Here is a 55,347-nt window from a genome sequence, read left to right on the forward strand (position 1 = left end):
ACGGGCCACAGCCGCAGCGGGACACGGTGGTCCCAGCGGAACTCACCGGTCGCCGCGTCAAGCGCGATCAGCCGCCAGGCGGTCTGCTCGGCCGTGCCCCGGGTGTCCTCGGGCGCCGCCACCACGTACACCACGCCGTCCTGGACGGCCGGCGCACCGTAGACCGGTCCGCCGGGCCAGTTGCCGGGCTCCTCGGCCCCCCAGCGCCAGAGCGTCCCACCGCTCCGCGCGTCGAGCGCCAGCACCTCGCCCTGGCAGACGTGGATCCGCCCGTCCCGCACCACGGCCGCGCTCGGCGCCGGCAGGTCGGTCTCCTCGTCCACGTCGTACCGGGCCGGGTCGACCAACCGCTCGCTGTACAGCGTCCGGCCGGTGCCGGCGGCGCGGACGGTCAGCCCGAGCCGGGTGACACAGACCAGCAGCCCGCCCTCGACGACGGCACTCAGCACGTCGGCCCCCACCCCCGTCTCCGGCAGCGCCTCGCGCCAGCGCTCCGCGCCGCCATCGAGGTCGTACGCGCTCAGGAACGGCCGCGCGGGCTCCCCGCCCGTGCCGCGCAGCCGGGCCAGGACGTACACCGTTCGCCGGTCGGCCGTCAGCAGGGCCACCGGCTCCAGGGCGGGGGTGCCCAGGGAGTCGTGCAGCGGGCTCGTCCGGCCCGTCTCCGGATCGAGCCGGAGGAGCGCGGGGCGGACCGGGGACGGCTCCGTCTCGTCCTCGTCGAGGACGGCGAGCAGCCCCGCGCCCGTGCCCAGGACGTCCCGCAGCGGGTCCCGCGACCACTTCTTCCGCCCGGTGGCGACGTCCACGGCGGTGTAACGGGGCCGGATGGCGTCCCTGACCACGACGACACCGCCCGCCGCCACGGGCCGGACCTTGTTGTCGAAGGTCCCCGCGAACGTCCAGTCCGCCTCGGGCGGGCCCGCCCCGGCGTCCGCCGCGGTCCGCTCGCCGTTCCCGTCGTCCCCCCGCCCCTGCCGGGTGTACGCGACGGCGCCCGCCGTCAGAACGCCGGCCGCGAGGAGCCCCCCGCCCAGCGCGAACAGGGTGCGGCGCCGTGGCCGCGGGGGCGCGTCGAGCACCGTACGTTCACCAGGGCCCGGGTCGGGTGCGGGTGAACGTACGGGACGCAGATCCCACAGGCGCGTGGTGCGGTCGGCGAGGTCGGCGAGGACCGCCTCCGGCAGCGACTCCGCGAACGTGCCCTCTCCCACCCCGAGTTCCTGGGCGAGCCGGGACGGCTCCGGGCGGTCCGCGGCCTCCTTGCGCAGGCAGGACGCGATGACCGTCCGCAGCCCGTCGGGTACGTGGGTCAGGTCCGGCTCCCCGTACCGGACGCGGTACAGGATGTCCGCCGCACTCTCCCCCGGGAACGGTGGACGTCCGGTCGCGGCGAAGAGCAGCACACCGCCGAGGGCGAAGACATCGCCCTCGGGGGCGTGGTCGTGCCCCGTCGCCTGCTCCGGTGACATGTAGGCCGGGGTGCCCACGACCTGTCCGGTCCGGGTGAGCCGCTGGGCGCCGAGCGCACGGGCGATGCCGAAGTCGATGATCTTCGGACCGGCCGCGGTGAGCAGGACGTTGGACGGCTTGAGATCGCGGTGCACGATGCCCGTGCGATGGATCTCGCCGAGCGCGTCCGCCAGTTGGGCGCCCACGGCCCGCACGGTGTGCTCGGGCAGCGGCCCCGCCAGGCCCACCGCTTCGTCGAGCGAGGGTCCGAGCAGATACTCGGTGGCCAGCCAGGGCACGGCCCCGTCGGGGTCGCAGTCGACCACGGTCGCGCCGTGCCGGGCGCCGATCGCGCGTGCCGCCTCCGCCTCCAGACGGAACCGGACGCGGAACTCGGGTTCGGCGGCGAACCGCGGGTGGACCGTCTTGAGCGCGACGGTGCGCCCACCGGGCGTGCGGGCCAGGAAGACCGTCCCCATGCCGCCGCTCCCCAGCCTGCCGATCAGCCGGTAGCGGCCCAGGCGCTCCGGGTCGTCGTGGGTGAGGGGTTGCACGGTGCTCACGCGACGCTCACCCCACCGGGAGGCCGTAGAAGGACCTGCCGTACCGGACCACGCAGATCCCGTCGACGGTCAGCAGCTCGTACGGTTCGAGGCCGCCGGTGTCCTGTTCGCCCACGGCCTGGAACTTCCACAGCCGCTCACCGTTGGCCGCGGCGAACGCCGTGACCTGCACGGAGTCGAGGGACAGCGCGGCTGCCCCGGACGCGCTGACAGCCACGGAGGGGGGTGCGCCGGCGCCGTCCAGGAAGCCGGTCCCACGGCTCCACTGCTGCCGCCCGCCGGCCGGGTCGAGGGCGTACACGTTCGGGCCCGCGTCCGCGACGTACAGGGTGTCCTCGGCGAGGACCGGGGTCCCGTACTCGCCGTACGGGTTCTTGCGGGGACTCCGCCAGAGCTCCCGGCCGGTCCGCAGCTCGTACGCCCGCAGCTCGCGGCCCTGCGAGGCGTACAGGGTTCCCTCGCCGGACAGGGTGAGCAGGGCGGTGTCGGTCAGGTCGCCGATCGTCCTCGCCCAGACCTCCTTGCCCGAGGCGCGGTCCAGCGCGAAGAACTCCTGCAACCCCTCGGGCTGCTTCTTCCGTGCCTTCTTGTCCCTGGGCCGGGGCGCGTCCCGCCAGGACACCAGGAGGTCGCGGTGCGGTGCGGCCCAGGAGAGGTACTCGTTCCCCGCGAGGGGTCTTCGCCACAGCGGTTCGCGTCGTACGACGTCGTAGGCGAACAGGGCGCGCGTCTTCTCGTCGGCGTCGTCGGTCTTCGTGCCGACGTCCGCGGTCTTCTCGACCTCGCCCTTGAACCAGACCACCGCACCGTCCCGGGCCACCAGTTCGGGGCTGTGCATGTCCTCACCGGCTTCGAGGAGTTGCTCGTACGGGACTTTGTGCCGGCGGGCCCCGTTCTTCACGGAGCGCCACAACAGCCCCTGAACGCCCAGCACCATGAGAAGCCCGTCGTCGACCCGCACGGGGTGGGCGGCGAGGTCCAGCGGTTCCTTGCGCCTCCACAACTCCCTGCCGGTACGGACGTCGAGGGCGACAAGGGAGTCCCCCGGCAACAGCAGCACGTCGCCGTGGAGGGCGGGGCTGCCGTAGAACAGCGTGTCCGGCATGTCGTAGGCCCACAGCGCCGCAGGGGGCACTCCGGGAACGGGTTCGCGCGGCTTTCCCGCGGCCGGCTTTCCCGCCACGGCGGGGCGCGGGCGGTCGTCGGTCGCCCACGCCGTGACGGCGCCGCCGAGCGCCAGCCCCGCCGCGCCGGACAGCACGCCGGTCAGCAGGGCCCTGCGGGCGGGGCTCGCGGGACTTCGGACGCCTGCCGGGCTCGTGTCGGACGGGGGTGGTGTGGCCGGGGCGGCGGGCACGGCCTTCTCCCGGTCCTCCTCCAGCGCCTCCAGCCCGAGCACGGCCGACGCCTGCTCCGCCAGGGCAGCGGTCAGCCGGGCCGGCAGGGGGCCCGCGCTCACCGCGGCCGCCGCGCCGGAGGGAGCGAGGACGGCCGCGAGCACGGCCGGCTCCGGCCGCTGCGCCGGGTCCTTGGCCAGGCATCGGGCGAGCACCGGACGCAACTCCTGGGGAACGGAGGCGAGATCGGGCTCCTGGTGCGCGATGCGTTCGGCGGCCCGGTGGCGTGCGGCGCTCGGGGAGACGGCCCGGGGGGCGGGGGAGCCGGCGTGGTCCGCGTCGTTCGCGTCGAAGGAGTTCGCGTCGAACGGGTTCGCGCCCGTGACCGCGTACGCCAGCAGTGTGCCCAGCACGAAGACGTCGGCGGGCGGCCCCGGACGGTGGCCGGCGACCTGCTCCGGTGTCAGGTAGCCGAGTGTCACGGCCAGTCCGCCGTCCGGCCCCTCCGCCGCCGCCGTGGCCGCGCCCAGCGGGCCGAACGCGCTGATCCGGGGCCCGTCGGCGGCCAGCAGCACCACCTCGGGACCGAGCCCCTGGAACGCCCCGCCGGTCGGCGTGCGGGTGCGTTCGAGCGTCTCGGCGAGGGCCGCGCCCACGGCCCGTACGACCGGTTCGGGCAGCGGCCCCGCCAGGGCCACGGCCTCGGCGAGCGAGAGGGACGGGATGAACGGCGAAGCGAACCAGGGCACCGGATCGTCCGGGGCGGAGTCGAGCACGGGCTGCGCCCACGGGCCCGCGAGCCGTGCCGCCACCGCGAGTTCCTCGCGGAAACGGCCGCGGAAGACGGAGACCGCCGCCAGCCGTGGCTCCGCCGCGGTGACGGTGACGGTGTGTCCGTCGCCCCCTCGCGCCAGGTAGGACCTGGTGGTGCCGGCCTCCCGCAGGACCGCGAGCGTCCGGTACGGTCCGAACTGCCGTGGGTCTGCCCCGTTCAGAGCCCTCACAGTCCCCAACCCCCCTTTGGCACAAGGACGGTGAGAAATCCTAGGCCACCGCGACGGCAGGTGTCGGCCCGCGCCGTCACGACCGGGTCACAGTGGAGGAAGGGCGAACAGCCGCTCCCCGCACTGCATGACCGGTATGCCCCGCACCACCGCCACCAGCCACGCGCCCGCCGGATCGCCCGGTGGGACGAAGCGGTACTGCTCCTCCATCGTGCTGATCCGTACGGCGAGGACACCGGCCGCAGGGTCGGCCGGCGTCAGATGGACGCCGTCGCCGGCGACCACGGGGGCGACACCGGCACGCGGCCCCGACCGGCTGCCGAACGGGTCCCACGACCCGCCCATGTCGAACTCCGCGCCGGAGGCGGGATCCCGGCGCGCCACCCTGCGCAACACGTCGCCGTCCGCCGCGTACACATGGTCGCCCCGTACCGTGGGCGGCCCGAAGCCGGCGGAACCCTCGGCGGTGTCCTGGCTGGGCAGCGCCCAGAGCTCCTCGCCGTCCGCCGGTCGCAGGGCGCGCAGCGACGCGCCGCCCACATAGACGCCGTCCTTGTCCGCGGCGGGCCGCAGCGCGGCGTCGGTACCGGCGTCCTGCCGCCAGGCCTCCGCGCCGTCCCGGGTGCGCAGCGCGTGCACCAGGCCGTCGTCCCCGGTGAGCAGGAGCAGCCCGGGGGCGACGGTGGCCCGCGCGGTCGCGCCGGTGCCGGCGGGCGCCGTCCGCCGCCAGCGCCGGGTGCCGTCCCCGGTGCGGACGGCCGTGATCCCGCCGGATCCGTCGAGCCCGTACACGGTGTCGCCGTCGGCGGCCAGGAGCGTACGCAGCCGGTCGGTGCCGCGCCAGCGCACGTTTCCCGTGTCCGGTGCGAGGGCGACCGGCGCACCGTCCTCGTCGAGGGCGAGGAGCCGCTCGGCGGTCACCACGGTGCGGATGCCCTCCGCCCGCCAACGCTCGTTCCCGGTACGGGCGTCGAGAGCCACCACGCCGTCGCCGGGGAGCGCGGCCAGCAGCAGTGTTCCCGCCGCGGTCGGCGCGAACGGCGGCTCGGGGGCGAGGCCGGAGACCTCCCACAGCGGATCCGGCTGCGTGCCGGGGGCGCCCGTCCAGCGCGGCACGGGAGTCGCGGCAGGGTCGTTCCGGGTGCCGTCGTCGGCGTACCACCGCCAGGCCGCGGTGCCCGCGCCGGCGAGGAGCAGTGACCCGCCGGCCGCGGCGAGCACCGAGCGCCGTCGCGGCAGCCCTCGCCGGGGGGCGGGGCGCCCGGCGAGCTCGGCGGCGCGGCGCTCGCGGGCGGCGATGTCCAGCAGGACGCCCGACGGCAGCCAGTCCGCCGGAACACGGGCGGCGGGTACGCGCCGGAGGAGCGCCGAACCCGCCCCCGTAAGGCCCTCGCCCCACAGGTCCCGAAGCTCCGCCGCCGTGGGCCGCAGCGCGGGATCCTTGGCCAGGCATCGGGCGATCACCTGGCGCAGCCCGTCCGGTACGGGGGTGAGGTCGGGCTCCTCGTGGGCGATGGCGAAGTCCACCAGCGCGGCCTGGGCGCCGAACGCGTGGTGTCCGGTGCTCGCGAAGGTGAGCAGCGCTCCCAGCACGAACACGTCGCTCGGGGGCCCGAGTTCACGGCCCAGGACCTGCTCCGGTGACATGTAGCCCGCGGAGCCCGGTCGCTGCGCGGCCAGTGTGAGAGTCGTCGCGTCCGTCACACGGGCGATGCCGAAGTCCACGACGCGCACACCGTCGGCGGTCAGCAGCACATTGGACGGCTTCAGATCCCGGTGCACGACTCCGGCCGCGTGCAGCGCCTCCAGCGCGTGCGCGAGCAGGGCGCCCAGCACACGGACCGCCTCCGGCGGCAGGGGCCCCCGGTCGGTGACGGTGCGCTCCAGCGTGGGCCCGGGGACGAACTCTCCTGCGAACCACGGCACACGGCCGTCGAGGTCGGCGTCGTACACCCGCGCAATGCACGGATTCCGTACGGCCCTGGCGGCACGTATCTCGCGCTCGAAGCGCGCCAGGAAGTGCGGGTCGCCCGCGTTCTCGGACCGCAGGGTCTTCACCGCGGCCAACCGCCGCCCCGCCTGCCCGAGATAGACGGTGCCCATGCCACCGGCCCCGAGCACGCCCAGCAGTCTCCATGGCCCCAGCCGTTCCGGATCGCCGGTCCCCAGAGGCCGCACCAGTTCCCCCACGGCGCCGATCGTATGGGGTCGGCGCCGGAGCCGTCACCGACCGTCGATCTCGGCGATGAGGGCCTCGATGCGGGTCCTGATCTCGTCGCGGATCGGGCGGACGGCTTCGACGCCCTTGCCGGCCGGGTCCTCCAGGGCCCAGTCGAGGTACTTCTTGCCGGGGAAGATGGGGCAGGCGTCCCCGCAGCCCATGGTGATGACGTAGTCGGACGCCTGGACGGCCTCGGTGGTGAGGATCTTCGGCCGGGCACCGGCGATGTCGACGCCGACCTCCCTCATCGCCTCCACGGCGGCCGGGTTGACCCGGTCTCCGGGGAGGGAACCGGCGGAGCGGACCTCGACGCGGTCGCCCGCGAGGTGCTGGAGGAATCCGGCGGCCATCTGCGAGCGGCCGGCGTTGTGGACGCAGACGAACAGCACGGAGGCGAGCGGGGCGGAGGGCATGCGTTCTTCCTTCACGATAGATCAGCCTCGGCTGGTATCAGCGCTGGATGATGTGACAGTATCAGCCCATGATGACGTCAGCCGACGCTGATCTGATCCGGGTGCTGGCCGACCCGCTCAGGCTCCGGATCGTGACCCTGCTCGCCCGCGAGACGCTGTGCACCACCCACCTGGTGGAGGAGACGGGCGCCCGGCAGACCAACCTCTCCAACCACCTCCGGGTGCTGCGCGAGGCCGGGGTCGTGGAGACCGAGCCGTGCGGGCGCTTCACCTACTACAAGCTGTGCCCCGACGTCATCGCGTCGCTCGCCGGGCAGTTCGCCGACCTGGCCGAGTCCGCCCGCACCGCCGCCGACAACAAGAGGGCCTGCCCGTGACCCGCACCGAAGCGCCCGCGACCGGTGAGGACTCTTCCGTTGTCGCGAAGCTGTCCACGCTGGACCGCTTCCTCGCCGTCTGGATCCTGATCGCCATGGCCGTCGGCCTCGGCCTCGGGCGTGTGATTCCCGGCCTGAACGACGCCCTGGCGAAGGTCGAGATCGGCGGGATCTCCCTGCCCATCGCGCTCGGCCTGCTGATCATGATGTATCCGGTCCTGGCGAAGGTCCGCTACGACAGGCTGGACGCCGTCACCGGCGACCGGAAGCTGATGATCTCCTCCCTGGTCATCAACTGGATCCTCGGCCCGGCCGTGATGTTCGCCCTGGCGTGGATCTTCCTGCCGGACCTGCCCGAGTACCGCACCGGCCTGATCATCGTCGGCCTCGCACGCTGCATCGCCATGGTGATCATCTGGAACGACCTCGCCTGCGGCGACCGCGAGGCCGCCGCCGTGCTCGTCGCCCTGAACTCGGTGTTCCAGGTCCTGGCGTTCGGTCTGCTGGGCTGGTTCTACCTCGACCTGCTGCCCGGCCGGCTGGGCCTGGGCGACGGCGAGCACCTGGACATCTCGATGTGGGAGATCGCCCTGAACGTGGTCATCTTCCTGGGCGTCCCGCTGCTGGCCGGCTTCCTGACCCGCCGCATCGGTGAGAAGAGGATGGGCCGCGAGAGCTACGAGCAGCGCTTCCTGCCGAAGATCGGGCCATGGGCGCTGTACGGCCTGCTGTTCACGATCGTCGTCCTGTTCGCCCTACAGGGAAAGACGATCACCTCCCAGCCGCTGGACGTCGCCCGGATCGCGCTGCCGCTGCTGGTCTACTTCGCGGTGATGTGGTTCGGCACCTTCGCGCTCGGCAAGGCCATCGGTCTGGCCTACGACCGCACCGCCACCCTTGCCTTCACCGCCGCGGGCAACAACTTCGAACTGGCCATCGCGGTCGCCATCGCCACCTTCGGCGTGACCTCCGGACAGGCCCTGTCGGGTGTGGTCGGCCCGCTCATCGAGGTCCCGGTGCTCGTGGCGCTGGTGTACGTCTCGCTGGCCTGGCGGCGGAAGTTCGCCGCAGACACGGTGACGACGGCCCCGTGACGCGGCCCGTGGCACTGGTGGTGGGCGGTCAGCCGCGCAGGTCGAGCATGGCGGACATGGCCGCCACCACGGACGGCGCGACCTGGTAGTAGACCCAGGTGCCGCGCCGCTCGGAGGTCAGCAGGCCGGCCTCGCGCAGCTTCTTCAGATGGTGGGAGACGGTCGGCTGGGAGACGCCGACGTCGGCGATGTCGCACACGCACGCCTCGCCACCCGGGTGCGAGGCGATCTTCGAGAACAGCCGCAGCCGCACGGGATCCGACAGCGCCTTGAACATGGCGGCCATCTTCTCCGCGTCCGCCTGGGACAGCTCCCCGGCGGTTATCGGCGGGCAGCACGGCACCACACCGTCGGCCTCCAGGACGGGCAGCTCCACGACCTCTGAATTCGACATGCGTCTATGTTGACACTCATCGATGCGAGTGCCAAGCTCCGTTGTATCGACGAATGTCGAAGCAAGGAGTCGTCGTGACCACCACCCTTCGCGCCGTGCTCACCGCGGCCCGGGCCCGTCGCACCACCCGCCACCTGGCCGCCGTCCGCTTCTGCGACAGCTGCGCCCAGGTCAGTGACAGCGCCACCCGAGCGGCCGAACGCCGCCGGCAGGCCCAACTGGCCGCCTTCACCCACGCGCGCTGACCCTTCGCCCCTCGAGGAGACCGAGCATCATGAGCACCCAGCAGCTCCCCGTCGTCGTCATCGGAGCCGGCCCCGTCGGACTGGCCGCCGCCGCCCACTTGGCCGGACGCGGCATCGAGGCCCTCGTTCTGGAAGCGGGCGACGGTGCCGGCGCGGCCGTCCGCGAATGGAGCCACGTACGGCTGTTCTCCACCTGGGGCGAGGTCGTCGACCCGGCCGCCGAGAAGCTGCTGGCCCCCACCGGCTGGACCAGGCCGGACCCGGCGACGTACCCGTCCGGCGGGGACTGGGCCGAGCAGTACCTGAAGCCGCTCGCCGACGCCCTCGGCGACACCGTCCGCACCGGGGCCGCCGTCACCGGAGTCTCCCGGGCCGGCCGCGACCGGATCGTCGACGCCGACCGCGAGACCCAGCCCTTCGTCGTCCACGTCGAGTACGCCGACGGCCGCGAGGAGCGGATCTCCGCCCGCGCCGTCATCGACGCGTCCGGCACCTGGACCACGCCGTCCCCGGCCGGCGGAAGCGGCCTGCCCGCGCTCGGCGAGAAGGCGGCGGCCGACCGGATCACCTACCGCGTGCCGGACCTGAAGGACCCGGCCGTCCGTGCCCGGTACGCGGGCAAGCGCACGGCCGTCATCGGCTCGGGCGCCTCCGCCTTCACCGCGCTCGCCCACCTCGCCGAACTGGCCGAGTCCGAGGACGGTACGGGGACGCACGCGGTGTGGATCCTGCGCCGGGGCATCTCCGGCTCCACCTTCGGCGGCGGCACCGCCGACCAGCTCCCGGCCCGCGGCGCCCTCGGCCTCGCGGCCAAGGCGGCCGTCGACAAGGGGCACGCGGACGCGGTCACCGGCTTCCGCACCGAGGCGTTCGAACGCGACGCCGACGGACGCCTGGTCCTGGTGGGCGAGGACGGCCGCCGCCTCGACCCGGTGGACGAGGTGATCGTGCTGACCGGCTTCCGCCCCGATCTGTCCTTCCTCTCCGAGATTCGCCTCCGCCTGGACGAACGCCTGGAGGCCCCGGTCGATCTCGCCCCGCTGATCGACCCCAACCAGCACTCCTGCGGCACCGTCCACCCGCACGGCCACCGCGAGCTGTCCCACCCCGAACAGGGCATCCACCTGGTCGGCATGAAGTCCTACGGCCGCGCCCCGACCTTCCTGGCCATGACGGGCTACGAGCAGGTCCGCTCCGTCGTCGCCGCGATCGCCGGCGACCTCGACTCCGCCGACCGCGTCGAACTCACGCTCCCCGAAACGGGAGTCTGCGGCGGCGCGGGCCTGTTCGACACCCCCGACGCCCAGCAGGCAGACGGCGGCGGCTGCTGCGCCGCGCCCGAACCGCAGCTCGTCCAGCTCGCCGCACCCACGTCAGCGGACGCGGGCGGCTGCTGCGGCTGACCCGAACCCCTGTCCACTCTCCACCCAGCAGGAGGCACGACATGTCCCGCATGCAACTCGCCCTCCGCGTCCCCGACCTCCAGGCGGCGATCACCTTCTACAGCAAGCTGTTCGACGCCGAACCCGCGAAACTCCGCGACGGCTACGCCAACTTCGCCATCGCCGAACCCCCGCTCAAGCTCGTTCTCTTCCAGGGCGAGCCGGGCGAGGACACCCGCATGGACCACCTCGGAGTGGAGGTCACCACCACCGACGAGGTCCACGCCGCCACCGGCCGCCTGTCCGACGCCGGCCTCGCCACCCGGGAGGAGAACGACACCACCTGCTGCCACGCCCTCCAGGACAAGGTCTGGGTCCAGGGCCCCGGCAGCGAACGCTGGGAGGTCTACGTCGTGAAGGCCGACGCGCCGGCGAAGGAGCCCGCCACAGCCAATGGCCCCGACGCGGAACAGCGCCGAACACTCGGTCAGATCTGGTTCTCTCCGCCGTCGACGTAGATGTTGGCGCCGACGATGTAGCTGCTCTGTTCGGAGGCGAGGAATGCCACGGCCGCGGCGATCTCCTCGGGGCGGCCTACACGGCCCTTCGCCACGGTTGCGGCGACATTCTCCTTGACGGCGGCCACCGCTTCTCCGCCACCGAAGACGTCAGCGAGTCCGGGGGTGTCGACCGCGCCCGGCGAGACGGCGTTGACCCGGATGCCGCGGCCCTTCAGTTCGTTGGACCACGTCCGTGCGAAGGACCGGATGGCAGCCTTCGAGGCGGCGTACGTGCCGAACGCCTCGATGCCCCTCTCGGCGGCGGTGGATGCGTTCAGGATGACCGAGGCGCCGTCGTTGAACAGCGGAAGCGCCTTCTGCACGGTGAACAGTGTGCCCCGGACGTTGACGCCGAAGGTCTGGTCGAAGTGCTCTTCGGTGATCTGCTCCAGAGGCACGAACGCACCGGTGGCCGCGTTCGCGAAGAGCACGTCCAAACCCCTGCCCCGGGACCGGACCGCGCCGTAGAGCCGGTCCAGGTCGGCCATGTCGGCGATGTCGCCCGCCACGGCGGTGGCCCTGGTCGCGCCGATGATCTCGACGACGGCATCCAACTCGGCCTTGCGTCGACCGGTGATGAAAACGTGCGCGCCCTCAGCTGCCAGCCGCACGGCGGTGGCCCGGCCGATACCGGTGCCGCCACCGGTGACCACGGCCGTCCTGCCCTCGAGCTGCCCCATGTCAGTACCTCCTGGATTCTGCGCTGATCTGCCTCGACAGCAATCCTGCGGAAGCCGGGCGGTACGATGCATCACATAAAGTCCATGATTCTTTATGCATCGTCCGAAAGGAGCGCTCAGTGCTCGGCAGCAGCGATCTGATCGCCGACGCGATCAGCCTCCTGCGTCCCCGCACCGTGGTCGGTCCCGCCCTCCGTGCCGGAGGGGACTGGGCTCTGCGCTTCGATCGGTTCCCGCACGTGAGGCTCGGCCACGTCGCTCGTGGTGAATGCCGGCTGGTCCTCGAAGGGCATGAACCCGTACTGCTGGAAGAGGGCGATTTCTACCTGCTCGGCAATCCGCCGCCCTACGTCCTCGCCAGCGCGCTCGACGTGGTACCGCGTGACGCGAAGTCGGCGTGGGAGCGCGCCGCGGGCGGTGCCGTGCGCATCGGGTCCGAGGCCGAGGAGGACACGTACATCTGCGGTGGGCACTTCTCGTTCGACGACGCCAACGCGCCGGTCCTCACCGACGTCCTACCGCTGCTCGTGCACGTACGTGCCACGGACCCTCGCGGCAAGCACCTGGCACACCTGAGCGAACTCATGGTCGCCGAGGTCGAGGCCGCTGCCGTCGGCGGCTCACTGGTCCTGGAGCATCTCGCGCAGATTCTCTTCGTCCACATGCTGCGCGCTCACGCCGACCAGGCCGATCGGCCCGCCGGCTGGCTGGGAGCACTCAGTGACGATGGCATCGGTGCCGCGCTGCGTGCCATGCACGCGGACGTGGCCCACTCCTGGACACTCGCCGAGCTTGCCGACATCAGCCGCATGTCACGTTCGTCGTTCGCCTCGTCCTTCAAGAAGCAGGTCGGAACCGCACCTCTGGAGTATTTGATCCAGTGGCGCATCAGCCTTGCCCGTGACGCCCTGAGCGCCGGTACGCGATCCATCTCCGAGATCGCGTTCGCGACCGGCTACCAGTCCGCGAGCGCGTTCAGCACCGCGTTCCGCCGCGTGACCGGCGTCTCCCCCAAACACTTCCGCGAGGCATCGAACCGCACACGGTGACGCCGACCGCACCTCGGTCAGCAGTAGAGCCGACGCAGGTGGGGCCAGGTCTGCGGGCCGACCTTGCCGTCCTCGGCCAGGTCGGTGCCGCAGGCGTAGTTCACGGTGCTCTGGAAGTTCTTGGCCGCTGTCTGGGAGTTGCGGCCGAAGATGCCGTCGATCGTCCCCGGATTGTGGCCGTGGTACTGGAGGAGGCACTGGGCTTCCTTGCCGGCGGAGGTCACCTGCGAGGAGGACGGAACGACAGTGGTGCCGCTGTAGTAGCCGGCGGAGAGGCGGCCGGTGGAGCTCATCTTCACGTCGCACGGGTAGGCCGCGGCAGCGGTGGCGCCGGTCTCGGCCGCGGCGGCGACGCCGCCGGTGGCCGTGCCGCCCAGCAGGGTGAGGGAGGCGAGCACGAGCGAGGTACGCCTGCGGGTTGCGGTGAGTGCCATGGAGGACTCCTGGAGGTGAGTGCGGTCGATCCGGACATCGGTACGTGTTCGCCGGACGCGGGCAGGCCCGATCGCGGCGACGAGGGATGTGTAGAACCCTGAGCTGCCCGTTGCGCAGCTGGAGGCGGGGTCGGCGCCGTAACGAGGTGCCACGGATGCCGTCAGGGACGCGGCTCAGCAGTCCGTGGGGTACAGGTCCCGCAGCTTCGGCCAGGTCTTCGGGCCGATCGAGCCGTCGGCTGTCAGCCCGTTCTTCTCCTGGAAGCGGATCGTCGCGGCCCTGGTCTTGTCACCGAAGATGCCGTCCACCGTGCCGGGGCTGCACTCGGCGTACTCCAGCAGGCACTGGGCCTCCTTGACAATGTTGCCCTGGGAGCCCTTGGAGATGATGGTCGTCATCGTCCTGCTGTAGTCGTAGCCGTGGTAAGGAATGCCGTTGACGGTAAAGATGATGTGGCGGTTCGTGCAGGGGGCGCTGGCCGTCACCCGCACTTCCTCCAGACCGTCCTTGGCATGGGCCGAGCCCGCGAAGGCCGTGCTCGCGAGGGCGACGGTCGCGATACCGATACCGGTGAGCCGAGCAGTCTTCGTGATGGTCATGGTCTCTCCCCGTTTGGTCCATGGGCGAGGCGTTGCTCGCCCGCCCCAGTCTGGAGAGACCGCACGGCGGGCGGAACCTGGAACATTGCAGGTATGCCTCGCCACAGGCTCTCGGCGAGCTCGTCATCGTCGACGTCGACTCCGGTGTCCAGCGCCCCGTGGGCCACGTGAATGAGCAACGGCTCTGGTGGTCGAGGTCGCAACGGGCGATCAGGCGTCAGGGCCGTCTGAGGCTCCGGAAACTTTCCCGCTCTACCTGGTGTCGGGCACGGCGTGCAGGTAGGCGTGGACAGCGACCGCGTGGCCGGCCATCGCCGCCTTCCAGGGTGCGGCATCGGCGTGGGCGACCTCCTTCCACGCCGCGGCGTTGGCGGCGGCGAACGCGACCTTGGCCTCCGCCGGTGCAGTGCGCCAGGAAGGGAAGCGGCGGGCGAAGGCGTCCGCTTCAGCGAGCGTGTGTCCGGCTTCGAGGAGCCGAAGGATGAGGATGGCGGGGTCGATCCAGGCTGCGCCGCGTGTGGGCCAGGCCCAGTCGATGATGTGGGCACGGTCGTCGACGAGGACGTTGTGCGGGGCGAGGTCGGTGTGCAGGAGGGTGTCTCCGGCGAAGAGGGCGGCGGTTCCGGGAGGGGCGTAGGCGGCCCAGCGTTGTTCGGCGGCCTTGATGGGGATGTCCGCCGGGGCCGTGATCCGCTGAAGTTCCGCGATCGCCGTGGCGACCAGGGGGAGGTCGGGGGAGTCGGGGGTGTAGTCGGCGTGCCGTCCCGGAAGGACCTCGTATCCGAGGAGGTCCCAGCCGGCCGTTTCGATGTGCCAGTACAGGCGGGGGCAGGCGCGGGGGAGGTGGGGGTTGATCGCGGCCTCTCGTCGCTGGGCCGGGGCCTGTGGGTGGTCGGTGGGGATGCCCTTGACGAAGACCGGGCCGTGATCGGTGTCGAGGAACGCGGCGATGCCTGAGTTCAAGCCCCCGTCGGCGGTGCGGGCGGCGTGGACGGCGCCCGCCTTGTCGGCGATGGCCTGGCGTGCCTCCACGGGAAGGTCGTGGAAGTGGCGGCGGATCATGGACACGGCGCGGTTCCTCGGAGAAGGCGATGGGCTGCCCCGGCCAGCGTACGGCCGGGGCAGCGTGCCGGAGCGGACCCCGGTCTAGTAGGGCTGGTCGTCGCCGGCCGAGCAGCTGCACCCGGCGGACTCGGCGACGTCGACGTCCAGGTCGCCGATGATCCGGAACGTGCCCTCAGGGACCGGGGGAGTGGAGATCGGCACGGGCAGGGTGCCGGTGGCCTCTGTGGGCGGGCGCAGGCCGATGGTGACCGGGACCGGTGCGGGCCGGGTCAGGGTGGTGCTGGTGGGAGTCATGCTCCGTAACCTCCGTGTTGGCAGTAGAGCGATCGGTTGTCCCCCGCCTCCTGGTGGAGCTTGGCCAGCGGTCGGCATGTCCTGCAGGTGCCGACCTTCGAGCAGCCGGAGCATCCACCGGTGCGGAGCTGGAGGGACTCGGCGATGCCGCCGAGTCGGGGGAGGGCGGTCAGTCCCTCCGTCATGAGGTTCACGCTGGGGTCGCGGCCGATCTTGCAGACCGAAGCGATGCCGTGCGGGTCGACGTGGAAGAAGGTGTGACCGGCGTTGCAGCCGGTGAAGACACGGCGGGCGCGGACGTACTTCTGGGCCTGGGAGGCGAGCGGCTTCGCCTCTCCGTCGATTGTCGGGGACATGTTCGTGAAGACCTGATATGGGAAGCCCCAGCGGTCTTCCACCAGGCGAACCATGTCGTCCACCTCGTGGGCGTTCTCCTCGGCGACGATGATGTTGATGCGAACGGGCAGTGCCGCCGTGCGGGAGGCGTCCAGACCGCGGGTGAACCGGTCGAATGCGCCGCGGTTGCGGGTGACGGCGTCGTAGGTCTCCCCCGTCGCCCCGTAAAGACTCACCGTCAGTCGGTAGGGCCGCAGGCGGGCGAACAGCTCCTGCATCCTCACTTTGTGGAGCTGGCTGCCGTTCGTCGAGACCTGGATCATCATCCCGAGTCCGGTGGCGTACTCGTACGCGGCGGCGAACTGTGGATCGATCAGGGCCTCGCCGCCGGTGATCTGGAGCCACAGGACACCGGCGTCTCGCAGCATCGTGAGCAGGCGCGTCTTGTCGTCCCAGTCCAGGCCCTCGAACCGCTTCTCGCCGAGGTAGCAGAAGCCGCAGTCGTGGTCGCAGCCGAGGTTGATCTCCCAGGACGCCTTCGCGTACCCGTAGGTGGAGCGTTCGCGGACAAGGAGGGTGCCCCGCAGGGGCCCGCTGGGCATGGGCATCTTCCATGCGGCCGTGGTCGCCTCGGCGAGCCAAGCCGGGGCCGACCGGTCCTCGGTGACCGCCGTGCGCAGTTCCTCGAAACGGGACTCGGGGATGGCTACTCCCTTGGCGTGACCGGGTCGGAGGAGGAGGTACTGGCCCAGGAACGGACTCGCGATCAGTTGGTGCACGTTGCCTCCGTGTCGTCTGGCAGGGGGTGGGGCGGGTCCGTGTTGAGGTGGAGTCGGGGGAACTCCTCGGACCCGCCCCACTCACCGGCCACCTGTCCTTCGGCCGGCCGGTGAGACTGGAAGGCCCCGACGTGGGGATCTACGAGGCAGTGGCCAGACCGTTGAGCAGCTCGTCGAGACCGACGACGCGGAACGACTGGAGGCGGCGAACCAACTGCGAGGCGAGGAACGTCCCGATGTTCGGATGGCCGTACGGCAAGGGCGCATCCGGCTGTGCGATGACCTTCACACCGCCCTCGTCCCGGCCGTACAGAGTGCCGTGCACGCCGTACAGGGGTGCGCTCCTGGCCAAGAACACCGTCGGGCCGTCCTCCAGGTGCGGACATAGCCTTGCGGCGGCATGGGTGTGCCTGCGGCACACCGGAGGTTGATTGGTGAGGATGCTCGGCTGACTTGGATCGTGATCCCGGGGGCCGGTGAGAAAGATGAAGCCGAGGGGCGTGCGGGCGGGACCTGTGCAGACCTGGCAGGTGAGCGTCTGCATGCACACCATCTGCCGGTGGGGGTGCATCAGCTTCCACTGCGGCACACCGGAGATCCGGCCTTCGGTGTCGACAGGGTTCCACCCGCACCGGGCCCAGAGCACGCCCCGCGGGTCCCGGTCCCGGGGGTCCTCGTCCGCGTAGTACAGCCGCGGGCCGGAGGAATGGCGCGTGATGACGAGGTTGTCCGGCGCCGCGTCCTCCCCTTCCCTCTGGGTGATGTACGGGACCAGGGAGAGACTCTTGTCTCTCGACTCGACGGCCCGCGGGTTGTACGTGAGGCGGAGGGGCGGGAAGGTCACGGCGCCTCCGTAAGGCACTGGTGGGCCACCAGGCGTTCGAGGAGTTCGTCGAGCGTCCATGCCATGCGCCGGATGTGTCCGACGGCTTGGCGGTGGTCGGTGGGTACTTCCTCGGTCCGGAGGGTGCGCCCGCGCTCGATGAGGTCGGCCACTTGCTCGTCCTGCTCGGCCCCCTTGGAGACCACGGCGACGTGGACGAGTCGCATCAGGTGGCCACGAAGGCGCTGCGCGTGCTCGTCGACCTCGTGCTCGGTAGGCGTGTAGTCGTCCAGGACGGCTGCCACGTCATCGAGCAGTTGCCCGTCGACATACGGGGCCCAGCGCTGCACCTTCTCCAAGACCTGCCTCAAACCGGGGGCGGGCACGGTGGGCTCCTCTGCGTGAAAGTCGGCGATCCGGACGTCCCTGGAGAGGGCCGGCCATCGACTTCGAGGCTCCCGTCGCGGCAGTCGCGTTTCCACGCCGCCGATACGCCGTCTCCCCGCCGTCCGGACGGCGGAGAAGCGTCGGTGGGACGGCGTGGAGACGCGCTGTGGGCAGTCGGAACCTGTGGGTCACGCCCGTTCGTACGACCGGAAGAGCGACCGCGATGCTGAACGACTCAAGCCCGGCAGTCCACAATTCCCACACGCACTGGGTGGCCCTGGCCGGTCGGTGCGAGCCGCTTGCCGCGGCCCGTGACCGGGTTCGTACCGTGCTGGCCGACGTCGTCCCCTGCGTGGACGACGCGGTGCTGGTCGTATCCGAGCTGGTGGGAAACGCCGTGCGACACACGACTGCCGGCCCGGACTGTCTGATCATCGAGATCGGCGGGGACCAGGTGATCGTCGCGGTTCACGACCCGGAGCCTGACGGTGGTGGTGTGCACCTGTCGGAGACGGCTGCCGATCCGCTTGCCGAGTCCGGTCGTGGGCTGTGGCTGGTGCAGACACTGGCACGGCGGTGGTACGTAGAGACCACCGCAGTCGGCAAGGCGGTCGTTGCCGTCCTGCCGCGTAGGAAGACGGCAGTCAGCCGAGCGGAAGGCTCTTGACGACCTCCCACCGGTAGGCACGGTCCTCGCGCCGCAGCTCCACCAGTTGCACTTCCCGGACGCGCAGTTCGACCGGTGGAAGATCCCGGAGTGTGGTGACGGCCTCGATGACCGGGGCAGCGGGGCGCGGCCTGTTGTTGTAGGCCAGGCTCAGGTGCGGGCGGAACAGCGCGGTCGGCTTGCTGGGAGTCAGCTCCAACGGAGTCATGGATTCACTGAGGGCAGCGTGCAGCGCCAGTACAGGGCCCCAAGGAGCGACCGTCAGGCGTACGGCTCCCCGAGAGCCCGCGAGCGGGAGCGCCCGCAGGGTGAAGGCCGCCGGGAGAAGCGGCACTGCCGCGCTGATCACGTCATCGAGACGGCCCAGCGGCAGCGCTGCGGTGGAACCGATGCGTGTGAGCGTGATGTGCAACCCGTCGTCGGGGACCGGATCCAGGCCGAGCGGCGCGAGGCGCTGCTGACAGTGAAGAGCGAGGTCGGCCAGCGCTGGGCTGTCGGGGAAGGTGAGCATCCAGTAGTACGCCCGGGTCTGTGCCGTCCAGCCGGGCCGGTCCCAGTGATCGACCATGGTCTCCACGGTGTCGAAGGCGGCCTGGTCGTGCGCCGCGATCACCGCCGGGTCACTCAGGTCGGCAGGCGGGTGCACGGGGAAGGCTGCGGGATCGGCGCTGAGCTGGATGTGCGGCCAAGGCACCCGGCGAACTCCTTCATGATCACCCCGCCTGGGCAGGCGGGAGCTGACGGCCCCAGACGCGGAGCTGTTCGCCATACTCGCGCACGGCCGGCCGGGACCGCCAAGGGGCTGCTCGCTCGTACAGGTCCCGAGAGCGTTGCCGCACCGAGCTGATCGGCAGCGGGCTGGCCAGAGTGATCGCTTGCTGCCCGAGGGACATGGCGTGCTCCACGTCCGGTGCTCGCTGTTGAAGCACCGCGGTGGCCACGTCGAGGCGGACCAGCGAGCGGCTCCACGCGGAGTCGGACTTCTCGACCAGGTCGTCGAGTTCCTCGGCATCCCTCAGCACGTGCCCGGTGTCCTGCAGAGCGACACGGGCGGTCAGCGCATTGGCCAGGGTGCGGGCCCGCCCATACGGCAAGAAGGAGATGCAGGAGGTCAGGCCGGGGGCCACGTCATGCCGGTCGGAGAGCTCCAGCGCCTGCCCGATGGCACGCTCGGCCTGGTTCCGGTCACTGAGCTTGCCGAGCGCCCGGGCCCGGCCGTTGACCAGCAGCCGGATGGCCTGCGGGTGGTTCGGCGCTCGGTCAACCGCGGCGGCGGCCCGCGCGTCGGCCTCGTCGTAACGGCCTGCGTAGTACGCCGCGAAGGACTGGGTGCCGCAGGCCCACATCTCGGTGTCGAGATCGCCGATCGCCCGGCTCAGTTCCAGCGCTTCGGCGCAGTACGCCTCAGCCAGGGGAAACGCGCCGGTGTTCACCGCCATGTAGCCGAGCAGCCCGCCGGCGCGTGCGGTGACCCGGAACAGTTCCCTGCGTGCGGACGGAGGTTGCTGACCGGCGAGCAGGGTGTGCCCCATGCTGTGCAGGCTCTTCGTCTGTCCCCACAGGCCGTCCGGCCCGTCCTTCTCGTACCGCTCGGTGATCACCTCGATCCGGGAGGCGAGAAAGGACAGAGTGCTCTGGTCGACGTTGCCGCAGGCCAGCTGGCGGGCTCGGGCGACCATCTCCGTTGGGTCGTCATCCTGGGCGATAGGACCGGCCTGGGGAGAAGGTGGAGCGTCCGCAGGTAGTCGCGCTGGAGCGGTCGGCGGACAAGCCGAGGCCGAAGCGAACAGGTCGCGGGCAGCCCTGCCCAGTAGCTCCTCCAGGATGCGGCACGTGTCGGGGCGGGGAAGCTGCTTCAGTTCCCCACTCATCCACCGGTCGAACTGCCGCGAAGAGACCGCGACCGAGGCCAGCCGAGGGTCACCCGCCTCCTTGGCCAGGTTTCGGGCCGCGCGGGAGAACTGCACCTCGAACGCCGTGTAAGTCGTGAGGTGGCGCTCTTCGAGTAACTGCCGCAGCAGTGTGTTCCGGGGCATGAAAGACCTCCCAACGCGTCGGCAGAACCGGGGACTTCTCGGCGAACGGCACGCAGCCGGACCGTGCGGCGTACGGGATGCCCCTACGCAAGAGTGCTGACGCAAAGCGCAACTAGGCAATATGTCTGGCCAAGTTGGCTCGTTCGGGTTGTCCGCCAGCAGATGGATGGACAGACTGCCTCCATGGCACTGAAGAGGAAGCTGGTCCCTCAGTCGGTCTACCGACGCCAGCTCGCCACAAGGCTGCGCGAGTTGCGGGAGGCGTCCGGCCTGACCCTCACCGAGGTGTCAGAGCGGATCGAGGTCAATCAGGGGTCTCTGAGCCGGATCGAGACCGGCGAGCGCGGCACCACTCCGGTGCTGGTCCGGGCTCTTCTCGACTGCTATGCCGTCACCGACACCGAGCTGCGTGACGACATCCTCGACCTGGTGCGTGCCGACAAGGAACAGCAGAAGCCCTGGTGGCGCAAGTACTCCACGGTCCTCACCCCTACCCGCTACGACGGTTACCTCGCGCTGGAGGCAGGTGCCATCGCGCTGGCCAACTACCAGCCCTTGCTCGTTCCCGGCCTGCTCCAGACCGAGGACTACGCCCGCGCCGTCATCGCCCAGATGCGTCCTGATCTCACTCCCGACCAGGTGGACGCTCTGGTCAAGGTACGCATGGAACGCCAGGCAAGCCGTCTGTCCGGCGAGCACCCCGCAGCCCTGTGGGCCGTCCTGGACGAAGCCGTCCTCCATCGCGTCATCGGCTCACCCGCCGTGATGCGCCGGCAGTTCGCGCACCTCGCCCAGGTCGGCGAACAGCCGAACGTCACCGTCCAGCTCCTCCCGTTCGCCCTAGGAGCCCACCCGGGCCTCTACGGCCCCTTCGTCATCCTCACCTTCCCCCAGCCCACCGCCCCGCTGGTCTGGCTGGAGAACCCCAACAACTCCGTGTATCTGGAATCCGAGAGCGACGTCCAGAACTACACGGACATCTTCGACCAGCTCAGGGCCTCCGCCCTCAGCCCGGCCGAGACCCGTACCCGCATCACCCGCACCGCCGAGGAGCTCGCACCGTGAGCACGACCCCGCCCCGCCGACCCCTGACCGAAGAACTTCACGGCGCGCACTGGCGCAGGAGTTCCTACAGCGGAGGCGCCAACGACTGCGTTGAGATCGCCGACCTCGGTGCGTATGCCGCGGTGCGGGATTCCAAGGACCTCGACCTGTCACCTGTGATCCTCAGCCGCTCCGCCCTGGATGATTTGCTGGGTCATTGCACCGACGGCGAAACTCACGTCGGCTGAGACCCTGCCCGAGCCGCACGTGCCCATGCCAGCCGCCAACTGGGAGTCCGCGTGACCGAACCGACCGCCCCGGACAGGAAGCCCTTCCTGTACGTCGTCGTGTGCGCGGCAGGTGTTGCCCGTGACGTCGGCGAGCTCATCACCGCCGCCCAGGAGTCGAACTGGGAAGTCGGCGTCATCGCCACACCTCAGGGCCTCGGCTTCATCGACGCCAAGGCGATCGAGGCGCAGACCGGCTACCCGATCCGCTCCGCCTGGCGTTCACCAGGGGACCCGCGCCCACTGCCCCCGGCGGACGCGATCGCCGTCGCTCCCGCCACCTTCAACACGATCAACAAGTGGGCCACGGGCATCTCCGACACCCTCGCCGTGGGCATCCTGTGCGAGGCGTACGGCATGGGCATTCCGACGGTGGCCCTGCCGTACCTGAACTCCGCCCAGGCCGCTCACCCCGCCTATCGGCAGAGCCTCAACCGGCTGCGGGGGATGGGCATCCTGATCGGCTCGCACGAGCCGCACCGGCCGCGGGCCGGTGGCGCGGCGGACCGCTTCCGCTGGGAGGAAGCCCTGGAGTTGTTGGAGCCTCTGGCCGGCACGGTGCGGTGACGCCGTCCGTCACCCGGTAAGAGGGCTTCTCCCTGTCGGGATGAAAAGGGCGAGGCCCGAAGACCCCGCCCGACTCCTACAAAACCCCAGCTCAGGGCCACACCAGGCAATACGCCTGATGCCCCGCCTCATGCAGCCGATGCGAGAAGTCCTGCCACTCGTGGAGCAGTTGGTACACGTTGAACGCGTCCCGGGGGCCGCCGCGGTCCGGGACCGTCGACCAGATGAAGGCCGCCGCGCCGACGGCCTCCTCGCCTATGCCGCGCAGGGGGTCGACGACCGTCATGGGGAGTTTCACGACCGCGTAGTCGGGGTGCAGGACGACCAGTTCCAGGGGTGGGACCTTGTGCAGGGGGACGCCCTCGATGCCCGTGAGGACCATGGCGGCCATGGTTTCCGGCTTGATCTTGGTGAACATGCCGTTCATGCCGAGCTCGTCGCCGCCGAGTTCCTCGGGGCGCATCGAGATCGGGACGCGGGCCGCGGTGGCGCCGTCCGGCGCGCCGAAGTACTTGTACGTCACCCCCACCCGACCACCATTCCTGCTCCCCGCCCCTCCCGGAGGGCCGATCCGTCGCGGCTCCCCCGGCACGCCCTGTGTCCCGTCCGTGCTCTCCGCCTCGCGTCGGTGCCTTCCCCGCCGGGCACGTCGAGGACCCAGGTCATCAGTCCCCTCGCCCAGTCCGCCACCGCGATGCATATCTCCACCCGACTGCTTTTCTAGGACGCGTGGCCCCCGCCGCGCAACCCGATCATCGTGTCAGTGACCTCCCCCACGGCCGCCCGCCGAAACGTGCGGTGAAACATCTGTCCGCGGGATCTTCGCAGCCTCCGGCCGGCCCCGGCCGTGTGAGCTGTGTGTATCAGACGTCAGTTTCGCAGATCACGGCCGATCGGGGGCCGGATGCCGGAGGCCGCCCCTGGCCTACCCTGGACACGTCATACGCACCCGGAGCCGGGAAGCTCCCGGAATGTCGGAGAAGGTCGGAGAAGTCGCAGGTCATGAGCGAACTGCCATATTCATACGAAGCCGAAGCCTCGCAGGCGCTGTTCGACCGGGCCGCGGCCGTCACGCCCGGCGGCGTGAACTCCCCGGTACGCGCCTTCCGCGCCGTCGGCGGCACGCCCCGGTTCATGGTGTCCGGCACGGGCCCCTATCTGACCGACGCCGACGGACGCGAGTACGTCGACCTGGTCTGCTCCTGGGGCCCGATGATCCTCGGGCACGCGCACCCCGAGGTGATCGCCGCCGTGCAGGAGGCCGTCGCGCGCGGTACGTCCTTCGGCACGCCCGGTGAGGGCGAGGTCGCGCTCGCCGAGGAGATGGTCGCCCGGATCGAGCCGCTGGAGCAGGTGCGGCTCGTCTCCAGCGGGACCGAGGCCACCATGTCGGCCATCCGCCTCGCGCGCGGCTTCACCCGGCGCACCAAGGTGATCAAGTTCGCCGGCTGCTACCACGGTCACGTCGACTCGCTGCTGGCCGCCGCCGGCTCCGGTGTCGCCACGTTCGCGCTGCCCGACACGCCCGGCGTGACCGGAGCCCAGGCCGGTGACACGATCGTGCTGCCGTACAACGACCTCGACGCCGTGCACGCCGCGTTCGCCGCGCACCCGGGTGAGATCGCCTGCGTGATCACCGAGGCGTCCCCGGGCAACATGGGCGTCGTACCGCCGCTGCCCGGGTTCAACCAGGGGCTGAAGGACGCGTGCGCCGCGAACGGCGCGCTGTACATCTCCGACGAGGTCATGACGGGTTTCCGGACCAGCCGCGCCGGATGGTACGGCGTCGACGGAGTCCGGCCCGACCTGATGACCTTCGGCAAGGTGATGGGCGGCGGCTTCCCGGCCGCGGCCTTCGGCGGACGCGCCGACGTCATGGCGCACCTCGCCCCCGCCGGGCCCGTCTACCAGGCCGGCACCCTCTCCGGCAACCCCGTCGCCACCGCCGCCGGGCTCGCCCAGCTGCGGCTGCTCGACGACGCCGCGTACGAGAAGGTGAACGCCGTCTCGGCGCAGATCCAGTCGCTCGTCACCGAGGCGCTGGCCAAGGAGGGCGTCGCGCACACGTTGCAGAACGCCTCCAACATGTTCTCGGTGTTCTTCACCGACCGCGCGGTGCGAAACTACGACGACGCCAAGGAGCAGGAGTCGTTCCGCTTCACCGCGTTCTTCCACTCCCTCCTCGCGAACGGCGTCTACCTGCCGCCGTCCTCCTTCGAGTCCTGGTTCGTGTCCACCGCGCACGACGAGCGGGCGATCCAGCGCATCGCCGACGCCCTCCCGGCGGCGGCCCGAGCGGCAGCGGAGGCGACCGCGTGAGCAGCGTGAAGAAGAGCTCCGACGTCACCGTCGTCCATCTGATGCGGCACGGCGAGGTCGCCAACCCGGACGGCGTCCTGTACGGCCGTCTCGCCGGCTACCACCTCTCCGAGCTGGGCCGGCGCATGGCCGACCGGGTCGCCGAGCACCTCGCCCCCCGCGACATCGTCCACGTCGGCGCCTCGCCGCTGGAGCGGGCGCAGGAGACGGCCGAGCCCATCGCCAAGGCGCACGGCCTGGACATCGCCACCGACGAGCGGCTGATCGAGGCCGAGAACGTCTTCCAGGGCAAGACCTTCGGCATCGGCGACGGCGCGCTGCGCCGCCCGGCCAACTGGAAGCACGTCGTCAACCCGTTCAAGCCGTCCTGGGGCGAGCCGTACGTTGAGCAGGTCATCCGCATGATGGGCGCGCTGAACGCGGCCAAGGACGCGGCGCGCGGGCACGAGGCGGTGCTGGTCAGCCATCAGCTGCCGATCTGGATCGTGCGTTCCTACGTCGAGAAGCGGCGGCTGTGGCACGACCCGCGCAAGCGGCAGTGCACGCTCGCCTCGCTGACCACGTTCACCTACCAGGGGGACCGGATCGTCTCCGTCGGCTACAGCGAGCCGGCCCGCGATCTCGTCCCCGCGCATCTGCTCGCGGGCGCGAAGCCGGTGAAGGGGAAGAGCAAGGCCTTCGGGGCGTAACACCCGGCGGCACCCGACACCCGACACCGGCAGCCGCCGAGAACGGCCGTTCCTCGAATTCTGTTGCGAAACCTTCGCATTTGTGCGGAACCTCCCGCTTCGTCATGTCCTCTGAATGGGTGACCACCAGAGGACGTGACGAACGGGGTTGCGATGCGCAGTCTCACCCGCAGGGGAATGCTCGGACTCGGGGCGGGAGCCGCGGCCGCCGTCCCGCTCGCCGGCTGCGGCGGCCACACACGCTCGGACGGCTCCGGCGGTCCCGGCGGTTCCCGCCCCGGCGGCGACGACAGCCCCGGGGCGTCGAAGCCCGAGCCGACGAAGACGGCCCGTCCGATCGGCGACGGCTCCACCTCCTACACCGGCAAGCAGCCCCACCAGCCCGAGAAGCCGGTGCCGCTGGAGCCGGGTCAGACGCCCCCGCAGTTCGTCGTGTTCTCCTGGGACGGAGCCGGCGAGGTCGGCAACGGCCTCTTCCCGCGCTTCCTGGACCTCGCCAAGGAGCACGGCGCGTCCATGACCTTCTTCCTCTCGGGCCTGTATCTGCTCCCCGAGTCGAAGAAGCGGCTCTACGACCCGCCGAACAACCCGCGCGGCGCCTCCGACATCGGCTACCTCACCGACGACCACATCAAGGACACGCTGAAGAACGTCCGCCGCGCCTGGCTCGAGGGCCACGAGATCGGCACGCACTTCAACGGTCACTTCTGCGGCGGGTCCGGCAGCGTCGGCAACTGGACGTCGCGGCAGTGGCGCAGCGAGATCGAGCAGGCGAAGTCCTTCGTCAAGGAGTGGCGGACCAACTCCGGGTGGACCGACCTGGAGCCGCTGCCGTTCGACTACGACAAGGAGCTCGTCGGCGGCCGTACGCCCTGTCTGCTCGGCCAGGACAGCCTGCTGCCCACCGCCCGCGAGCTCGGCTGGCGCTACGACGCCTCCTCGCCCGGCGGCCGGCAGGTCTGGCCGACGAAGAAACAGGGCATATGGGATCTTCCGCTCCAGCAGATCCCGTTCCCCGGCCGCTCGTTCGAGGTCCTGTCGATGGACTACAACATGCTCGCCAACCAGTCGGTCAACTCGACCAACGCGCCCGCCCACAACCACCCCGCATGGCGGCGGCAGTCGACCCAGGCGTACATATCCGGTTTTCAGCGGGCATATGAGACGAACCGGGCGCCCTTCTTCGTCGGCAACCACTTCGAGCAGTGGAACGGCGGCATCTACATGGACGCCGTGGAGGAAGCGCTCAAACACATGGCGCGGGAGAAGGAGAAGGGCGGCGACGTGAGGCTCGTCTCCTTCCGGCAGTTCACCGACTGGCTGGACGTCCAGAAGCCGGAGGTGCTGGACAAGCTGCGCACCCTGGAGGTCGGCCAGGAACCGGCCGGTGGCTGGAAGGCGTTCACCGAAGACACCGCGGACACCGGCGGCACCAGCGGAACGGGTGCCGGAAACGCCGCCTGATATGCGGGTTTCCGCCCGCACGGGGGGTGCGCAAGATCCCCAGAACGGGCATGCGAAACTTTTCACATGAGTGCCGCCAGCCGCGCCCCCCAGCGCTCGAACCGAGCCCCGCAGAGCTCGAACCGCGCCCTCCGCGTCCGCCGTCGCGCCGCCCTGACCGCCGGTGCGGCCGCGGCTGCACTGCTCGTCTCCGCGTGCGGCTCCGGCGGCACCTCCGGCGGGGGCGGCGACACCAACTTCGTCACCGGCACCGACGGCATCTCCACGGTCGCCAAGGGCGAGCGCGTCAACGCGCCCGACCTGTCCGGGGAGACCCTCGGGGGCGAGCAGCTCGACGTCGCCGACTACAAGGGCAAGGTCGTCGTCCTCAACGTCTGGGGCTCCTGGTGCAACCCGTGCCGCGCGGAGGCCAAGTACTTCGCCAAGGTGTCCCAGGACTACGCGGACAAGGGCGTGCAGTTCGTCGGCATCAACACCCGGGACGGCAGCACCACCTCCGCCCTCGCCTTCGAGAAGGACTTCGGCATCCCCTACCCGAGCCTGTACGACCCCACGGGCAAGCTGATGCTCCGCTTCGAGAAGGGCACCCTCAACCCGCAGGCCGTCCCCTCGACCCTGGTCCTGGACCGGGAGGGCAAGATCGCGGCCCGCTCGCTGACCTCGCTCAGCGAGGAACGCCTGCTGAAGATGCTCAAGCCGGTCGTCGCGGAGAAGTGACGTGACCGCCCTGCACACGCTCGCCGCCGAGACGGGCTACAACGGCACGGTGCTCAACGGCGCCCTGCTGGTCGCCCTGCCCATCGCCCTGCTCGGCGGGCTCGTCTCCTTCTTCTCGCCCTGCGTGCTGCCGCTGGTCCCCGGCTACCTCTCCTACGTCACCGGCGTCTCCGGAACCGACCTGGCCGAGGCCCGGCGCGGACGCATGGTCGCCGGCGCCTCCCTGTTCGTCCTCGGCTTCACCGCCGTGTTCGTCTCCGGCGGCGCCTTCTTCGGCTACTTCGGGCAGACGCTCCAGGAACAGTCGGGCGTGCTGTCCAAGGCGCTCGGCGTCTTCATGATCCTCATGGGTGTCTTCTTCATGGGCCTGATGCCCTGGCTCACCCAGCGCGAGTTCCGCTTCCACAAGCGGCCGGCGGCCGGACTGGTCGGCGCCCCCGTCCTCGGCGCCCTGTTCGGCATCGGCTGGACCCCCTGCATCGGCCCCACCCTCGCCTCCGTACTCACCCTGTCCGCACAGCAGGAGAGCGCCGGACGCGGCGCCATACTGACCGTCGCGTACTGTCTGGGACTGGGCTTGCCCTTCGTGCTCGCCGCCGTGGCCTTCCGCAAGGCGCTCGGTGCCTTCGGCTGGGTCAAGCGGCACTACGTCTGGGTCCTGCGCGTCGGCGGCACGATGATGATCGTGACCGGCGTGCTGCTGCTGACCGGCGCGTGGGACAGCCTCGTGGCGGAGATGCAGACCTGGTCCAACGGCTTCACTGTGGGGATCTGACCCGATGAGCAAGACGACAACCGACGAGACCCCGAGGGCCGCCGACGACCAGGACCTCGGCGCCGCGAGCTCCCAGCTGTCCACCGCGCCCAGGGAGGAACCTCCCAACCTGCCCGCCCTGGGCGTCATCGGCTGGGCCCGCTGGTTCTGGCGGCAGCTCACCTCCATGCGGGTCGCGCTGCTGCTGCTCCTGCTGCTGTCGCTCGGCGCGATCCCCGGCTCCCTCATCCCGCAGACCGGGATCGACGAGACGCAGGTCGCCGACTTCCGCGAGCGGCACGACGTCCTCGCCCCGATCTACGACAAGCTCGGCCTGTTCAACGTCTACAGCTCGGTGTGGTTCTCGGCGATCTACATCCTGCTGTTCGTCTCCCTCATCGGCTGCATCGTGCCCCGCACCTGGCAGTTCGTGGGCCAGCTGCGCGGCCGCCCGCCGGGCGCGCCCCGCCGGTTGACCCGGCTGCCCGCCCACACCACGTGGCGCACCGAGGCCGACCCCGAGCAGGTCCGCGAGGCCGCGCTCGCCCTGCTCAAGAAGCGCCGCTTCCGCGCCCACATCGCCGGTGACGCCGTCGCCGCCGAGAAGGGCTATCTGCGCGAGGTCGGCAACCTGCTCTTTCACATCGCGCTGATCGTGATGCTGATCGCCTTCGCCTGGGGCCAGCTGTTCAAGTCCGAGGGCAACAAGCTGATCGTCGAGGGCGACGGCTTCTCCAACACGCTCACCCAGTACGACGACTTCAAGTCCGGCAACCTCTTCACCAACGACGACCTGGAGCCGTTCAGCTTCGACGTGAAGGAGTTCACCGGCACCTACGAGCGCACCGGCCCCAACAAGGGCACCCCGCGCACGTACCAGTCCGAGGTCACCTACACCGAGGGCGCCGACGGCGAGGAGAAGACCGCCGTCATCAAGGTGAACAAGCCCCTGGAGATCGGCGACGCCAAGGTCTACCTCGTCAGCCACGGCTACGCGCCCGTCGTGACCGTCCGCGACGGCAAGGGGAACATCGTCTACCAGGACGCCGTGCCGCTGCTGCCGCTCGACGCCAACGTCACCTCCTCCGGCGTGGTCAAGGTCCTCGACGGCTACCGCAACCCCGAGGGAAAGAAGGAGCAGCTCGGCTTCAACGCCTTCTTCGTGCCCACCTTCGGAGGCTCCGCGAGCGGCACGATGCTCTCCCAGTTCCCCGCACTGGACTACCCGGTGCTCGCGCTCTCCGCCTACCACGGCGACCTGAAGGCCGACTCCGGCATTCCGCAGAGCGTGTACCAGATGGACAAGACCAAGATGAAGGAGTTCAAGGACTCCAAGGGCGAGCTGTTCAAGAAGCTGCTCACGCCCGGCGAGACCATGACGCTCCCGAACGGCGCCGGCTCGGTCACCTTCGAGAAGGACATCGAGGAGTGGGCCGGCTTCCAGGTCGTCCAGGAGCCGGGCGGCGGCTGGGCCCTCGGCGGTGCCGTCGTCGCGATCGCCGGTCTCGCCGCCTCGCTGTTCATCCAGCGCCGCCGCGTGTGGGTGCGCGCGGTCGAGGGCCCCGACGGCGTCACCGTCGTCGAGATGGCCGGCCTCGGCCGCAGCGAGTCCGCGAAGGTGCCCGAGGAACTCGGCGACCTCGCCGGAATCCTCTACGAACAGGCCCCGGGCGCACCGGATCCCGACCCGGACGGGACCTCCCCGAAGACATCCGAACCCACCGATCCCGAAGCCGTACCTGCCGAAGGGGCTGAGCAGCAGTGACTCTCGCCGCCGCGACCAACGAGAACCTCGCGGAGATCAGCAATGTGCTGATCTACTCCGCGATGGCGGTCTACACCCTGGCCTTCTTCGCGTACATCGCGGAATGGATCTTCGGCAGCCGCAGCAAGGTCGCCCGCACCGCGGCCGCCCTCACGCCCGCCACGGCGGCGAAGGCACCGGCCGTCACCGTGAAGCGGGGCGGCGGCACCGCCGTACTGGAGCGGCCGAAGGTCGTCGTGCGTGCCGCGACCGGATCCCGGGACGTGCCCGACGGGCCGGGAGCGCACGGCGGTGACGAGAAGGGCGACCTCTACGGCCGGATCGCCATCTCCCTCACCGTCCTCGCGTTCGCCCTCGCCTTCGGCGGTGTGCTCACCCGCGCGCTGTCCGTGGAGCGGGCGCCGTGGGGCAACATGTACGAGTTCAACATCACCTTCTCCACCACCGCGGTCGGCGTGTACCTGCTGCTGCTCGCGCTGAAGAAGAACGTGCGCTGGCTCGGCCTGTTCCTGACCACCTCGGTCCTCCTGGACCTGGGCCTCGCCGTCACCGTCCTGTACACCGAGAGCGACCAGCTGGTCCCCGCCCTCCACTCGTACTGGCTGTACATCCACGTCTCCACGGCGATCCTGTGCGGCGCGGTCTTCTACGTCGGCGCGGTCGGCGTGATCCTCTACCTGTTCAAGGACTCGTACGAGAACAAGCTCGCCGGCGGCGGCAAGCCCGGCAGCTTCGCCACCTCCGTCCTGGAGCGGCTGCCCTCCGCCGCCTCGCTGGACAAGTTCGCATACCGGGTCAACGCGGCGGTGTTCCCGCTGTGGACGTTCACGATCATCGCGGGCGCCATCTGGGCCGGTGACGCCTGGGGCCGCTACTGGGGCTGGGACCCCAAGGAGGTCTGGTCCTTCATCACCTGGGTCGCCTACGCCGGCTACCTGCACGCCCGCGCCACCGCCGGCTGGAAGGGCCGCAAGGCCGCCTACCTGGCCCTGCTCGCCTTCGGCTGCTGGCTGTTCAACTACTACGGCGTGAACATCTTCGTCTCCGGCAAGCACTCCTACGCCGACGTCGGCCTGGGCGCGCTCCAGTCCGTCGGCTTCTGAACCAGCCGCACCCGAAGGCCGGTTCCCGTGACCCACGTCACGGGGACCGGTCTTTCGCGTGCTGTCCGTGACGTGAGTTTCCAGGCAGAGCCCGCCGTACCGGGGATGACCGGCGTGCCCAGGGGGAACCGTGGGGGTGTTACCCGGAGTCCGGTGCAGGGAGGGCCCGTTGAGGCGGCGGGCCGCGTGGTCGCGTACGAGAAGGGGCGGGACGGTGGCGTCGACACCACTGACGGAGGGGGATCCGGTACGGGTGGGGCGGTACCGGCTGCTGGCCCGACTGGGCCAGGGCGGCATGGGACGCGTGTACCTGGCCCGTTCGCCCGGTGGACGTGCGGTGGCGGTGAAGGTGGTGAGGGAGGCGCTGCTGCGGGACGAGGGATTCCGGCAGCGTTTCGTGCGGGAGGTCGCGGCGGCCCGACGGGTGACGGGGTTCTTCACCGCCGCGGTGGTGGACGCCGATCCGCAGGGCGACCCGGCCTGGCTGGCCACGGAATACGTGCCCGGACTCTCGCTCCAGGACGCGGTGGCCCGGCACGGGGTGTGGCCGGAGGAGGCGGTACGCGGCCTTGGCGCAGCCCTGGCTGAGGCACTGGCCGCGGTGCACGCCGCGGACCTGGTGCACCGGGACCTGAAGCCGTCCAACGTCCTGCTGGCACCGGACGGTCCCAGGGTCATCGACTTCGGAATCTCGGCGGCGGTCGGCGACACCGCGCTCACTCAGACGGGGACGGTGATCGGAACCCCCGGTTTCATCCCTCCCGAGCAGTTACGCCACGAGGAGTCCGGGCCGGCCGGTGACGTGTTCGCCCTGGGGGCGGTACTGGCGTACGCGGCTGCGGGCGTCGGCCCGTTCGGCGGCGGGGCGTCGCACGCAGTCAACTACCGGGTCGTGCACGAGGCCCCGGACCTCAGCGGCCTGGCGCCCGCGCTCGCCGGCGTGGTGGCCCGGTGCCTCACGAAGGACCCGGCGCAGCGGCCCACGGTGGAGTGGCTGCTGGACGAACTGGGCGAGTCGGCGACCGCCGGATGGCTGCCGGGCCCGGTCGCCGACTCGGCCGGCCGGCTGAGGGCCGAGACCCCCACCGAGCCCCTGCCCCGTTCGGGGGACGGCACGATAGCGCCCGCCCCCGTCCCCCTGCCGTCCGGCACCCGGCGCCGCCGCCTGCGGACGGTTTTCGCCACCGCGACCGCACTCGCCGTCATCGCGACCGGCACCGCGCTGTGGAGGGTGGCTGCCGACGAGGACGACAAGAGCCCCGCCCGGCCGGCCAACCTGGAGCAGCTCTGGACGCACACCCTGACCGACGGACAGACACTGGCCGCCACGTCGGAGGAGATGCTCTACCTCCAGCATGCGGAACGCCACCGGATCACCGCCTTGGACGTCACCGACGGCTCGCGGCGCTGGGACCGCCGGATGCGGGTCGACGACGTCAGCCAGGACACAGGCCACCTGAAGAGCGTGGGCAACGACATCCGGGTCACCGCCGTCTCGGGCGGCCTCCTGTACTACGGCAGCAACGACCACTTGTACGCGGTGGACGCGGACAGTGGTGACCACCGCTGGCGGTACATGGACCACACCTTCCACCCCTCCCCGGTGGTCGTGGACGGCGTGGCCTACGCGCACATGGACTTCTTCTTCTACGTCCTCGACACACGCACGGGTGACAAGCTGTGGGACTACGGGTTCGACACCAACGCCGACGGCAGCGACATCGCCGTCACCGACGACGCGTTCCTCGTGCACAGCGAGAACAAGCTGATCGCCGTCGATCTCCGAACCCACAAGCAGAAGTGGACACACCAGGCCGCGAGCGACGCGGTGACGGGCCTCGCGGTGGCGGACGGCAAGGTCTACTTCGGCACCCTGGACGGCTCCCTGTACGCCGTCGACACGCGTTCGGGGGAGGAGGTGTGGCGCCGCACGTTCGAGGCAGAGCTGTGGGACGGCAGGCTCGGCGACGGTGCGGGCATGCCGCAAGTGGCGGACGGAACCGTGTACTTCGAGAACGACGCCTACGTCTCCGCCTTCGACGCGGACACCGGAGAGCAGCGGTGGCGGCGGAAGCAGGAGACCGACGAGGTGAGGTCCCTGGACGTGGTGGCCGACACCCTCCTCGTCACCGACTCGGACAACACCATGACCGCGCTCGACATCCGCAGCGGAAGGCCCGGGTGGCGGGAGTCGCTGGGGAGGGGAGAGGAAGTGGCCGTTCACGTCATCGGCGACATCGTGGTCACCGAGCGGGGCGGCCTTGCCGCCGCCCCGGTCCGGCTGGCCGCCTACCGGGTCGCCACCTGATTCGCACCTCGTACGGGCGTGACGGCACCGGGGCCACCGGGCGGGAGACAGACCAGGAGAGGAGTGGCGGAGTGCAGGCGTACGTACCACTTCGGACGGGCGATCCCGAGCGGGTCGGCCCGTACCGGATCCTCGCTCGGCTCGGCTCGGGCGGGATGGGGCGGGTCTACCTGGCCAGTTCGCCGGGCGGCCGGGCGGCCGCAGTGAAGGTGGTGCACGAGGAACTGGCTGAGGACCCCGCCTTCCGCAGGCGGTTCGGGCGGGAGGTGGCGGCGGCACGGCGGGTCGCCGGCCCGTTCACCGCGCCCGTGGTCGACGCGGACCCGGACGCGGACCTGCCGTGGCTGGCCACCGCCTACGTGGCGGGTGTCGCGCTGGGTACGGCGGTCGCGGCGCACGGCGGGTGGCCGGAGAGGTCCGTGCGGGCCCTGGGATCCGGGCTGGCGGAGGCCCTGGACGCGATCCACCGGGCCGACGTGGTGCACCGTGACCTGAAGCCGTCGAACGTGCTCCTGGCGCCGGACGGACCCCGTGTGATCGACTTCGGGATCTCGGTGGCCGCCGACGACACCAAGCTGACCGCCACGGGGGCCCTGGTCGGCAGCCCCGGCTACCTCCCGCCCGAGCAGTTGGTCGGCCGCGAGGTGGGGCCTCCCGGTGACGTGTTCGCGCTGGGTGCGCTGCTGGCGTACGCGGCGACCGGCACCGGCCCGTTCGGCGGCGGCCCCGCGTACGGCGTCAACTACCGCGTCGTCCATGAGGATCCCGACCTGGAGCATGTGCCGGACGGTCTCGCCGAGCTGGTCGCCCGGTGCCTGGCCAAGGACCCGCGGCAGCGGCCCGGGGTGTCCGAACTCATCGGGGAACTGGGCCGCTGGGAGGCGGACGACGGCACCAGGGGCACGTTCACCGCCGACACGTGGCTGCCCGCGCCGGTCGCCGCCGACATCGCCGCGCTGGCCACCGAGCCGCAGCCGCAGCCGGCCGCCACGACGCGGGCGGACGCGGACCTGCCGACCGTCACGGTGGGTCCGGCGCCGACCGCCGTCGCCACGGCCCGGCTCGGCGCGCCGTCCACAGGCCCCTCGTCCGCCCGTCCGCGGGGAGCGCCCCGGCGGCGTGCAGCGGTCCTCGCCGCGGCCGGCGCCTTCGTCGTCCTGGCCGTCGTCGGTGGCCTGCTGCTGCCCCGAGCCTTCTCGGGCTCCTCCGGTCCGGGTGACGACGCCGCCGGCTCCGGCAGCCCCACGGCCGCCGCGAAGCAGCTGACGGTGCGGGAGGTGTGGCCGTCGGGCATGGAGCTACGGCGGCCGGAGGTCGTCCGCGGGAAGCTGGTCGGCGAGGGCGAGGACGGCCGGTTGCACGCGGTGGACGCCGCCGACGGCGACCCGGCGTGGACGTACGACGATCCGGGCGCGTTGTCCTTCGAGGGCGTCAGCGACGGGCTGGCGGTGGTCTCCGGCGACGAGGACGGCACGATCCAGGGCATCGACGTGGACAGCGGCAAGCGGGTCTGGAGCGTGGACGCGCGGGCGCACACGCCACGCGGAACGACGTTCGACAACTACAGGCGGGTGGTGGTGGCCGACGGCACCGTCTTCGTGAACGCCATGTATGACCTTCCCGAGGAAGCCGAACTTCCCGCCAGGTGGGCCGTGTCCGCGGTGGACGCCGCCACCGGGCGGCTGAAGTGGACCCTCGAGACCGAGTACCTCCTGTCCGATGCCCTCGCGGTCGTGGACGGGGTCGTCTACGGCGGGGTGCGGGAGCCGGACGACACCTACTTCTGCGCCTGGGACGCGGAGACGGGCAACCAGTTGTGGCGGTACAACTCGAGAACGAATCAGCCCTATCCGGGCGAGGTGACGGCGATCAAGGTGTCGGACGGCACGGTCTACTTCGGTGACGACCGCGGTGTCCTCCACGCCGTCGACGCCCGGCGGGGCACGCGGCGGTGGATCTACGACGCGGACACCGAGGTGGTGAAACAGTGGCTCGATCCGCTCGTGGTCGCGGACGGCGTCGTCCACGGCGGGCTCGGAAGCGGGACCAGCGACTACGAAACCGGTTCCGTGCACGCGGTCGACGCCGGCTCCGGCAGACCACTGTGGGCGGAGGCGACCGAACGCGACCCCGAGCTGCACGGCCTGCTGGACGGCTCGCTGCTTTTCAGCACCAAGGCCGGCACCCTGCACGCCGCGGACGCTCGCACCGGAGCGTCGGCCGAGACGCGCCTGTCGTCCGGCGACCCCGACGCGGCCGTCATCGGTGACCGGGTCTACTTCGACGGCGGCGACGGACGCCTGCACGGGGGAAGGATCTTCCTCACCGGCACCTGAACGCGGGTGGGCTCCCGTGACCGGTCCGCGGGAGCCGGACGGTATCGGGGCGTCGCCGGCCCTCCTGGCCGCCGCGGTTGCCGACCCGGCGACCGGCGGCATCGAGCCGACCCGCTGGGCGCTGGGCGCGCTCGCCGTGATCACCTGGGTGGTGGTCCCGGCCCATCTGCTGTCGATCCTGTCGTGGTCCCGCCCGCGCTGACTCCTTCCCGAGACGTGGCCGCGTTCACTCCGGATCCGCGCTGATCGACCGCCAGATCCGGTCCGGCAGCTCGGCGGCGGCCTCGTCGAGGTCGATGTCGCCGAGGGTCAGCCAGCGGCGGCTCGCGCCGATGACCGGGCCCAGGACGAGGGACTCGATCAACGGCAGGGACAACGGGGCGAGTTCGCCCGTCCCGACGTGGTGACGCGCCCACTCGGCCAGCGGTGTCAGCCGGGCCTCCTGGGCGTCACGGAGCATCCTGGCCTGCTCCATGCCGATCTGGTCGGCACGGGAGGAGTGCAGCAGGAGGGCCGCCTCCCGGTGCTCCCGGACGAAGGCGAGGTACGCGTGGACAATGGCCCGGACGCCGGCCCGCGCGGAGTCCGCCCGCTCCACCGCCGTGACCATCTCGGTCATCAGCCGCTCCAGCCACCGCACCAGCAGCGCGCTCACCAGGCCGTCCAGACTGCCGAAATGGTGGTACAGGCTGCCCAGGCTGACACCGCTGGCCCCGGTGATCGCGTTGACGGTGAAGCCACGGTCGCCCGACTCCGCGTAGACCCGCAGCGCCGCGTCCAGAAGCCGTTCGGCGGTGACCTCACCGCGGTGCTGCTTGGGGCTCATCGCAGGGCCGTTGTACCTTCCCGGTGTTTTCTGGAGTGAATTTCTAGAATCCCCTTCCAATCCTAGCTCGCCGTGGGCCAGACTGACCCTGCCCGGGTGCGAGTCCGCCCGCAGCCGGGGGAGCGGGCGGCCCCCACCGGGTGGCGCGACGACGGATCGACAACGGGGCAGGCGTGATCGAGCTGGCTGGAAGCGGCGCCGAGCCGCTGGAGGACGAGGACCCGCGGCGGATCGGACCGATACCGCTCCTCGGACGGCTCGGAGCCGGTGGCATGGGCCGCGTCTACCTCGGTGTGCACGAGGGGCGGTACGCCGCGGTCAAACAACTGCTGCCGTCGGTCGTCGCCGAGGACAAGGACTTCCTGCGCCGCTTCGGACACGAGCTGGACAACCTCGCCCGCTTACCCGAACACGCCACCGCCCCGCTGCTCGCGGGCGACCGCACCGCACTGCCCCCGTGGTTCGCCACCGCCTACGTCCCCGGCCTCACCCTGCGCGAAGCGCTCGACGCCCACGCGGGACCGCTGCCCGCCGACGCCCTGTGGCTGCTGCTGCGCGAGGCCGCCGCGAGCCTCGCCGCGGTCCACGCGCTGGACATGGTGCACCGCGACATCAAGCCGTCCAACGTCATGCTCACCCTCGACGGCCTCACCCTCATCGACTTCGGTGTGGCCCGTGCCGCCGAGCAGAGCCGGCTCACCCGGACCGGCATGGTGGTGGGCACTCCCGCCTACATGTCCCCCGAACAGGCCTCGGGGGCCCAGAAGTCGACCGGGGCGGTCGATGTCTTCGCGCTCGGCTCGGTCCTCGCGTACGCGGCGAGCGGCCGGCCGCCCTTCGGCGACGAGTCCGGCCACGGCGTCCTCTACCGGATCGTGCACCAGGAACCGGACCTCGGCGCCGTACGCGCCCTGGACCCCGAGTTCGCCGAGGTCGTCGCGGCCTGTCTGGACAAGGACTACGAGGGCCGGCCCACCGCCGCCGAGCTCGTCGAACTCGCCGACCGGCACGGCCCGTTCACCCCGCCCCTGTGGCCGGAGGCCGTCACCGCACAGCTGACCGAACGGGCCGTCTTCGCGGAGCGGACGCCGACCGTTGTGCCGCCGCCGGAGGAGCCACAAGAAGCGGAGGGAGAACCGGAGGAGCCGGAAAAGCCCGAGGCGTCCGCGCCGGCGCGGGAGAAGCGCGGTCGCCGGACCCGGGTGATCCCCGTGATCATCCCCGTCGTTGTCGTCGCGACGGGCGCCACCCTCGCCTTCCAGCTTCTGCCGTACACCTTCGACGCCGACGACAAGGCGGGGCCCACCCCTTCGTCCTCGTCGGTCACGGTCTCCGCCGCCGCGACGCCTTCCGGAACCCCGGGCGGGTCCGCGAAGCCGTCACCGTCCGCCGACGAGTCCTCCACCAAGAAGCCGGGCGCCGGATCCAAGGAGTCGGCGACCGCCTCCGGGGCGGAGAACGCGGGCGCCGGCCCGGACACGGACGACGGGGGCGCGAAGGGCGACGGCGACGCCGGCACGAGCGACGGCTCGGGCGGCAACGGGGGTGGGGACGGCGGCGGGGACGACTCCGACTCCGGCACGGGAACGGGGACCAAACCCCCGTCGACGGGCGGCTTCACCCTCCGCAACGCGTCGAGCGGCAAGTGCCTCGTCGCCTCCGACAGCGCCTCGTACGGCACGGTCGCCGGAGGCGGCTGCACCACCGCGACGGCCCGCTGGAGCCTGCGCGGTGTCTCGTCCGGCACCTACCGGATCGTCCACCAGGCGACCGGCAACTGCCTGTCCGCCTACGGCTCGATGCACACCGGGACCTGCGGCGCCGACAACGCCCAGGAGTGGCGACTCGGTTCGGGCGGCACCGTGATCCTCGTGAACAACGGCATGTGTCTGGAGCACGCCTCACCGAGCGGAATGATCATGCGGCGGACGTGCTCCGGTTCGGCGGCCCAGAGCTGGACCCGGGGCTGACCCGGGCCGACGCGGGGGAGGGTCGGTCAGGCGGGCCTGCCGCGCTCGCCGTCGCCCGGCTCGTCCGGCGCCACCCACTGTTGTCGGCCGCCGCCCCGGCTCCAGGCGGAACCGACGGCCCCGCCCGCGGGGTGCCGCTTCCTGCCGGCGATCAGCCAGGAGATCGACCCGACCAGCGGGAACAGCAGGACGAGGATCGCCCACAGCGGCTTGGGCGTGCGGGGCGGGCCGGCGGGGAGACCGGTGATTCACGCGATGCGGGGGACGGGCGGGGACGTCGACACTTCGGTGGCTGTGCCACCACCCGACCCCGTAACCGGAGGTGCCGATGCCCGGTCCGCTCGCACGTCGCAAGGCAAGGACACCGCAACGCCCGTCACCGACGTGGACGCGCCGCTTACGGGGGGTGCTGACGGGCGCCCTCCTGCTGTCGGCGGCCGGTCTGGGCGCCACGCCCGCCGCGGCGGCCGACGACACGACCGTCACCACCCGGTACGGGCAGGTGCGGGGCGAGGCGGGGGAGTCCGCCAACGCCTACCTCGGCATCCCCTACGCCGCACCGCCGGTCGGGGACCTGCGCTGGAAGCCGCCCGCCCCGCCGGAGCGCTGGTCGGGTGTCCGCGACGCCACCACCCCCGGCAACCCCTGCATGCAGGCGAACTCGTCGACCCCCTGGGGTGATCTGGCCGGGCCCGGCACCCCCAGCGAGGACTGCCTCTACCTCAACGTCCACACGCCCGAGCGCTCCCTGCCCGGCCGGCCCGTGATGGTCTGGATGCACGGCGGAGGCTTCACCAACGGCTCCGGGACCTTCTACGACGGCGGCGAACTGGCCGCCCGGGGCGACGTGGTCGTCGTGACACTCAACTACCGCCTCGGCGCGTTCGGTTACCTCGCGCACCCGGGCCTGGCCGAGGAGTCCCCGACGGCCGTCTCCGGCAACTACGGCCTGCTCGACCAGCAGGCGGCCCTGCGCTGGGTGCGGCAGAACATCGCGGCGTTCGGCGGTGATCCCGACCAGGTGACGATCTTCGGGGAGTCGGCGGGCGGCGGCAGCGTCTGCCAGCACCTGGTCTCGCCCCGCGCGGCCGGCCTGTTCGACCGTGCCATCGCCCAGTCGGGCTGCGGATTCCCCCTGCCCACCCAGGAGTCGCAGCAGCGCACCGGCGCGTCCTGGGCCGGCTCCCTGGGCTGCGCCGACGTGGCCTGCCTGCGGTCCAGGCCGGCCGACGAGCTGCTCGCGGCCTCGCTGAACCCGGGCGCCCGCTGGGTCCCCAACGTCGACGGCCGGGTGCTGCCCCTCCAGATCACGGACGCGCTGGAGAGCGGCCGGTTCCACCGGGTGCCCGTCCTCCAGGGCACCACCGCCGACGAGGGCCGCCTCACCGTGGCGACGACCTACGACCTGGCCGGTCGCCCACTCACCGCGGCCGGTTACCCGGTGGCCGTCCGCGCCCTCTACGGCGACCGGTCCGACGCGATCCTCGCCCGCTATCCGCTGACGGAGTACAGCACCCCCGCCGAGGCCCTCGGCGCGATCCTCACCGACGCGCAGTTCGCCTGCCTCCAGTCCCGCACGGCCCAGCTGATGGCCGCTCACACCCGCTCCTACCAGTACGAGTTCGCCGACCGCCACGCCATGGACTACCTGGAGCTGCCGATCGGCTTCCCCATCGGCGCCCCGCACGGCTCCGAGATCCGCTACGTCTTCGGTGGCGTCTCGGGCACCCCCGCCCAGAACGCCCTGGCGGCGAAGATGCTCGGCTACTGGACCAACTTCGCGCACACCGGCGTCCCGTACGCGGCGGGCGCCCCGCGCTGGAACCAGTACCCCAAGGTGCAGGTGCTCGCTCCCGAGGCGATCACGGCCTCGACGACCTTCCCGCGGGACCACAAGTGCGACCTGTGGACCCAGTGACCCCCTGGTTCCCGCGGTAGGCGGCGAGGGCGATCCGGACGAACGAGCGGACCAGCGGGTTCGGATCGCCCTCGTGCCACGCCGCCACCACCCGGCTCGGCGCCATGCCGGTCAGCGGCACCACTACGAGCCCCTCGGCGGGTTCGTGCTCCAGGAGGGTCATGCCGACCGTGCCGTTCCACAGCACCGCCTGCTGGCATTCCTGGACGGTGCGCACCACCGGCCCCTCGCGGGGCCGCCCGCCGCTCCAGTACGCCCCCCAGAGCGGGTCGGTGCCCTCGGGGAACCGGAACCAGCGGCGGTCGGCCAGGTCGGCCGGCTCCAGGGCGTCGTGGCGGGCCAGCGGATCGTCGGCGCGCAGCAGCGCCCCCACCGGGTCGGTGCGCAGCTCGCACACGGTCAGGCCCGTCTCGTCGAACGGCGCGCGGGTCAGGGCCACGTCGACCAGTCCCGCGTGCAGCCCGCAGGTGGGGTCGGTCAGGTCGGTCTCGCGGACGGCGACCTCGACGTGCGGGTGGCGCCGGCGGTAGGCGTCGGCCAGCCGGGTGGCGCCGGGGTCGGTGCTGTCCCCGAGGATGCCGACGGCGAGGGTGGCGGTACCGGCCGCGGCCGCCACCCGTACGCGGACCCGGTCCGCCCGGTCGAGCAGGCCCCGTGCCTCGTCCAGCAGCACCGCCCCGACCTCGGTGAGGGTGACGCCGGCGGGGGTCCGGTCGAACAGCGGGGCGCCGATCTCCGTCTCCAGCGCCTTGATCGCCCGGCTCAGCGGCGGCTGGCTCATGTGCAGGCGGGCCGCCGCCCGGCCGAAGTGGAGTTCCTCGGCGACCGCCACGAAATAGCGCAGCGAACGTAGCTCCATACTGCGACGATACCCGTTCGGTATCGGCGTCGCGGAACAGGTCTTGGACGCCTGTACCGACCCGGCGGTGGAATCGGGAGCATGACCGACGAACCCCGTGCCAGCAGGCCGACCGAGGACCCCACCGTGTCGGTGGTCCGTCCGGAGGACGGCGAGACGATCGTCCTGGGCACCACCCGTATGCGCGTCCTGGAGGACGGCAGCAACACCGGCCACCGCCTCGGGATGGCCGAGTCCGTCCTCGCCCCGCACACCCCCGGACCGCCGCAGCACCGCCACGCCCGGCACGACGAAGGCTTCTACGTCGTCTCCGGCTCGGTGCGCTTCACCGTCGGGGACGAACGGCACGACGCGACGGCGGGCACCTTCGTGCTGGTCCCGCCCGGGGCACCGCACACCTTCGCCAACGTGACCGACGAACCGGCCGTCATGCTCAGCACGTTCACGCCCGACCTGTACGTGCAGTACTTCCGGGACCTGCGCGACCTGAGCGCGGGCGGCCGGACCCCGACCCCGAGCGAGAGCATCCGGACGATGAGCCGGTACGCAACCGAACCCGCCGGCGAGTTCCCCGGGACGGCGGCACCGTGAACGTCGCGTACTGGATCGTCGCCGTACCGCTGGCCCTCTTCTACGTCTACGGCGGCGGCCTGAAAGTGGTGCGGAGCCGTGAGCGGCTCCGGCCGATGATGGCCTGGGTCGACAGCACACCGATGCCGGTCGTCAGGGGCGTCGGAGCGATCGAGGTGCTCGGCGCGACCGGGCTGGTCCTCCCGCCGCTGACCGGCACGGCCCCCTGGACGTCCCTGGCCGCCGCCATCGGGTTCGTCGTGCTCCAGATCTGCGCGACCGGCCTGCACCTGAGCCTCGGGGACCGCGGGATCGCCCTCAACCTCACGCTCCTGTTCGTCGCGGCCGTCACCGTCCCGCTCGCCACGACCTGGCTGTGAGGCGCGGGGGAGGGTCGGTCAGGCGGGTCCGCCGCGCTCGCCGTCGCCCGGCTTGTCGTCCCTGTCCTTCTCGTCGTCCAGCGACTTCAGGAACTCGGGGTTGTCGTCCGGCGCCACCCACTGTTGCCGACCGCCGCCCCGGCTCCAGGCGGAACCGACGGCCCCGCCCGCGGGGTGCCGCTTCTTGCCGGCGATCAGCCAGGAGATCGACCCGACCAGCGGGAACAGCAGGACCAGGATCGCCCACAGCGGCTTGGGCATGTGGCGGATGTCCTCGTCCTTCGTGCTGATGCAGTCGATGAACGCGTACACGCTCAGCGCCAGTGGCACGAGGAACATCAGCACCCGCAGCATGGGCCTCTCCAGCGAAAGCGGTGGGTGGTACAGGGCCAGGGTAACCGCTCGGGGATACTTGACCCCATGGCTTACGACGATCTTCGCTCCCTGCTCAGGGCGCTGGAGCGCGAGGGCGACCTCAAGCGCATCAAGGCCGAGGTCGACCCGCACCTGGAGGTCGGCGAGATCGTCGACCGGGTGAACAAGGCCGGCGGTCCCGCGCTGCTCTTCGAGAACGTGCGCGGCTCCCGCATGCCCCTCGCGATGAATGTGTACGGCACCGACCGCCGCCTGCTGAAGGCGCTCGGCCTGAAGTCGTACGCCGAGATCGGCGAGAAGATCGGCGGTCTGCTCAAGCCCGAGCTGCCGCACGGGTTCGTCGGGGTGCGCGAGGCGTTCGGGAAGCTCGGCGCGATGACGCACGTACCGCCGAAGAAGGTGAAGTCCGGGGACGCGCCTGTCCACGAGGTCGTGCTGCACGGCGACGACGTGGACCTCGAACAGCTCCCGGCGCTGTTCACCTGGCCCAAGGACGGCGGCTCCTTCTTCAACCTGGGCCTGACCCACACCAAGGACCCGGAGACCGGGGTCCGCAACCTCGGTCTCTACCGCCTCCAGCGCCACGACAGGCGCACCATCGGCATGCACTGGCAGATCCACAAGGACAGCCGCAACCACTACCAGGTGGCCGCCCGCCGCGGGGAGCGCCTGCCCGTCGCCATCGCCTTCGGCTGCCCGCCCGCCGTGACGTACGCCTCCACCGCCCCCCTCCCCGGTGACATCGACGAGTACCTGTTCGCCGGGTTCCTCCAGGGCAGGCGGATCGAGATGGTCGACTGCAAGACCGTCCCGCTCCAGGTCCCGGCCCAGGCCGAGGTCGTCATCGAGGGCTGGCTGGAACCGGGCGAGATGCTGCCCGAGGGGCCGTTCGGCGACCACACCGGCTTCTACACCCCGCAGGAGCCGTTCCCGGCGCTGACCATCGACTGTGTGACGATGCGGAAGCGTCCGCTGCTCCAGTCGATCGTGGTCGGCCGGCCGCCGACCGAGGACGGCCCGCTGGGGCGGGCGACCGAGCGGTTCTTCCTGCCCCTGCTGAAGATCATCGTCCCCGACATCGTGGACTACCACCTCCCCGAGTCCGGCGGCTTCCACAACTGCGCGATCGTCTCGATCGACAAGAAGTACCCCAAGCACGCGCAGAAGGTCATGCACGCCATCTGGGGCGCCCACATGATGTCGCTGACCAAGCTGATCGTGGTCGTCGACTCCGACTGCGACGTCCACGACCTGCACGAGGTCTCCTGGCGGGCCCTCGGCAACACCGACTACGCCCGTGACCTCACCGTCGTGGAAGGCCCCGTCGACCATCTCGACCACGCGTCGTACCAGCAGTTCTGGGGCGGCAAGGCGGGCATCGACGCGACGCGGAAGTGGCCCGAGGAGGGGTACACGCGCGACGGCGGCTGGCCCGACATGGTCGAGTCCGACCCGGACACGGCCGCACTGGTCGACCGCCGCTGGAAGGAGTACGGACTGTGACCTCGGCCTCCGCCGCGCTTCCGCAGCAGCCGGGGCGCACCAGGGCCTTCCTGCGCCTGGTGATGATCGAGCACTCGGTCTTCGCCCTGCCCTTCGCCTACATCGCCGCGCTCACCGCGATGTACGAGTGGGACGGGAACATCCACTGGGGCAAGCTGCTGCTCGTCACCCTCGCCATGGTCGGCCTGCGCACCTTCGCGATGGCCGCCAACCGGATCATCGACCGCGAGATCGACGCCCGTAACCCGCGCACCGCGCACCGCGAGCTGGTCACCGGCGCGATGTCGGTGCGCCACGCCTGGATCGGCGCGCTCGTCGCCCTCGTCGTCTTCCTCGGCGCGGCGGCCCTGCTCAACCCGCTCTGCCTGGCCCTCGCGCCCGTCGCCGTGATCCCGATGGTGGTGTATCCGTACGGCAAGCGGTTCACCAACTTCCCGCAGGCCATCCTCGGTCTCGCCCAGGCCATGGGCCCGGTCGGCGGCTGGCTGGCGATCAGCGGGTCGTGGTCCTGGGACGCGGTCGTCCTCGGTCTGGCGGTCGGCGTCTGGATCGGCGGCTTCGACCTGATCTACGCCTGCCAGGACGTCGACACCGACCGGGAGATCGGCGTGAAGTCGGTCCCGGCCCGGTTCGGCATCCCCGCCGCGATCTGGGGCGCCCGCGTCTGCCACGCCGTCACCACGGCCCTGTTCGTCTGGTACGCCCTGCTCACCGACGCCGGCGCGTTCTTCTGGCTCGGCCTGCTGATCGTGGCCGCAGCCTTCGTCTACGAGCACCGCATCGTCCGCCCGCACGACCTGACCCGCCTCAACCGGGCGTTCTTCAGCGTCAACGGCTTCATCGGCATCGCCCTGTTCGTGTGCGCGCTGCTGGACCTGCTGGTGCGGGGCCTGACCGTCTGAACAGGTCCTGACGGCCGACGCGTCCCGCACGCCGGTAGGCTCAAGATGTGAACGCAGGAGAATCGGGGCGCAGGCCTTGGATCGTGGGGGTGTCGGGGGCGTCCGGGACGCCCTACGCAGCCGCTGTGCTGCGTGCGCTGCTGGCGGCGGGGGAGAGCGTCGATCTCGTCGTCAGCCGGGCCTCGCGGCTCACCCTGCTGGACGAGACCGGGATCGCGTACCGGGATGCCCACTGGCGCGACGACCTGCGCGAATGGCTGTCCCGGGGCGCGGACGGCAAGCCGGGCACCTTCTCCGTCGACCTCGACGACGTACGGCACTGGGCCGCCGGTGACCTCGCGGCCGGGCCCTCCTCGGGGTCGTACCCGAGCAAGGGCATGCTGATCGTGCCCGCCTCCACGGCCTGTGTGGCCGGGGTGGCGCTCGGGCTGTCCAAGGACCTGTTGCAGCGGGCGGCGAGCGTCACCCTGAAGGAGGGACGCACGCTGGTGGTGGCCGTACGGGAGACCCCGCTCAACGGCCAGACCCTGCGGCACCTGGTCACGCTGGACGACGCGGGCGCGACCGTGGTGCCCGCCTCCCCGGCCTTCTACGCGGGCGCGACGCACATCCAGGACCTGGTGGACTTCGTCGCCGGACGCGTACTCGACGCGGCGGGCGTCGAGCACCGGCTCTACCGCCGCTGGGAGGGCGAACTCGGCGGCGGATCCCGCACGGACTGAGCACTCCCGCAACACCCCGGCAGGGGCAGAACTTTCAGACCTCTTCAGTGGAAGGCTTCGATCGCATGGACGCGGTGGACAGGCAGCTCATCCAGGCCCTGAGGGAGAACGGGCGGGCCTCCTACGCGGAGCTGGGACGCCTCGTCGGCCTGTCGGGCCCCAGCGTCACCGACCGCATCAACCGGCTGGAGGCGGCCGGTGTCATCACCGGCTACCGCGCCACCGTGGACGCCGCCTCGCTGGGCCTCGGCGTCACCGCCCTGATCGGCATCTCGCTGTCCGACGCCGCCGACCACGAGGACGTGGCGCAGCGGCTGAAGGAGCTGAAGGAGATCGAGGACTGCTGGTTCATCGCGGGCGACGACTCCTTCATGCTCAAGGTGCGGGCCACCGACGTGGACGGCCTGGAGAAGATCATCCGCCGGCTGTCCGGCACCAAGGGCGTCTCCCGGACCCGTACGACCATCGTGCTCTCCACCAAGTGGGAGAACCGCGTCGGAGAGCTGCCCGAAGAAGTGGCGTGAGCGGGGCGTACGGTTGACGGAGTCTGCCTGAGGAAAAGAGGGATCGGCATGGACGTCGGGCTCAAGCGCGAGCTGGAGGAGAAGGTCAGGGCCGGTGAGCGGCTGACCCGCGAGGACGGCATCGCGCTGTACGAGTCGGACGACCTGGCCTGGCTGGGCGGTCTGGCGCACGAGGTGAGGACGCGCAAGAACGGCGACGTCGTGCACTTCAACGTCAACCGCCACCTCAACATGACCAACGTGTGCACCGCCTCCTGCGCGTACTGCTCCTTCCAGCGCAAGCCGGGGGAGAAGGACGCGTACACGATGCGCATCGAGGAGGCGGTGAAGCTCGCCAAGGCGATGGAGGGCGAGAACCTCACCGAGCTGCACATCGTCAACGGGCTGCACCCGAACCTGCCGTGGCGCTACTACCCGCGCTCGCTCAGGGAGTTGAAGGCCGCGCTGCCGGACGTCTCGCTGAAGGCGTTCACCGCCACGGAGATCCACCACTTCGAGACGATCTCCGGGCTGAGCGCGAGCGAGATCCTCGACGAACTCATCGACGCCGGTCTGGAGTCCCTCACCGGCGGCGGCGCGGAGATCTTCGACTGGGAGGTGCGGCAGCACATCGTCGACCACCGCACTCACTGGGAGGACTGGTCGCGCATCCACCGGCTGGCGCACGAGAAGGGTCTGAAGACCCCGTGCACCATGCTCTACGGCCACATCGAGGAGCCGCGCCACCGCGTGGACCATGTGCTGCGGCTGCGTGAGCTCCAGGACGAGACCGGCGGCTTCCAGGTCTTCATCCCGCTGCGCTACCAGCACGACTTCGTGGACATGAAGGACGGCAAGGTACGCAACCGGCTCCAGGCGCGGACGCAGATGGCGACGGGGGCGGAGGCGCTGAAGACGTTCGCGGTGTCGCGGCTGCTGTTCGACAACGTGCCGCACGTCAAGGTGTTCTGGGTGATGCACGGTGTGCAGACGGCGCAGCTGGCGTTGCAGCACGGGGCGGACGACATGGACGGGTCGGTCGTCGAGTACAAGATCACGCACGACGCGGACGATTTCGGCACGCCGAACAAGCTGACCCGGGAGGATCTCCTGGACCTCATCCGGGACGCCGGGTTCCGCCCGGTGGAGCGGAACACGCGGTACGAGATCATCCGCGAGTACGCCGGCCCGGACCCGTCGCGTCGGGAGTCGCCCCAGCCGATGCGCGTCTGAAAGGGCTCCGCCCCTTCGACCCCGCCAGGGGGCTCCCGCCCCCTGGACCCCCGGCCTATGCCCACCCACCACCCGACTCGGTGGGCCACATCGCGAGGCGCGGGTCGCGTGTGGCCGGTCGCGCAGTTCCCCGCGCCCCTTTCAGGGGCGTCCAGTGCACGTCCCTGAAAGGGGCGCGGGGAACTGCGCGATCAGCCCCCACTCGGCCGCACCCGGCATGGGTCCGAGCGCCGACGGCGGGTACCCGGCCCGCATGGGGACCGAGGACGCCTACACCGCCGAACCCTTCGTGCCAACCCGGGGCGGTCTCCCCGCCCTGCGCAAAGCGGCCGCGAGCTGCAAAGGTTGCCCCCTGCACAGGGACGCCACCCAGACCGTCTTCGGCGCCGGCAAGGCGACCGCCCGCCTCATGCTCGTCGGTGAGCAGCCCGGCGACCAGGAGGACCGCCAGGGCAAACCCTTCGTCGGCCCCGCCGGCCACCTGCTCGACCGCGCACTCGAAGAAGCCGGCCTCGACCCGGCGGACGCGTACGTCACCAACGCCGTCAAGCACTTCAAGTTCACCCAGGCCGAACCCCGTAAGCGCCGCATCCACAAGGCCCCCTCCCTGAGGGAGATGACCGCCTGCGGCCCGTGGCTCGCCGCCGAGCTCTCCGTCGTCGAACCGGAACTGATCGTCGTGCTCGGCGCGACCGCCGGGAAGGCCCTGCTCGGCTCCTCCTTCCGGGTCACCCAGGTGCGCGGCACCGTACTGGAGGCGGAGATCCACGGACACCCCGAGCGGCTGGTGCCCACAGTCCACCCGTCCTCGGTGCTGCGGGCGGACGACCGGGAGGCGGCGTACCGCGGACTGGTCTCCGATCTGAAAGTGGCTGCACAAGTCCTGGGGTAATGGTTAGTATCGCCGCATGCCCCTTACGTTTACGTTCGACCCCGTCGTCACCCCCGAACTCCGCGACGGCATCCTCGATCTGTGGACCGATGTCACCAACGCGGGCGGGGCGGTCGGCTTCGTGCCGCCCGTGACCCGTGAGGACATCCGCCCCGGACTCGTGCGCCAGCTCGTCTCGATGGCGGAGGAGCGCTCCCGCCTGCTGGTCGGGCACGACGAGGAGGGCCGGGTGGCCGCGACGGCGTTCCTCACCTTCAACACCCACCACCTGATGACCCACTGGCTCTGGCTGTACACGGTGATGGTCCACCCCCGCCACCAGGGCAAGGGGTACGGCCGGGACCTGATGGCCGCCGCCGAGCGGGCCGCCCGCACCGTCGACGGCATCGAGGCGATCCGGCTCACCTGCCGCGGCGGCCTCGGCCTGGAGCGCTTCTACGCCTCCTGCGGCTACAAGGAGGTCGGCCGGGTCCCCGAGGCGATCCGGGTGGCCCCGGGCGACGACCGGGACGACATCGTCATGCTGCTGCCGCTGACCTGAGGCCCGTACCCGGCTGAAAGATCCGGTGCCGGGCGTGCTTCACTGGAAGCGGTCCCTTTGCCTCTTTGGGACGTTCCGGCCGTACGTAGGAAGAGTGGATGAGATGCTCCGCTACACGCTGATGCGCCTCGGGATCTTCGTGGGCTGCCTCGTGGTCGTCTGGGGCCTCGTCTACTCCGGCCTCGCCCCGCGTGGCCTCGGCGACTCCAACGGCCTGTGGGTCATCCTGCTCGCGCTGCTGATCTCCGCCCCCATCAGTCTCGTCGTGCTCCGCAAGGAGCGGGACCGGGCCTCCGAGGGGATCGTGCGGCGGGTGGAGCGGGCCAAGGCCAACCTGGAGGCCAACCGCAACCAGGAGGACGCGGCCGACGACACCGCCCGCGCGCAGGGGCAGGCGCAGGGCCAGGCCTCGTAATCTCCGTAATCTCCGTCACAACCGCGCACCGCACGTCGGCGCCCCGGCTTCCCGAACGCCCTGGGAAACCGGGGCGCTTTGCGTTGTATGGATGCGTTTGACCTCTCGCCTGTCAAAGTAAGGCTTTGAGGATCCCAAAGTTCAGGTGTTACGGTCTCCGGGTGAAGTCAGCAGCCGTGTTCCCCACGCCCCGGAGTGTTCCGCTCGTGGCGCGCCTGCACGTGGACCTCTGCCGGGTCACCGCCGCGAACTGTCGTCCCTGACGTTCCGCCGCCACCCGAGTCCCACGTCACATCCCTCACGCGTCCCCCTCACCGGAGCATGTCCGTGTCCACGAACACGCAGTTCAAGCTGCCCATACGCGCGCCCTTCTGGGCCCAGATACTCGCCGGCCTCGTCCTGGGCGTCCTGCTCGGCTGGCTCGCCCGCAGCCAGGACGTCTCCTGGCTCGTCACCACCCTGGAGAAGGTCGGCGGCACCTTCATCGGCCTGCTGAAGCTGGCCGTCGCCCCGCTCGTCTTCTTCGCGATCCTGGTCTCCATCACCAACCTGCGGAAGGTCAACAACGCGGCCCGGCTGGCCTCGCGCACCCTCCTCTGGTTCATGATCACCTCGCTGATCGCGGTGGCGATCGGCCTGGCCATCGGCCTGATCACCAACCCGGGCTCCGGCACCGGCCTCACCCCGGCGGACGGCGCCGCGCCCGAGAAGACCGGCTCCTGGATCGACTTCCTCACCGGCATCGTCCCGACGGACGTCATCACGCCGTTCACCGAGCTGAACGTGCTCCAGATCGTCTTCATGGCCGCCGTCGCCGGCATCGCCGCCCTCCAGCTCGGCGAGAAGGCCCAGCCGATCCTCACCCTGAGCGAGTCCGTCCTCGAACTCCTCCAGAAGGCCCTGTGGTGGGTCATCCGCCTCGCCCCGCTCGGCACGGTCGGCCTCATCGGCAACGCCATCGCCACCTACGGCTGGGACCTGATCGGCAAGTACGCCACCTTCACCGCCGACATCTACGTCGGCTGCGCGCTCGTCCTCTTCGGCGTCTACCCGGCGCTGCTCGCGACCGTCGCCAAGGTCAACCCGCTCCAGTTCTTCAAGGGCGCCTGGCCCGCCATCCAGCTGGCCTTCGTCTCCCGTTCCTCCGTCGGCACCATGCCGCTGACCCAGAAGGTCACCGAGCGCCTCGGCGTGCCGAAGGAGTACGCCTCCTTCGCCGTCCCGTTCGGCGCCACCACGAAGATGGACGGCTGCGCCGCGATCTACCCGGCCATCGCCGCGATCTTCGTCGCCCAGATCTTCGACATCCAGCTCGGCGTCGGCGACTACCTGCTGATCGCGTTCGTCTCGGTCGTGGGCTCCGCCGCCACGGCCGGCCTCACCGGCGCGACGGTCATGCTGACCCTCACCCTCTCCACGCTGGGCCTGCCCATGGAGGGCGTGGGCCTGCTCCTCGCCATCGACCCGATCCTGGACATGATCCGCACGGCGACGAATGTCGCCGGGCAGGCTCTGGTTCCGGTCATCGTCTCCGCCCGGGAGGGCCTGCTCGACCGGAAGGCGTACGACTCCGTCCACGCCTCCCCGGTCGACGAGCCCCAGCAGGTCGCCGTGGCCGCCTGATCCGGCAGCCGCGAAGGCCACCAGCCGCCCGCACCGACCGGTGCGGGCGGCGGCATGTCCCAGGGGGTACCCGCCGGAGTCGCGCATGCCCCGCGACGCCCGGCCCGCTCCCCACTCTCGGCTGCGCTCGAGCGGGAGACCCCGGAGCAGGTACCGGATGCCGCGAGGCCCGCCCTCCGGGCGGCGGCATGTCCGAGGGCGGACGGGGATTCGTACGCGGGCCCGTACGCTAAGCCATATGGGTGCCGTGAAGACGAAGCGGATGCCGCGTGCGGTCCGTGAGCAGCAGATGCTGGACGCCGCCGTACGGACCTTCGGTCAACGGGGGTACATGGCCGCGTCGATGGACGAGATCGCCGAACTGGCGGGCGTGTCCAAGCCGTTGGTGTACCTGTACCTGAACTCCAAGGAAGACCTGTTCACCGCCTGCATCCGGCGTGAGGCGAAGGCCCTCACCGAGGCGGTGCGCGCCGGTGCCCGCCCGGGTCTGCCGGCCGACCGGCAGCTCTGGTCGGGCCTGACGGCGTTCTTCACGCACACCGCCCGGTACCCCGACGGCTGGGCCGTCCTGCACCTCCAGGCCCGTACGCACGGCGAGGTGTTCGCCGCCGAGGTCGCCGCGATGCGCGCGGAGATAGTGGCGTTCGTGACGCAGCTCATACTCGCCGCCGCCCGTGACGCCCACCGCGACCCCGACCTCCCCGAACACGAGGTGTCCGGGCTCGCGGAGGCCCTGGTCGGCGCCGCCGAGGCCCTCGCCGACTGGGCCAACGCCACCCCCGGAGTCACGGCCCGGCAGTCGGCGGCCACCCTGATGAACTTCGCCTGGGCCGGACTCGGCGACCTGATGGCCGGCCGGCACTGGACACCGCCCGACGACGACGGCGCCTCCGGCGCTCAGACCGGGCGGACCTCCCCAGTGAGGTGAACCCGGTCGCCGGTGCCGCGCAGCTCGAAGCGCCCGCCCCCGGCCGCGTAGGTCACCGTCCCCGGCAGCAGCACCGGCGCCCGGAAGTCCGCCCGGACCTCCGCCGCGTCCGGGATACCGTGCGCGGCGAGGCAGCGGGCCACGGTCCACATGCCGTGCGCGATGGCGCGGGGGAAGCCGAAGAGCCGGGCGGTGAGCGGGTGGAGGTGGATCGGGTTGCGGTCGCCGGACGCGGCCCCGTAGCGCCGTCCGACGTCCCCGGCGAGCCGCCACTCCTCGACGCGGGGCAGCGGCTCGCGCTCCCGCTCCTTCGGCCCGGCGGGCCGGTCGGCGGTCCGGTGCCGGGCCAGATAGGTGCTCCGCGACTCCCATACGAGGTCACCGCCGTCCCGCAGCTCGGTGACCACGGCGGCCTCGGTGCCGCGCCGGTGCGGGGCCAACCCCTCGACGTGCACGGACAGTTCGTAGGCGCCCGTGGACGGTGTCGTCCGGTGCCGGGTGATCCGTATCGACGTGTGGACGAGGCCCAGCAGCGGGAGCGGGAAGTCCGGCGCGCTCATCAGCCGCATGGCGAGCGGAAAGCCCAGCACGTGCGGATACGTCACCGGCAGTGCGTCCTCGCCGGTCGGGAAGCCGCAGACCCGCTCGTACGCGGCGAGGCGGGCGGCGTCCACGCGCAGACCGGGCAGCACCAGCCGGGTGCGGGGGTGACCGGCGTCGGGACGTGGGCGCTTGAAGGGGGACAGCAGGGCCCCGCGCACGAGGAGCGGCGCGAGGGCGGGGGACTTGCCGAGCCCGAGCTCGGCCGGGGGTGCCGGTGTGGACGTCATGGCGCTCACGCCCCCAACAGGCTCTGGCCGCAGACCCGTACGACCTGCCCGTTCACCGCGCCGGACGCCGGGTGGGCGAACCAGGCGGTGGTCTCGGCGACATCGGCCGGGAGGCCGCCCTGGGCGAGGGAGTTCATCCGGCGCCCCGCCTCGCGGATGAACAGGGGAACGGCCGCCGTCATCTTCGTCTCGATGAATCCCGGTGCCACGGCGTTCACCGTCACGCCGTGCTCGGCGAGCGCGCGGGGCGCGAGGGCGCGGACCAGTCCGGTGACGCCCGCCTTGCTCGCCCCGTAGTTGGTCTGGCCGGCGTTCCCGGCGATCCCCGCGATGGAGGCCGTGGCGACGATCCGCCCGCCCCGGTTCAGGGCGCCGGCGGAGAGCAGCGCGTCGGTCGTGCGCAGCACGCTCGCCAGGTTCACCTCCAGTACGGGGAGCCAGCGCTCGGCCGGCATGTTGACCAGTCGCCGGTCACGGGTGATGCCCGCGTTGTGGACGAGCACGTCGAGGCCGTCGGGGAGCGCCTCGGCGATCCGGGCGCCCGCGTCGGCGGCGGTGATGTCGAGGGGGAGCGCGATGCCGCCGAGCCGTTCGGCGACGCGCCGGGCGTCCTGTTCCGCCTGTGGTACGTCGAGGACGACCACCTTCGCGCCGTCCCGGGCCAGGGTCTCGGCGACCGCCTCGCCGATGCCGCGCGCGGCACCGGTCACCAGGGCGGTGCGGCCGGCGAGGGGGCGGTCCACGTCGTGGGGGGCGGCGGCCTCGTACGCGCCGACCCCGATCACCTGGCCGCTGACGTAGGCCGACTTGGGGGAGAGCAGGAAGCGGAGGGTGGACTCGGCGGCGGGGGCGTCGGTGAGGCGGACCAGGTTCACGGTCCTGCCCCCGCCGATCTCCTTGCCGAGGGAGCGGGTGAATCCCTCCAACGCCTGCTGGGCGGCGGCCTGATGGTGGTCGGCGGGGTCGAGCGGGGCGCCGAGCACCACGATCCGGCCGCTCGTGGTGACCGACCGTACGACGGGATGCAGGGCCGCGTGCACCTCCGCGAGCCCTTCGACGTCCCGGATGCCGGTCGCGTCCAGGACGACGGCGGCGGGCCGGCCGGTGTCGTCGTTCCGGGCGGGTCCGGTGCGGGCGAGGACGGGTTCGAGGTCGGGGGCGGACTTGCCGGCCGTGAGGTGGAGCAGGCCGCCGTCCAGCTCCGGCCGCTCCGGTGACCAGCGGCGCAGCGGCGCGGGCCGGGGCAGGCCCAGGCGGCGCGTCAGAAAGCGGCCGGGCGCGGTGCCGGTGAAGCTGAGATAGCGGTCGGCCATGGGGAACTCCCGGCGGGGTCTGAGGGGGCTCGCTCGGTGCGGGGGCACATGACTTACCCCGTTGCTTACTCTGGAGTAAGGTTACCGGAGGTAAGACTATGTCACGGTGAGGAGCAGGTCGAGATGAGCACCCTGAAGCCGGCCGCTGTCCGGCGCGTCGCGGTCATCGGCGGCAGCCGTGTCCCCTTCGCCCGCTCCGACGGCCCCTACGCCACCGCCTCCAACCAGGAGATGCTCACCACCGCGCTGGACGGCCTCGTCGAGCGGTACGGGCTTCAAGCGCCGGGCGCGGTGGGTGAGTTCGTCGCCGGGGCGGTCCTCAAGCACAGCCGCGACTTCAACCTCGCCCGCGAGACGGTCCTCGGCTCACGGCTCGACGACCGCACCCCCGCCTACGACATCCAGCAGGCCTGCGGCACCGGACTCCAGGCGGTCGTCGCCGCCGCCAACAAGATCGCCCTCGGTCAGACGGAGGCCGCGATCGCCGGCGGCGCCGACACCGCGAGCGACGCGCCCCTCGGCGTCAACGACGACCTGCGCAAGGTGCTGCTGGAGGCGCGGCGCGCCAAGTCGCCGGGCGCCCGCCTCAAGGCGTTGACGAAGGTGCGCCCCCGTCACCTCGTCCCCGACATCCCGCGCAACGCCGAACCGCGCACGGGACTCTCCATGGGCGAGCACGCCGCGGTCACCGCACGCGCCTGGGGCGTCACCCGCGAGGCCCAGGACGAACTCGCGGCGACCAGTCACCAGCGGCTGGCGGCGGCGTACGAACGCGGCCTGTTCCAGGACCTCGTGGTGCCCTTCCGCGGCCTGGACCGCGACCAGAACCTGCGCCCCGGTTCGACGGTCGAAAAACTCGCCGCGCTGAAGCCGGTGTTCGGACTGGACGGCCCCAACCCCACCATGACCGCGGGCAATTCGACCCCGCTCACGGACGGCGCGGCGCTCGTGCTGCTCGCGAGCGAGGAGTGGGCGGAGGAACGGGGCCTGGCCCCGCTGGCATATCTGACCGCGTACGAGACGGCCGCCGTGGACTTCGTGCACGGTGACGTCGCCGGCGGCGAGGACGGCCTGCTGATGGCACCGGCGTACGCGGTCCCGCGCATGCTGGAGCGGGCCGGACTGGGCATGGCGGACTTCGACCTGATCGAGGTCCACGAGGCGTTCGCCTCCCAGGTGCTGGCCACCCTGGCCGCCTGGGAGAAGCGCGGACTCGCCCCCGTCGACCGCTCGCGACTGAACGTGGCGGGCTCGTCCCTGGCGACCGGTCACCCGTTCGCCGCCACGGGCGCCCGCATCGTGGCGACCCTGGCGAAACTCCTCGCCGAACGGGACGCACCGGGACGCGGACTGATCTCGATCTGCGCGGCGGGCGGGCAGGGCGTCACGGCGATCCTGGAACGTACGTGAGTGACCCTCACGTAACCCACGACACTGCACACGCCCGTCCCGGGACCATCCCCGGACCCGCACAGACCCCCCACGTGAGCACCGTACGA

Annotated in this window: 57 protein-coding genes and 1 pseudogene (1 of these 58 only partly in view); 36 read left to right on the top strand and 22 right to left on the bottom strand. The window is 71.4% G+C overall.

Annotated features, from left to right (window positions below):
• From ACZ470_RS03895 to ACZ470_RS03910, 4 genes are all read right to left on the bottom strand, one after another.
• Positions 1-2,015 carry the 5' portion of a protein kinase domain-containing protein gene (locus ACZ470_RS03895; RefSeq protein WP_468424149.1) on the bottom strand. The gene continues 208 nt to the left of window position 1, outside the view, so 2,015 of the gene's 2,223 nt are visible here — the first part of the coding sequence; its start codon is at positions 2,013-2,015; the stop codon falls past the left edge of the window.
• A gap of 7 nt (positions 2,016-2,022) precedes the next feature.
• Positions 2,023-4,356, bottom strand: a complete 2,334-nt coding sequence (locus ACZ470_RS03900) for an outer membrane protein assembly factor BamB family protein (protein WP_468424151.1) — start codon at positions 4,354-4,356, stop codon at positions 2,023-2,025.
• 87 nt (positions 4,357-4,443) lie between these two features.
• On the bottom strand, positions 4,444-6,546 hold the full coding sequence (locus ACZ470_RS03905) for a protein kinase domain-containing protein (RefSeq protein ID WP_468424153.1): 2,103 nt from the start codon (positions 6,544-6,546) through the stop codon (positions 4,444-4,446).
• 33 nt (positions 6,547-6,579) lie between these two features.
• Positions 6,580-6,990, bottom strand: a complete 411-nt coding sequence (locus ACZ470_RS03910) for an arsenate reductase ArsC (RefSeq protein WP_468424155.1) — start codon at positions 6,988-6,990, stop codon at positions 6,580-6,582.
• Between the two features lie 68 nt (positions 6,991-7,058).
• Between ACZ470_RS03910 and ACZ470_RS03915 the strand changes: the two genes are divergently transcribed.
• Positions 7,059-7,367 carry an ArsR/SmtB family transcription factor gene (locus tag ACZ470_RS03915; RefSeq protein ID WP_468424157.1) on the top strand — a complete coding sequence of 103 codons (309 nt, stop codon included), beginning with the start codon at positions 7,059-7,061 and terminating at the stop codon, positions 7,365-7,367.
• On the top strand, positions 7,364-8,461 hold the full coding sequence (gene arsB, locus ACZ470_RS03920) for an ACR3 family arsenite efflux transporter (protein ID WP_468424159.1): 1,098 nt from the start codon (positions 7,364-7,366) through the stop codon (positions 8,459-8,461). The genes ACZ470_RS03915 and arsB overlap by 4 nt, the downstream gene beginning before the upstream one ends.
• A gap of 28 nt (positions 8,462-8,489) precedes the next feature.
• Here arsB and ACZ470_RS03925 read toward each other — a convergent pair whose 3' ends face one another.
• Entirely contained in the window at positions 8,490-8,855 is a 366-nt protein-coding gene (locus ACZ470_RS03925) for an ArsR/SmtB family transcription factor (protein ID WP_468424161.1), read from the bottom strand.
• A 74-nt stretch (positions 8,856-8,929) separates the two neighbouring features.
• On the opposite strand from ACZ470_RS03925, the gene ACZ470_RS03930 reads away from it, so the two are divergent.
• Genes ACZ470_RS03930 through ACZ470_RS03940 form a run of 3 tightly spaced genes read left to right on the top strand, consistent with a single transcriptional unit; the run spans position 8,930 to position 11,000 of the window.
• Complete coding sequence (locus ACZ470_RS03930; protein WP_468424163.1) at positions 8,930-9,100, top strand: hypothetical protein; 171 nt, start codon at positions 8,930-8,932, stop codon at positions 9,098-9,100.
• Between the two features lie 29 nt (positions 9,101-9,129).
• Positions 9,130-10,503 (top strand): NAD(P)-binding domain-containing protein, encoded by a 1,374-nt coding sequence (locus ACZ470_RS03935; protein WP_468424165.1) that lies wholly within the window; start codon positions 9,130-9,132, stop codon positions 10,501-10,503.
• Positions 10,504-10,544: 41 nt separating this feature from the next.
• Positions 10,545-11,000, top strand: coding sequence for an ArsI/CadI family heavy metal resistance metalloenzyme (locus ACZ470_RS03940; RefSeq protein ID WP_468424167.1), 456 nt, complete (start codon positions 10,545-10,547; stop codon positions 10,998-11,000).
• On the opposite strand, the gene ACZ470_RS03945 is transcribed toward ACZ470_RS03940, so the two are convergent.
• Positions 10,970-11,722, bottom strand: a complete 753-nt coding sequence (locus ACZ470_RS03945) for an SDR family NAD(P)-dependent oxidoreductase (RefSeq protein ID WP_468424169.1) — start codon at positions 11,720-11,722, stop codon at positions 10,970-10,972. The two genes, ACZ470_RS03940 and ACZ470_RS03945, sit on opposite strands and share 31 nt — an antisense overlap.
• Before the next feature lie 119 nt (positions 11,723-11,841).
• Between ACZ470_RS03945 and ACZ470_RS03950 the strand changes: the two genes are divergently transcribed.
• A complete protein-coding gene (locus ACZ470_RS03950) occupies positions 11,842-12,771 on the top strand; it encodes an AraC family transcriptional regulator (RefSeq protein WP_468424171.1) in 930 nt (309 codons plus the stop codon).
• Positions 12,772-12,788: 17 nt separating this feature from the next.
• Here the strand turns inward: ACZ470_RS03950 and ACZ470_RS03955 are convergent, their stop codons facing one another.
• From ACZ470_RS03955 to ACZ470_RS03985, 7 genes are all read right to left on the bottom strand, one after another.
• Positions 12,789-13,205 carry a peptidoglycan-binding domain-containing protein gene (locus ACZ470_RS03955; RefSeq protein ID WP_468424173.1) on the bottom strand — a complete coding sequence of 139 codons (417 nt, stop codon included), beginning with the start codon at positions 13,203-13,205 and terminating at the stop codon, positions 12,789-12,791.
• Between the two features lie 174 nt (positions 13,206-13,379).
• Positions 13,380-13,805: a peptidoglycan-binding domain-containing protein gene (locus ACZ470_RS03960; protein WP_468424175.1), complete on the bottom strand. Its 426-nt coding sequence runs from the start codon at positions 13,803-13,805 to the stop codon at positions 13,380-13,382.
• A gap of 252 nt (positions 13,806-14,057) precedes the next feature.
• The gene (locus tag ACZ470_RS03965) at positions 14,058-14,867 is read right to left on the bottom strand and encodes a protein kinase family protein (protein ID WP_468425162.1); all 810 of its coding nucleotides are present in this window, start codon (positions 14,865-14,867) and stop codon (positions 14,058-14,060) included.
• Between the two features lie 84 nt (positions 14,868-14,951).
• Positions 14,952-15,164 (bottom strand): hypothetical protein, encoded by a 213-nt coding sequence (locus ACZ470_RS03970; RefSeq protein ID WP_468424177.1) that lies wholly within the window; start codon positions 15,162-15,164, stop codon positions 14,952-14,954.
• Positions 15,161-16,279, bottom strand: a complete 1,119-nt coding sequence (locus tag ACZ470_RS03975; RefSeq protein WP_468424179.1) for a radical SAM protein — start codon at positions 16,277-16,279, stop codon at positions 15,161-15,163. Before ACZ470_RS03975 ends, ACZ470_RS03970 begins: the two co-directional genes overlap by 4 nt.
• A gap of 139 nt (positions 16,280-16,418) precedes the next feature.
• Complete coding sequence (locus tag ACZ470_RS03980) at positions 16,419-17,123, bottom strand: hypothetical protein (RefSeq protein ID WP_468424181.1); 705 nt, start codon at positions 17,121-17,123, stop codon at positions 16,419-16,421.
• Positions 17,120-17,488: a DUF6415 family natural product biosynthesis protein gene (locus tag ACZ470_RS03985; protein WP_468424182.1), complete on the bottom strand. Its 369-nt coding sequence runs from the start codon at positions 17,486-17,488 to the stop codon at positions 17,120-17,122. Before ACZ470_RS03985 ends, ACZ470_RS03980 begins: the two co-directional genes overlap by 4 nt.
• Before the next feature lie 224 nt (positions 17,489-17,712).
• Between ACZ470_RS03985 and ACZ470_RS03990 the strand changes: the two genes are divergently transcribed.
• Complete coding sequence (locus ACZ470_RS03990; protein WP_468424184.1) at positions 17,713-18,156, top strand: ATP-binding protein; 444 nt, start codon at positions 17,713-17,715, stop codon at positions 18,154-18,156.
• On the opposite strand, the gene ACZ470_RS03995 is transcribed toward ACZ470_RS03990, so the two are convergent.
• Both ACZ470_RS03995 and ACZ470_RS04000 read right to left on the bottom strand, forming a co-directional pair.
• Positions 18,134-18,850: a 2'-5' RNA ligase family protein gene (locus tag ACZ470_RS03995; protein ID WP_468424186.1), complete on the bottom strand. Its 717-nt coding sequence runs from the start codon at positions 18,848-18,850 to the stop codon at positions 18,134-18,136. The two genes, ACZ470_RS03990 and ACZ470_RS03995, sit on opposite strands and share 23 nt — an antisense overlap.
• A 19-nt stretch (positions 18,851-18,869) precedes the next feature.
• Positions 18,870-19,835 carry a hypothetical protein gene (locus ACZ470_RS04000; protein ID WP_468424188.1) on the bottom strand — a complete coding sequence of 322 codons (966 nt, stop codon included), beginning with the start codon at positions 19,833-19,835 and terminating at the stop codon, positions 18,870-18,872.
• 540 nt (positions 19,836-20,375) lie between these two features.
• On the opposite strand from ACZ470_RS04000, the gene ACZ470_RS04005 reads away from it, so the two are divergent.
• From ACZ470_RS04005 to ACZ470_RS04015, 3 genes are read left to right on the top strand one after another with little or no spacing between them, the layout of a single operon-like run.
• Positions 20,376-21,257, top strand: a complete 882-nt coding sequence (locus ACZ470_RS04005) for a helix-turn-helix domain-containing protein (protein WP_468424190.1) — start codon at positions 20,376-20,378, stop codon at positions 21,255-21,257.
• Positions 21,254-21,484: a DUF397 domain-containing protein gene (locus ACZ470_RS04010; RefSeq protein ID WP_468424192.1), complete on the top strand. Its 231-nt coding sequence runs from the start codon at positions 21,254-21,256 to the stop codon at positions 21,482-21,484. The genes ACZ470_RS04005 and ACZ470_RS04010 overlap by 4 nt, the downstream gene beginning before the upstream one ends.
• 51 nt (positions 21,485-21,535) lie before the next feature.
• A complete protein-coding gene (locus ACZ470_RS04015) occupies positions 21,536-22,090 on the top strand; it encodes a flavoprotein (RefSeq protein WP_468424194.1) in 555 nt (184 codons plus the stop codon).
• A 91-nt stretch (positions 22,091-22,181) separates the two neighbouring features.
• On the opposite strand, the gene ACZ470_RS04020 is transcribed toward ACZ470_RS04015, so the two are convergent.
• A complete protein-coding gene (locus ACZ470_RS04020; RefSeq protein ID WP_003992141.1) occupies positions 22,182-22,619 on the bottom strand; it encodes a hypothetical protein in 438 nt (145 codons plus the stop codon).
• 473 nt (positions 22,620-23,092) lie between these two features.
• On the opposite strand from ACZ470_RS04020, the gene hemL reads away from it, so the two are divergent.
• From hemL to ACZ470_RS04070, 10 genes are all read left to right on the top strand, one after another.
• Complete coding sequence (hemL, locus tag ACZ470_RS04025; RefSeq protein WP_468424196.1) at positions 23,093-24,409, top strand: glutamate-1-semialdehyde 2,1-aminomutase; 1,317 nt, start codon at positions 23,093-23,095, stop codon at positions 24,407-24,409.
• A 41-nt stretch (positions 24,410-24,450) separates the two neighbouring features.
• Positions 24,451-25,098 carry a histidine phosphatase family protein gene (locus tag ACZ470_RS04030; RefSeq protein ID WP_468425164.1) on the top strand — a complete coding sequence of 216 codons (648 nt, stop codon included), beginning with the start codon at positions 24,451-24,453 and terminating at the stop codon, positions 25,096-25,098.
• 177 nt (positions 25,099-25,275) lie between these two features.
• Positions 25,276-26,562, top strand: coding sequence for a polysaccharide deacetylase family protein (locus ACZ470_RS04035; RefSeq protein WP_468425165.1), 1,287 nt, complete (start codon positions 25,276-25,278; stop codon positions 26,560-26,562).
• Between the two features lie 66 nt (positions 26,563-26,628).
• Positions 26,629-27,279: a TlpA family protein disulfide reductase gene (locus tag ACZ470_RS04040; protein ID WP_468424198.1), complete on the top strand. Its 651-nt coding sequence runs from the start codon at positions 26,629-26,631 to the stop codon at positions 27,277-27,279.
• 1 nt (position 27,280) lies between these two features.
• Entirely contained in the window at positions 27,281-28,054 is a 774-nt protein-coding gene (locus ACZ470_RS04045) for a cytochrome c biogenesis CcdA family protein (RefSeq protein WP_468424200.1), read from the top strand.
• Positions 28,055-28,058: 4 nt separating this feature from the next.
• A complete protein-coding gene (gene resB / locus ACZ470_RS04050; RefSeq protein WP_468424201.1) occupies positions 28,059-29,798 on the top strand; it encodes a cytochrome c biogenesis protein ResB in 1,740 nt (579 codons plus the stop codon).
• Entirely contained in the window at positions 29,795-30,901 is a 1,107-nt protein-coding gene (gene ccsB / locus ACZ470_RS04055; RefSeq protein ID WP_468424203.1) for a c-type cytochrome biogenesis protein CcsB, read from the top strand. Before resB ends, ccsB begins: the two co-directional genes overlap by 4 nt.
• 214 nt (positions 30,902-31,115) lie before the next feature.
• Complete coding sequence (locus tag ACZ470_RS04060; protein WP_468424205.1) at positions 31,116-33,209, top strand: serine/threonine-protein kinase; 2,094 nt, start codon at positions 31,116-31,118, stop codon at positions 33,207-33,209.
• A gap of 71 nt (positions 33,210-33,280) precedes the next feature.
• Positions 33,281-35,545, top strand: coding sequence for a serine/threonine-protein kinase (locus ACZ470_RS04065; protein WP_468424207.1), 2,265 nt, complete (start codon positions 33,281-33,283; stop codon positions 35,543-35,545).
• 16 nt (positions 35,546-35,561) lie between these two features.
• Positions 35,562-35,747: a hypothetical protein gene (locus tag ACZ470_RS04070; RefSeq protein WP_468424209.1), complete on the top strand. Its 186-nt coding sequence runs from the start codon at positions 35,562-35,564 to the stop codon at positions 35,745-35,747.
• 24 nt (positions 35,748-35,771) lie between these two features.
• Here ACZ470_RS04070 and ACZ470_RS04075 read toward each other — a convergent pair whose 3' ends face one another.
• Positions 35,772-36,371, bottom strand: coding sequence for a TetR/AcrR family transcriptional regulator (locus tag ACZ470_RS04075; protein ID WP_468424211.1), 600 nt, complete (start codon positions 36,369-36,371; stop codon positions 35,772-35,774).
• A 173-nt stretch (positions 36,372-36,544) separates the two neighbouring features.
• On the opposite strand from ACZ470_RS04075, the gene ACZ470_RS04080 reads away from it, so the two are divergent.
• Positions 36,545-38,341, top strand: coding sequence for a serine/threonine-protein kinase (locus tag ACZ470_RS04080; protein ID WP_468424213.1), 1,797 nt, complete (start codon positions 36,545-36,547; stop codon positions 38,339-38,341).
• A gap of 26 nt (positions 38,342-38,367) precedes the next feature.
• Here ACZ470_RS04080 and ACZ470_RS04085 read toward each other — a convergent pair.
• Positions 38,368-38,556: pseudogene (locus ACZ470_RS04085) on the bottom strand (PLD nuclease N-terminal domain-containing protein); the annotation flags it as partial.
• 191 nt (positions 38,557-38,747) lie between these two features.
• Between ACZ470_RS04085 and ACZ470_RS04090 the strand changes: the two are divergent.
• On the top strand, positions 38,748-40,259 hold the full coding sequence (locus ACZ470_RS04090) for a carboxylesterase/lipase family protein (protein WP_468424215.1): 1,512 nt from the start codon (positions 38,748-38,750) through the stop codon (positions 40,257-40,259).
• Here ACZ470_RS04090 and ACZ470_RS04095 read toward each other — a convergent pair.
• On the bottom strand, positions 40,204-41,118 hold the full coding sequence (locus tag ACZ470_RS04095; protein ID WP_468424217.1) for a LysR family transcriptional regulator: 915 nt from the start codon (positions 41,116-41,118) through the stop codon (positions 40,204-40,206). The two genes, ACZ470_RS04090 and ACZ470_RS04095, sit on opposite strands and share 56 nt — an antisense overlap.
• Before the next feature lie 81 nt (positions 41,119-41,199).
• Between ACZ470_RS04095 and ACZ470_RS04100 the strand changes: the two genes are divergently transcribed.
• Both ACZ470_RS04100 and ACZ470_RS04105 read left to right on the top strand, forming a co-directional pair.
• Positions 41,200-41,709 (top strand): cupin domain-containing protein, encoded by a 510-nt coding sequence (locus ACZ470_RS04100; RefSeq protein WP_468424218.1) that lies wholly within the window; start codon positions 41,200-41,202, stop codon positions 41,707-41,709.
• Entirely contained in the window at positions 41,706-42,068 is a 363-nt protein-coding gene (locus ACZ470_RS04105; RefSeq protein ID WP_468424219.1) for a DoxX family protein, read from the top strand. The genes ACZ470_RS04100 and ACZ470_RS04105 overlap by 4 nt, the downstream gene beginning before the upstream one ends.
• Positions 42,069-42,086: 18 nt before the next feature.
• On the opposite strand, the gene ACZ470_RS04110 is transcribed toward ACZ470_RS04105, so the two are convergent.
• Positions 42,087-42,422, bottom strand: coding sequence for a PLD nuclease N-terminal domain-containing protein (locus ACZ470_RS04110; RefSeq protein WP_468424221.1), 336 nt, complete (start codon positions 42,420-42,422; stop codon positions 42,087-42,089).
• A 66-nt stretch (positions 42,423-42,488) separates the two neighbouring features.
• Here ACZ470_RS04110 and ACZ470_RS04115 point away from each other — a divergent pair, with 66 nt between their 5' ends.
• From ACZ470_RS04115 to ACZ470_RS04165, 11 genes are all read left to right on the top strand, one after another.
• Entirely contained in the window at positions 42,489-43,946 is a 1,458-nt protein-coding gene (locus tag ACZ470_RS04115) for a menaquinone biosynthesis decarboxylase (RefSeq protein WP_468424222.1), read from the top strand.
• A complete protein-coding gene (gene mqnP / locus ACZ470_RS04120) occupies positions 43,943-44,848 on the top strand; it encodes a menaquinone biosynthesis prenyltransferase MqnP (protein ID WP_468424224.1) in 906 nt (301 codons plus the stop codon). The genes ACZ470_RS04115 and mqnP overlap by 4 nt, the downstream gene beginning before the upstream one ends.
• Before the next feature lie 83 nt (positions 44,849-44,931).
• Positions 44,932-45,570, top strand: a complete 639-nt coding sequence (locus tag ACZ470_RS04125) for a UbiX family flavin prenyltransferase (protein ID WP_468425166.1) — start codon at positions 44,932-44,934, stop codon at positions 45,568-45,570.
• Positions 45,571-45,635: 65 nt separating this feature from the next.
• A complete protein-coding gene (locus tag ACZ470_RS04130; RefSeq protein ID WP_468424226.1) occupies positions 45,636-46,094 on the top strand; it encodes an Lrp/AsnC family transcriptional regulator in 459 nt (152 codons plus the stop codon).
• A gap of 48 nt (positions 46,095-46,142) precedes the next feature.
• Entirely contained in the window at positions 46,143-47,306 is a 1,164-nt protein-coding gene (gene mqnE, locus ACZ470_RS04135) for an aminofutalosine synthase MqnE (protein WP_468424228.1), read from the top strand.
• Between the two features lie 253 nt (positions 47,307-47,559).
• On the top strand, positions 47,560-48,198 hold the full coding sequence (locus ACZ470_RS04140; protein ID WP_468424230.1) for a UdgX family uracil-DNA binding protein: 639 nt from the start codon (positions 47,560-47,562) through the stop codon (positions 48,196-48,198).
• 16 nt (positions 48,199-48,214) lie between these two features.
• Positions 48,215-48,739 (top strand): GNAT family N-acetyltransferase, encoded by a 525-nt coding sequence (locus ACZ470_RS04145; RefSeq protein ID WP_468424232.1) that lies wholly within the window; start codon positions 48,215-48,217, stop codon positions 48,737-48,739.
• Positions 48,740-48,842: 103 nt separating this feature from the next.
• Entirely contained in the window at positions 48,843-49,154 is a 312-nt protein-coding gene (locus ACZ470_RS04150; protein ID WP_468425168.1) for a DUF4229 domain-containing protein, read from the top strand.
• Positions 49,155-49,330: 176 nt separating this feature from the next.
• Positions 49,331-49,417, top strand: a complete 87-nt coding sequence (locus ACZ470_RS04155) for a putative leader peptide (protein ID WP_311642580.1) — start codon at positions 49,331-49,333, stop codon at positions 49,415-49,417.
• A gap of 58 nt (positions 49,418-49,475) precedes the next feature.
• Positions 49,476-50,777, top strand: coding sequence for a dicarboxylate/amino acid:cation symporter (locus ACZ470_RS04160; protein ID WP_468424234.1), 1,302 nt, complete (start codon positions 49,476-49,478; stop codon positions 50,775-50,777).
• A 238-nt stretch (positions 50,778-51,015) separates the two neighbouring features.
• The gene (locus ACZ470_RS04165) at positions 51,016-51,705 is read left to right on the top strand and encodes a TetR/AcrR family transcriptional regulator (RefSeq protein ID WP_468424236.1); all 690 of its coding nucleotides are present in this window, start codon (positions 51,016-51,018) and stop codon (positions 51,703-51,705) included.
• Here the strand turns inward: ACZ470_RS04165 and ACZ470_RS04170 are convergent.
• Both ACZ470_RS04170 and ACZ470_RS04175 read right to left on the bottom strand, forming a co-directional pair.
• Positions 51,675-52,535, bottom strand: coding sequence for a MaoC family dehydratase (locus tag ACZ470_RS04170; RefSeq protein WP_468424238.1), 861 nt, complete (start codon positions 52,533-52,535; stop codon positions 51,675-51,677). The genes ACZ470_RS04165 and ACZ470_RS04170 overlap by 31 nt on opposite strands.
• Positions 52,536-52,540: 5 nt before the next feature.
• Positions 52,541-53,848, bottom strand: coding sequence for a 3-oxoacyl-ACP reductase (locus ACZ470_RS04175; protein WP_468424240.1), 1,308 nt, complete (start codon positions 53,846-53,848; stop codon positions 52,541-52,543).
• Between the two features lie 123 nt (positions 53,849-53,971).
• Here ACZ470_RS04175 and ACZ470_RS04180 point away from each other — a divergent pair, with 123 nt between their 5' ends.
• Positions 53,972-55,258: an acetyl-CoA C-acetyltransferase gene (locus ACZ470_RS04180; RefSeq protein WP_468424242.1), complete on the top strand. Its 1,287-nt coding sequence runs from the start codon at positions 53,972-53,974 to the stop codon at positions 55,256-55,258.
• Positions 55,259-55,347 lie beyond the last annotated feature (89 nt).

The sequence above is a fragment of the Streptomyces sp. NPDC031111 genome (genome assembly GCF_055570675.1).

What these genes read in the sequence shown, in the direction of transcription:
- ACZ470_RS03910 (WP_468424155.1), bottom strand. Translation starts at nt 6,990, where the DNA reads ATGCCCTCCGCCCCGCTCGCCTCCGTGCTGTTCGTCTGCGTCCACAAC.
- ACZ470_RS03915 (WP_468424157.1), top strand. Translation starts at nt 7,059, where the DNA reads ATGATGACGTCAGCCGACGCTGATCTGATCCGGGTGCTGGCCGACCCG.
- ACZ470_RS03925 (WP_468424161.1), bottom strand. Translation starts at nt 8,855, where the DNA reads ATGTCGAATTCAGAGGTCGTGGAGCTGCCCGTCCTGGAGGCCGACGGT.
- ACZ470_RS03935 (WP_468424165.1), top strand. Translation starts at nt 9,130, where the DNA reads ATGAGCACCCAGCAGCTCCCCGTCGTCGTCATCGGAGCCGGCCCCGTC.
- ACZ470_RS03940 (WP_468424167.1), top strand. Translation starts at nt 10,545, where the DNA reads ATGTCCCGCATGCAACTCGCCCTCCGCGTCCCCGACCTCCAGGCGGCG.
- ACZ470_RS03945 (WP_468424169.1), bottom strand. Translation starts at nt 11,722, where the DNA reads ATGGGGCAGCTCGAGGGCAGGACGGCCGTGGTCACCGGTGGCGGCACC.
- ACZ470_RS03955 (WP_468424173.1), bottom strand. Translation starts at nt 13,205, where the DNA reads ATGGCACTCACCGCAACCCGCAGGCGTACCTCGCTCGTGCTCGCCTCC.
- ACZ470_RS03960 (WP_468424175.1), bottom strand. Translation starts at nt 13,805, where the DNA reads ATGACCATCACGAAGACTGCTCGGCTCACCGGTATCGGTATCGCGACC.
- ACZ470_RS03965 (WP_468425162.1), bottom strand. Translation starts at nt 14,867, where the DNA reads ATGATCCGCCGCCACTTCCACGACCTTCCCGTGGAGGCACGCCAGGCC.
- ACZ470_RS03970 (WP_468424177.1), bottom strand. Translation starts at nt 15,164, where the DNA reads ATGACTCCCACCAGCACCACCCTGACCCGGCCCGCACCGGTCCCGGTC.
- ACZ470_RS03990 (WP_468424184.1), top strand. Translation starts at nt 17,713, where the DNA reads ATGCTGAACGACTCAAGCCCGGCAGTCCACAATTCCCACACGCACTGG.
- ACZ470_RS04000 (WP_468424188.1), bottom strand. Translation starts at nt 19,835, where the DNA reads ATGGTCGCCCGAGCCCGCCAGCTGGCCTGCGGCAACGTCGACCAGAGC.
- ACZ470_RS04005 (WP_468424190.1), top strand. Translation starts at nt 20,376, where the DNA reads ATGGCACTGAAGAGGAAGCTGGTCCCTCAGTCGGTCTACCGACGCCAG.
- hemL (WP_468424196.1), top strand. Translation starts at nt 23,093, where the DNA reads ATGAGCGAACTGCCATATTCATACGAAGCCGAAGCCTCGCAGGCGCTG.
- ACZ470_RS04030 (WP_468425164.1), top strand. Translation starts at nt 24,451, where the DNA reads ATGCGGCACGGCGAGGTCGCCAACCCGGACGGCGTCCTGTACGGCCGT.
- ACZ470_RS04035 (WP_468425165.1), top strand. Translation starts at nt 25,276, where the DNA reads ATGCTCGGACTCGGGGCGGGAGCCGCGGCCGCCGTCCCGCTCGCCGGC.
- ACZ470_RS04040 (WP_468424198.1), top strand. Translation starts at nt 26,629, where the DNA reads ATGAGTGCCGCCAGCCGCGCCCCCCAGCGCTCGAACCGAGCCCCGCAG.
- resB (WP_468424201.1), top strand. Translation starts at nt 28,059, where the DNA reads ATGAGCAAGACGACAACCGACGAGACCCCGAGGGCCGCCGACGACCAG.
- ACZ470_RS04075 (WP_468424211.1), bottom strand. Translation starts at nt 36,371, where the DNA reads ATGAGCCCCAAGCAGCACCGCGGTGAGGTCACCGCCGAACGGCTTCTG.
- ACZ470_RS04095 (WP_468424217.1), bottom strand. Translation starts at nt 41,118, where the DNA reads ATGGAGCTACGTTCGCTGCGCTATTTCGTGGCGGTCGCCGAGGAACTC.
- ACZ470_RS04100 (WP_468424218.1), top strand. Translation starts at nt 41,200, where the DNA reads ATGACCGACGAACCCCGTGCCAGCAGGCCGACCGAGGACCCCACCGTG.
- ACZ470_RS04110 (WP_468424221.1), bottom strand. Translation starts at nt 42,422, where the DNA reads ATGCTGCGGGTGCTGATGTTCCTCGTGCCACTGGCGCTGAGCGTGTAC.
- ACZ470_RS04115 (WP_468424222.1), top strand. Translation starts at nt 42,489, where the DNA reads ATGGCTTACGACGATCTTCGCTCCCTGCTCAGGGCGCTGGAGCGCGAG.
- ACZ470_RS04130 (WP_468424226.1), top strand. Translation starts at nt 45,636, where the DNA reads ATGGACGCGGTGGACAGGCAGCTCATCCAGGCCCTGAGGGAGAACGGG.
- mqnE (WP_468424228.1), top strand. Translation starts at nt 46,143, where the DNA reads ATGGACGTCGGGCTCAAGCGCGAGCTGGAGGAGAAGGTCAGGGCCGGT.
- ACZ470_RS04140 (WP_468424230.1), top strand. Translation starts at nt 47,560, where the DNA reads ATGGGGACCGAGGACGCCTACACCGCCGAACCCTTCGTGCCAACCCGG.
- ACZ470_RS04145 (WP_468424232.1), top strand. Translation starts at nt 48,215, where the DNA reads ATGCCCCTTACGTTTACGTTCGACCCCGTCGTCACCCCCGAACTCCGC.
- ACZ470_RS04150 (WP_468425168.1), top strand. Translation starts at nt 48,843, where the DNA reads ATGCTCCGCTACACGCTGATGCGCCTCGGGATCTTCGTGGGCTGCCTC.
- ACZ470_RS04160 (WP_468424234.1), top strand. Translation starts at nt 49,476, where the DNA reads ATGTCCGTGTCCACGAACACGCAGTTCAAGCTGCCCATACGCGCGCCC.
- ACZ470_RS04165 (WP_468424236.1), top strand. Translation starts at nt 51,016, where the DNA reads ATGGGTGCCGTGAAGACGAAGCGGATGCCGCGTGCGGTCCGTGAGCAG.
- ACZ470_RS04170 (WP_468424238.1), bottom strand. Translation starts at nt 52,535, where the DNA reads ATGACGTCCACACCGGCACCCCCGGCCGAGCTCGGGCTCGGCAAGTCC.
- ACZ470_RS04175 (WP_468424240.1), bottom strand. Translation starts at nt 53,848, where the DNA reads ATGGCCGACCGCTATCTCAGCTTCACCGGCACCGCGCCCGGCCGCTTT.
- ACZ470_RS04180 (WP_468424242.1), top strand. Translation starts at nt 53,972, where the DNA reads ATGAGCACCCTGAAGCCGGCCGCTGTCCGGCGCGTCGCGGTCATCGGC.